Here is a 55,711-nt window from a genome sequence, read left to right on the forward strand (position 1 = left end):
CAGGGCCGACAGGGAGCGCTCGGTGACGGCCATGCGGCGCGGGGTGAGCGCGAGCATGGCCTGCGGGGACAGCTGGGCCAGCCACGGGTGCCGCAGGGTCATCTCGCGGGTGCCGTGCCCCAGGGCGCGCATCGTCTCGCGCCAGCCGAGGCCCTCGGGCAGCCGCAGCTCCTCGTAGACGTGGTCGACCATCAGCTCCAGCAGCTCGTCCTTGCCTGAGACGTACCGGTAGGGCGCCATGGGCGCGACGCCCAGCTCGGTGGCCAGGCGGCGCATGGTGACCGCGTCCAGGCCCTCGGCGTCGGCGATCCCGACCGCGGCCGTGGCGATGCGCTGCGGCGTGAGCGTCTGCCGCGGGGCGGGGGCCGGGCGTTCCAGGCGCGCCCAGAGCGGTTCGCGCGGTTTGTCTTTTTCGACGGCCATGCGGCTCCCCTTCCGGTGTCCGATACAGCGTATCTCAAGTAGACAACGTACACCCTCGTGTGTACGTTGTATCTGCCAGATACGGCGTACACATTTGGAGTCCCCCATGAACGACAGCCCGCTCAAGGTCGCGGTCATCCTCGGCAGCACCCGCGACGGCCGCCTCGGCACGGTCGTGAGCAACTGGATCGTCGGCCTGCTCGACCAGCGCGGCGACATGGAAGCCGACCTCATCGACCTGGTCGAGACGCCGCTGCCGACCATCTTCCCGGTCCTCGGCGAGCCCCCGGCCTCCCAGGAGGCCAGGGACCTGCTCGCCGCGGTGTCACCGCGGATGGCGGCGGCCGACGCCTTCGTCATCGTCACGCCGGAGTACAACCACAGCTTCCCGGCCGCGCTGAAGAACGCCATCGACTGGCACGGCCCTGAGTGGCACGCCAAGCCGGTCGCCTTCGTCTCCTACGGCGCCTTCTCCGCCGGGTTGCGCGCGGTCGAGCAGTTGCGCCTGGTCCTGGCCGAGCTGCACGCGGTCACCATCCGCGACGGGGTCGGCTTCCAGCGTGTCTGGGAGCAGTTCGACGGTGAGGGCAGGACGCTCGACCCGGCCGTCGAGCCCGCCGCCAAGGTGATGCTGGATCGGCTCGCCTGGTGGGCGCACGCCCTGCGCGAGGCCAAGGCCGTCCGGCCGTACGCGGCGTGACGCGCCATGACCCGATCTCTTCACGTCGGCGTGTTCGGCCTGCTGCTCGGCATGTTCCTGGCCATGCTGGACGGCCTGATCGTGGGCACCGCGCTGCCCACGATCGCGGGCGACCTCGGCGGCCTGGACCGCCTGCCCTGGGTGGTGACCGCGTACATGCTCGCCGCCGCGGCCACCACCCCGATCTGGGGCAAGGTCGGCGACCTGTTCGGCCGCAAGGCGACCTTCGTCAGCGCGATCGCGCTCTTCCTGGCCGGTTCGGGGCTGGCCGGGCTGTCGCAGGACATGGGCCAGCTCATCGCCTTCCGCGCCGTTCAGGGGCTCGGCGCGGGCGGGCTCATGGTCGGGGCGCTGGCCATCATCGGCGTGCTCGTGCCGCCCCGCGAGAGCGGCCGGCTGCAGTCGATGATCGGCGTCATCATGCCGATCGCGTACGTCGGCGGGCCGCTCCTCGGCGGCCTGCTCACCGACTACCTGAGCTGGCGCTGGACCTTCTACGTCAACCTGCCCGTCGGCGCCGTGGCGCTGCTGATCATCTCCACCCGCGTCCACCTCCCGCCCGCCGAACGCGTCAGGCCCCGCATCGACTACGGCGGCGCGGCCCTGCTCACCACCGCCATCGTGGCCCTGACCCTGCTGGCCGGCTGGGCGGGCACCGCGTACGCCTGGACCTCGCCCCAGGTCCTCGCCCTGGGCGCGCTGTCCGTGCTCGCCCTGGCCGGGTTCGTCGCCGTCGAACGCCGGGCCGCCGAACCGGTCATCCCGCCCCGGCTGTTCGCCGACCGCGGCTTCACCCTGGCCCAGGTCCTCAGCTTCCTCGTGGGCGCCGCCATGGTCAGCGTGACCAACTACCTGCCCCAGTACATGCAGTTCGTCCAGGGCGCCTCGCCGGCGGCGGCCGGCATGCTGCTGCTGCCGCTGATGTTCGGCATGCTCGCCGCGCAACTGGTCACCGGCCGGCTCATCAGCCGCGACGGCCGCTACCGCCGCTACCCGATCCTCGGCGGCGCGCTCATGACCGCCGGGTCCCTGGCCCTGCTCCTGCTGGACGCCTCCACCCCCGCACCGGCCGCCTCGGCGCTCACGCTCCTCATCGGGACGGGGATCGGCCTGGTGATGCAGAGCACGACGCTCATCACGATCAACGGCGCCGACCCGCGCGACATGGGCGCCGCCAGCGGCACCGTCACCCTGCTGCGCACCGTCGGCGGATCCCTGGGCATCGCCGTGCTCGGCACCCTTTACGCGGCCCGGATGCGCACCGACCTGACCGTTCGCCTCGGCCCCGAACAGGCCGGACGGCTGGAGCGGAGCGGCGAGCTGACACCCGGCTCACTGCCCCGCCTGCCCGCCCCCGTGGCCGACGCCGTCCGCGAGGCCGTCACCAGCGGCCTGCACGCCCTCCTCCTCGGCGCCGCAGCCCTCGCGGTGGTCTCGTTCGCGCTCGCCTGGCTCATCCGCGAGGTCCCCCTCCGCACCGGAACCGCCTCCCGGCCCGGCTCCGAACCGGCGCCCCTGCCCCGGAAGGCCTGAGCCGAAGCTCCCGCGCGGTGGTCCTCCCGTCGCCTGTCGCGCCTCCTGGGGCCGCGGCGGACAAAAATCGCTCGTAACGTGATGAGGCGGCTTTATAGGGTGCCTGGGTGCCTTCTCAACGCGCCCTGCTGCCGCGGTCGACCCCGGCCGAGTCGGGGATGTCGTCCCGCGCGATCGCCGCGCTGCTGGACCGGCTCGAAGCGCAATCCGTCGAGTGTCACTCCATCATGGTCGTACGCCACGGTCACGTCGTCGCCGAAGGCTGGTGGGCGCCGTACTCGGCCGAACGCCCGCACCTCCTCTACTCGCTGACCAAGTCGTTCACCTCGGTCGCCGTGGGGCTCGTGATCGCCGACGGGCTGCTCTCGCTGGACGATCGGGTGGTGGACGTGCTGCCCGACCACGTTCCGGCCGACATCTCGGAGCAGGCACGCCGCCTCACCGTTCACCATCTGCTGTCCATGACGACCGGACACCGTGCGGACAGCCTCGCCGAGGCCTGGCGGCTGGAACCCGGCGACCTGGTGAAGGGCTTCCTGCGCGTACCGTTTCCCGAGGTCGAGGGGACACGGCACGCCTACGACAACCCGAACACCTTCATCCTGGCCCGGATGATGGAACGGGTCACGGGCCGCGGCCTGCCGGAACTGCTCGACGAGCGCCTCTTCAAGCCGATGGGCGTCGACCATGCCGAATGGGACCGGGTGGCGAGCGGCGCCGCCTTCGGATTCCACGGGCTGCACCTCACGACCGAGGCCATCGCCGCCTTCGGCGAACTGCTGCTGCGCGGGGGCCTTTGGGGTGACCGGCGGCTCGTCCCGCGCGAATGGGTGGAGCTCGCGACCAGCCGGCACATCGACACCCTGCCGCTCGAGGACGGGTCGGGGGACGTCGACTTCCTTTGCGGCTACGGTTACCAGTTCTGGATGACGCGTCATGGTTACCATGGTTTTGGCTCCTTCGGCCAGCAATGCGTGGTCGTCCCGTCGCACGATCTCGTGGTCGCCATGACCGGCGGCGACACACGGACACAGGCGACGCTCGACGCGATCTGGGAGTGCCTGCTGCCCGGCATGGACCACGCGGGAAGCACCCGGGACGACGAGATCCTCGCCGAGCGGCTGCGGCGGCTGTCATTCGCGCCGGTGCCGGGTTCGGCCGGCCCTGAGCGTTCCGTCAAGGCGAGGCTCGACGCCTCCGCCGAGGATTCGGCTCTGCCCGACGGAACCGAGGTGATCGTCGATCCCGTGGACGGCGGAGGATGGCTCCTGCGATTCGGGTCGTTCCTCGACGTCGAGGCCGGCCACGGCGAATGGCGGGAAAGCTCACCGCTCGGCCGCCCTGTCGTCGCGGCCGGCGCCTGGCAGGGCAGCACGTTCGTCGCCGAGCTCTACGTCATCACCACGCCGCACCGGGTTCGGCTGGTGGTCGACGCCGACGCGGGGACAGCGGTGGCGACGTGGAGCACCGTGCCCCTGACCGGCCCGAGTCTGGTGTTGCACTTGCGGTCGCCGCTGATGACACGGCCCGACGTCGCGTAGGTGCCGGCCACGGGAGGGTGTGCGATCCGGGTGAGTCTCACCTGCCGCCCGCCGGATCGGTCATGGACAGCGCAACCGGGAAGGCGGTGCCGGTGAGCTCCTCGGAGATCCGCCAGATGCGGCCGGCGTCGTCCTCGCTGCGAAGCCGGGAGTAGACGGGCTGTTCGGCGGGCGCGCCGGACAGGTTCCTGAAACCGCGGGGACCGTAGAGGCGACCGCCGCGCGCGTCCGGGGAGGTGGCGGCGAACAGGGCAGGCAGCACCGCCGTCTCGACCGTGCCGAGGAGGACGCCACTGCGGGAGAGAGCGCGGATGACGCGCACGCCGACCGTGTCCTTTGCCCGGCCCATCTCGGGGTGTGCGGCCAGCAGATTGGTGGGGGCGACGCCGGGGTGGGAAATGTTGCTGGTGATCCCCCAGCCGGCCGCCTGGCTGCGCCGATGCAACTCGAGCCCGAACAGGCCGAACGCGATCTTGGACTGGCTGTATGCGCGGCGGGCATGGTAGGACCGTTCCCAGTTCAGGTCGTCCCAGTTGATGGCGTTCTCATTCGCGGCGATGCTGATCTGCGAGGTCACGCGGGCGCGTCCCGCGCGCAGCAGGGGCAGCAGGTGGGAGACGAGGGCGAAGTGACCGAGGTGGTTGCTGCCGAACTGCAGCTCGAACCCTTCTGCGGTGGTCCGCCGGTCCGGTGGGGTCATCACGCCGGCGTTGTTGACGAGAATGTGGATCGGGCGGTTCTCCCCGCGCAGGGTGGCGCCCAGCGCGGCGACCGAGCCCAGCGACGACAGGTCGAGTTCCCGTAGGGACACGGCGGCGTCCGGGTACTGCTGCTTGATCTTCGCGACCGCCGCTTCGCCCTTCCGACGGTTGCGGACGGGCATGACGACCTCGGCGGCAGCGGCGGCGAGGCGGGTCGCCAGGCCCAGTCCGACGCCGTCGCTGGCGCCTGTGACCACGGCGAGCTTCCCGGAGAGGTCTGGAACCGTGATGTCCGGTGGTGTGGTGGTGCGTGCCATATTGCTGCTCCTCACTTCTCTTGATCGATCCGCACCTGCGCTGGAGGGACGCCGGAGGCGCGCTTCCTGGCGTCAAGCCCGTCGGCAACGCGATCCCAGGCTGCACCTGACCCGCGGGGATATCCACGGCCTCTCAATCCCAGGCTGTCCGGACCGGGCCGGCCGCGAAGGGGGGATCGACAGGCCGAGGCTGCGGTCAGGCGCCGGTGATAGAACCAAACAGAACTGGCAATCAGGGAGGAAGCAGCCATGATCGATCGGGCCGGGCTCGCCGAGTTCCTGCGTCGCCGCCGCGAGTCACTTCAACCTGAAGACGTCGGGCTCCCGCGCGGGCAGCGACGCAGAACCGCCGGTTTGCGCCGCGAAGAGGTCGCCGCGCTCTGCCACATCTCCGCCGACTACTACAGCCGGCTGGAGCGGGAGCGCGGACCCCACCCCTCCGAGCAGATGATCGCCTCGATCGCGCAGGGTCTGCATCTGTCCCTCGACGAACGCGACCACCTGTTCCGCCTCGCCGGGCACCACCCACCCACGAGGGGCGCCACCAGCGAACACATCAGCCCCGGCCTGCTGCGCATCCTCGACCGGCTCACCGACACCCCCGCCGAAATCGTCACCGAGCTCGGCGAGACACTGCGGCAGACCCCGCTCGGCGTCGCACTCACCGGCGACCTCACCCGATACACCGGCCCAGCCCGCAGTATCGGCTACCGGTGGTTCACCGACCCGGCCGTCCGGACCCTGTACCACCCCGACGACCACGCGCTGCACTCCCGCGTCTTCGCCTCCGGACTCCGCAGCTTGGTCACCCTGCGCGGCCCCGGATCAAGGGCGGCGCACCTCCAACAACTCCTGCTCGACCGCAGCGAAGAATTCCGCGCCGTCTGGGACGAGCACGAGATCGGCATCCGATACAACCACGTCAAACGTTTCCTACACCCTGAGCTCGGCGAGCTGGAACTCACCTGCCAAGCACTTCTCGACCCCGACCAGTCACACTCCCTTCTCGTTTACACCGCCATCCCCGGCAGCGAAAGCTACGAGAAACTGCAGCTCCTCTCCGTCATCGGAAGCCAGCAGCTGATTTCGCACGCGCTGCCGAATGTGTGAAGACCGGGACCTGGTCTGTTCCGTGTCACGAAGTCGGCCGGCAACCGGATAGCGCCGTCCGGCTCGCTAGCCGTGGTTCTCGATCGCGAGATGGCCGGGAAGCGGGTCGAGACCGGCCAGGAATTCCTGGGCGCGCCGGGCGAAGAGGTGGGTTTCGTGCTCGGCCGACCAGTCGCGGGCGGCTTCGCCCGCGGCCCTGACCACGTGGACGGGTTCGCCGCGGGCCTGGAGCAGGCGGGCCCGGAGCAGCCGGACCAGGCCCTCCGCGTAGCGCTGGCCGTGGGCCTCCAGGGCCCGGTCCGCCCGGTCGAGCGCGTTCTCGGCCCGGTCCGGCAGACCGGCGGCCAGCCACATCTCGGCGAGCAGCGCGAGGTGGAACACGATGCCGAAGCGCGCCGGGGCGGTCAGTGTCGCGGACAGGAACTGCTCGGCCTCCGCCGCGATCCCAGCCGGGTCGTCGCCGGTGAGGGCGCGCGCCCAGTACCAGTCCAGCCGGACATAGTGCTCCTGCTGGATGGCGAGGCGGCCGGTTCCCGCGGCGGTCCACCGGTCGACCACCCGCAGCACCCAGGCGGCGTCACCGGCCATGGACGCGATCATGGTCATGTAGTAGGCCCACGTCGCCGCCGCGTGCTCGTCGGCCGGTCCGTTCCATCTGTCGATCATGGCGGCGGCCGCCTCGACGTCTCCGTGCAGCGCGGTCACGACGGCCTGCCAGCCCGGCCACTCGTCCGAGATGTCGCGCCGGATCGGGTTGTCGCCCCGCTCGGGGGAGGCCACCTCCTCACGGATGGCGCGCTCGTTGTCGGTGAAGGATCGGTAGGCGTCGCCGATGTCGCCGATGTCCCATTGGTGCAGGCCCAGGGCCTGCCGCCCGTACACCTGGACGACGGGGTCGCAGGACGCCTTTCCCTGCTCGGACAGCCGGCGGACCAGGTCTCCCCGGTTCCATTCCAGGAAGGTGTAGGGCCCGAAGAGGCGGGCGAAGAGGAGTCCGGCGGCCTCGGCGTCCCGGCCGAGCCGGCGGGCCAGCTGTTCCGCCCGCTCTATGTGGTCGAACGTCGTGGGGCCGTATCCCGGCTTCCGTCGCGGGTGGATGGCGAGCAGAGAGAGGGCCGACAGTTCCAGCTCGGGGAGTCCGGCCGTCCGGGCGATCCGGGCGGCCTCCTTCAGGTGCCGGTCGGCCGCTGGGAAGGCGAGTTTGGCCATCGCGCGCCGGCCGGCACGTTTCATCGCCTCCGCCGTGCGGACCGGGTCGGCGAGCGGGCCCGCCGCTCTCAAGTGGTAGGCGAGCCGTTCGGTGACGGCCTCGTCATCGGCGTCGATCTCTTCGAGTGCGTCCGCGATGCGCAGGTGCAGCCGGATGGCCTGCAGTCCCGCTGTGGTCTCCGTGACCGATTCGCGGACCAGGTCGTGAGAGAAGCGCAGGGCGAACAGGTCCTCCGGCCCCGTTTCGAGCAGGCCCAGCGCGCGCAGCGGTTCGAGGCGTTCGAGGCAGTCTGCGAAGTCGACACCGGCGGCACGGGCGAGCAGGCGAAGATCCACGTCACGCCCGATCAGCGCAGCGACCCGCAGCAGATCGCGAACGCTGTCGTCAAGGCCCGCCATCCGATCCCGAACGACGTCCCGCACGGTGGACGGCACCCCCGCCCGCGCCGAGGCGTCACCGTCACCGAGCGCGCCGCGGTCGCTGAGAAGCCGCGACAACTCGCAGACGAAAAAAAGGATTGCCGGCAGTGCGAACATGGATGTTACGGGCGATGTCCGCACCGGGTTCGTGGCCGGTCTCACGGCGGATGAGCTCGGCCACATCGGCCAGGCTGAGCGGACCGAGCTGGATCCTGCGGTGGCCGGGCAGCCGGCTGGCGGCGGCCAGAACCCGCGAAAGGTCAGGGCCGGGCGTGGGCGCGCGATCGCGAAGAGCGCCGATGATCGCGGCACCGGCGGGCAGCCGTGCCACCAGGTGACCGAGCAACTGCAGCGAGGTGGCGTCGATCCATTGAAGATCGTCCATGACGAGCAGCATCGGCCGTTCCGCCGAAGCCTGACCGATGAAGGTGACGACCTGCTCGAACAGGCGGAACTGGGAACGGCCCCCGGAAACCGGCGGCCCGGCGTCGTCGTCTCGAGGTTCGAGGAGGCGGCCGAGCTCGCCGGCCAGCCACTTCTCACGCGCCGACGCGGGCAGGCTGTCCAGGACAACGGTGAGCGCCTGCTCCCACGGCCACATCGACGGAGTTCCGTCGCCCTCCAGACAGGAAGCCCAGACGACGAGCGCGCCACGCCGGTCCGCGACGGCGGCGACCTCCTCCAGCAGGCGCGTCTTGCCCGCGCCCGGCTCACCTTCGACGATGGCCAGCCCGGTGCGGCCGGCGAGCGCCGCGTCGACGGCCTGCCGCAGCACGCCGAGTTCCTCGCCCCGGCCGACCAGACCGGCCTCCTGCCTCGCCGGCGCGCGCTCCCCCGCACTTCGCGTGACCGTCACCACCGGCGCCGGCGGGGTCTGCGTCAGCACCCGCAGGTGCGCGTCCCGCAGCGCCGGGCCGGGGTCGATGCCGAGCTCCTCGGCGAGGCGGTCACGGATCGCGTGGAAGGCCGACAGCGCCTCCGCCTGCCGTCCAGCGGCGCCGAGAGCGGCGACGAGCCCGGCGTGCACGGGTTCGTGGAACGGCGCCATCGACGCGGCCAGCTGCAACGGCGGGATCACCCGCTCCGGCCGGCGTAACGACACGGCCAGGCCGGCCGCCGCCGCGCAGGCGGCGTGGAACTCGTCGTCGAGGGTGGCCAGGATCGACATCGCGGCCGATCCGAAGGACAGTCCGTCCCCCGCGGGGCCACGCCAGAGGCCGAGCGCTTTGACGTAGTGCTCGAGCGCCACTTCGCGATCCTGCCGGGCGAGGGCGCTCTGGGCGGCTTGGAGGAGTTCGCGGAAGGTGACGAGGTCCAGCGTGCCGGGGCCGGCGCTGAACACGTACGCGTTACCGCGAAGGTGCAGGTAGCTACCGGCCGCCCGGGCGGGGACCGCGGGTTCAAGCACCCGCCGCAACGCCCCGACGTACTTCTGGATGACGTTCAGCGCGCTGGCGGGGACGTTGTCGGCCCAGATCAGGTCGATCAATTCCCTCGTACTGACCGGATGGCCCACCCGCGCCAGGAGCAGGGCCAACAGCTGCGCCTGCTGCCGAGGGCCGGCGTCCTGCTCGGCTCCATCGCGCCAGACACGCAGCGGGCCGAGGATCTGCAGGCGCACCGAACCGGCGTCAGAGGACGGATCGGCAAAGGCCCGGCTCGGTGGGTTGGGCACGCCGTTCGACCCCCGGATGGACGATAGGTCATTCATTATGGGCCGCCGTTCCGGCCGGGTCCAGCCCGGTCCCACGGCCGCGACGGCCTCCATCGAGGCGACCGTCAGCAACGCCTCACCCCGCGCACGCTCCGCCTCAGTCAACCCACCAACGGGGGAACAGTTTCAGTAACTCCCGGATGTCGATCCCTCCCTTCCACCATCACCGGTCCTGTGGCCGCGCCGCCCCGCGCCCGCAGATCCGTAAACGCTTTATTTGCGGGCTGTCAATAACCAGATGAGAACCTTCCAGGAGAAGGCAACGGCCTTCGCCGCACTCCAACGGAAGGATGTTTATGGCGCATCGCTACGCGGTACAGATGGCCAAACGGGCCGGGGCCGCCTTGGCCATGGTCCCCGTGCTGGCGGCCGCCCTTACCCAGGGGCCGGCGACGGCGGCGACGATGGGCCCGATTTCTCCCACCGGGCTCGACTCGTATCAGCTCAGGACGTGTGTCGCGGCAGGACACTACGACATCAAGGCGTTCACCATCAATGGCCTGAACCAGAACAACGACTACGTCGCCTCGCCCAAGCTCGAACTGGCCGGAAACAGAGCGGGAGAACGCTGCAAAGGCCTCGACGACTGGTGGTGGAAGGGGGTGGTCGACGTCGACTTCTGGGACGACAACGACAACAAACTCGGCACCCGTCAGTGCTATGTCTACCCCGGCGGGGACCCTTCGGTGAAGTGGTGGAAGTGCCTCTTCGCGTAAATCCCAAAATCCCTCATTCATGCGACGTGGCTGATCCCGTCACTCAGGCAAAGGAATCCCACTATGCTGCACCGATCGCTCCAGCAGACGGCCAGGCGGGCGATGACGACCCTGGCCATGATCACAGGGCTGACCACCGCTCTCGCCGCGGGACCGGCGACGGCGGCGACGATCGACGGCCCCGTTACCCCCGCTCAGACCAACGGGCAGATCGTCTCTACGTGTGTGGCCGGCGGGCACACCGATATCAAGGCCTTCACCATCAACGGCTTCAACCAGAACAACAACTATGTCGCCGGCCCGAAACGAGACCTACCGGGTGACAGAAACGGGCAGCGCTGCTACCTGCTCGAAGGCTGGTGGTGGAAGGGCTGGATCGACGTCGACTTCTGGGACGACCACGACAACAAACTCGGCACCCGGCAGTGCAACGTCCCGGTCAGCCAGATAGGCGCCGTTTACGAGTGCCACTTCGCATGATCGCGCCGGCCAGGCCGCCGGCTGATCCTCTCACCGATGGCGAAGGAGTCTTTATGCTGCACCGATCGCTCCAGCAGACGGCCAGGCGCGCGACGACGACCCTGGCCATGATCACAGGGCTGACCACCGCTCTCGCCGCGGGACCGGCAACGGCGGCGACGATCGACGGCCCGCTCGGCGTTACCGGCATCAACGGGCAGATCGTCCAAACATGTGTCTCCTCCGGACACGCCGACATCAAGGCCTTCACCATCAACGGCTGGAATCAGAACAACAACTACGTGGCGGGCCCGAAACGAGACCTTCCAGGTGACAGGAACCAGACGCGCTGCTACGTCCTTGACGGCTGGTGGTGGAAGGGCACGATCGACGTGGACTTCTGGAGCGACAGCGGCGCCAAGCTGGGCACCCGGCAGTGCTACGTCTCACCCGATCTGATCGCGGACATGGTGACCTGCACGTTCAACTGATCGCGTTCGCTGCGTCGTACGACCGGCAGGCGATCCCACTTCTCAGGTCATTCGCTAGGAGTTCTTCAATGCTGCGCTCCTGACACGACAGGTGAGGGGCCGCAGAATGCGTGATCAAACGGTCCCGTCACCTCATGGCGGGACCGTTCCGTCGTCAGACCCAGACGCCCTGACTACGTGAGCACGGCTGTAGCCGGGTGCCCACGGCCCTCGACAAGACAGTTTCCTGCCTGGATGATCGCGCTCGAAATCGTGATCAGCCCCGGCGCCACGGCCCTCGCGGCGATCTCCTTCGCGCCCGCCTGACTCATCCGCGAGATCCCGCTCCGCACCGAAACCACGCCCAAGCCGGACTCCGAACCTGCGGCCCACCCGGAAAGGCTGCGTCAAAATCCGTCGGCCCGACCAGAGCCGCCCATCGAGGGCACGCGAGGAAGCCGGGCGGCCCCACCAATCCGGCTTCGGGCTCACCGCCGTACCCGAAGCGCAATGGGTGTGGCTGGGAAGCCTGACGGGCCTTCCTGGGCGTTGCTCGCGTAAAGAACCGTTTCTCAGTGCGGTGACCGCAAACCTTCACCAGCCTGACGCGGGGGAAACCCCCGGCCGGGAAGCCTGCCCGAACCAGCGGCTCAGAGGTGCCGCAGGAAGTCCAAACTTCGCCGCCAGGTGCGATCGGCCGCTTCCGCATCGTAATCATGCAAGTTCGCGTCCGTGTAGAAGTGTCCGACACCTGGATAGGTGAAGACCTCCACAGCGGCACCCACGCTCATCGCGGCCTTCTCCCAGCCGTCGACAGCAGCGGGCGGCGCGAACGAATCCGGATTTGCGACGTGCAGCTGTACGGGGAGGGCGGTCCGCGCGGACGCGGGGATCTCCGTGATGCCGTGCAGGAGCAGCAGACCGGCCGTGTCGCGCCGTTCGGGCAGCAATTCCCCGACCACCCCGACGCCCATCGAAACGCCGGCGAGAACGGTGCCCCCAGGCATTCTCCGGACTGCATCGCGGGCTCGTTCCACGATGACCTCCCAACCGATCCGGTCCTTCAGGGCGAACCCTTCGTCGATCGTCGTGGCGATTCCACCCGCATACAGGTCAGGCGTGACAACTTCGTGCCCGGCGGCGCGAAAGCGATCGGCGGCAGCACCTTCGACGGCGCGTAGCCCGTACACGGAATGAAACAAGGCGATATGGGCCATCCCATCATCCTCTCCGCTTCACGGCCGACGACGCACCCGCGGTGAACGCGCCCCAGAGCCGGGGAGCGCGAGGGGCCGGGGATCGGGGCGAAGCCCCGATCCCCCATCAGCACGCCCGAGCGTCAGCGAGGACCGCTCGGGGCGGGCTCCAGCAGGCCGTGGGTGGGCGCCGGCGAGCGCAGTGAGCGGGGGTTTCCCGGGGTCGAAGGGGCGGAGCCCCTGGGAGGCAGGGCCGAGCACTCGCATGGCACGAAGTGCCTCCCGATGCGCGGACCGTGCTTTGCGGGAGGGTCACATGTTGATCATGTGGCCGGCGAGGCCGTGGATCGCTTCCTTGACCGCTTCGCCGAGCGTCGGGTGCGCGTGGACGTTGCGGGCGACCTCGTGCACGGTCAGGTCCCACTGCTGGGCCAGGGTCAGCTCCGGCAGCAGCTCGGTGACCTCGGGCCCGATCAGGTGGGCGCCGAGCAGCTCGCCGTGCGTGTTGTCGCTGATGATCTTGACGAAGCCGGCCGAGTCGCCCAGGCCGTGGGCCTTGCCGTTGGCCGTGAAGGGGAACTTGGCCACCTTCACGTCGTAGCCCAGGTCGCGCGCCTGCGCCTCGGTGTAGCCGAAGCTGGCCACCTGCGGCTGGCAGTACGTGGCGCGCGGGATCATGACGTAGTCGAGCTCCATGGTCTCCGCGTCGCCGATCGTCTCGGCCGCGATGATGCCCATGGACTCGGCGGCGTGCGCCAGCATCAGCTTGGCGGTGACGTCGCCGATGGCGAAGATGTGCGGCACGTTCGTACGGCAGCGCCCGTCGACCGCGATGGCGCCCCGGTCGGTCAGCGCCACGCCCGTCTTCTCCAGGCCGTAGCCCTCGACGCGCGGCTGGAACCCGATGGCCTGCAGCACCTTGTCGGCCTCGAGCACCTGGGTCTCGCCGGCGCGGGTGACGGTGACCTTGACGGAGGCGCCGGTGTCCTCGATGGCGTCCACGCGGGTCGAGGTCAGCACCTCGATGCCGAGCCGCTTGTAGCGCTTGGCCAGCTCGGCCGACACCTCCTCGTCCTCCAGCGGCACCACCCGGTCGAGGAACTCCACGATCGTCACCTTGACGCCGTAGTTGTGCAGCACGTACGCGAACTCCACCCCGATGGCGCCGGCGCCCGCGATGATGATGCTCTCCGGCAGCTCCTCGGTGAGGATCTGCTCCTCGTACGTCACCACGCGCTCGGAAAGCTGCGTGCCCGGGATCAGCCGGGTGGTCGCGCCCGCCGCGATGATGCAGTGGGAGAACGTGATCGTCTCGCCGTTCACCTGGATCGTGTTCGCGTCCAGGAACGTGCCGCGACCGTCGTACTCGGTGATGGCGTTCTTCTTCATCAGGTAGTGAACGCCCTTGACCCGCCCGTCGGCCACCTTGCGGCTGCGCTGGAAGGCCGCCCCGTAGTCGAAGGTGACCGAGCCGCTGATGCCGAACGTCTTGGCCTCATGGTTGAAGATGTGGGCCAGTTCGGCGTTGCGCAGCAGCGCCTTGGACGGGATGCAGCCCACGTTCAGGCAGACGCCACCCCAGTACTTCTCCTCGACGACCGCGGTGCGCAGTCCGAGCTGGGCGGCGCGGACGGCGGCCGTGTACCCTCCGGGACCCGCGCCGAGAACGACGACGTCATAGTGAGTGCTCATGAGTCGGACCATACCGTCAGCTAGACCTCGACCTTGTACGAGAGGGTGAGCTCGTCGGCGGGCACCCCGCGGATCCCCCAGTTCACCTTGGGCATCTCGATGATCGTGATCTCCACGTCCTCCGGCTCGTATCCGGATTTTTCGTAGATCTCCCTGATCAGCGCCCGCTTGGCGTCGTCGCTGCGCCCGGTGAAGCAGATCACCTCGATGATGAGGTATCGGTCACTGCGCCCAGGGCAGACGAAGTCGTCCTCCTCCAGCAGCAGAAACCGGTGGAACCGCTTCTCCGGAGGCACGCCCCACGCGCTCACCAGGCACGACTGCACCAGATCGGAGATCTCCCGCTGCCGCCCGGCCCACACGTCCCTGCGCCCGTACACCTTCACCTGTGCCATGTCGGCAATATAGAGGGCGTGATCCGCGTACTCCTCGCCGACGACGAGGCCATGATCCGGGCCGGGGTCAAGGCGATCCTCGCCTCCGACCCGTCGCTGGAGGTGGTGGCCGAGGCCGGCGACGGCAGGCAGGCCGTCGACCTGGCCATCAGCCACCACCCTGACGTGGCGCTGCTCGACATCCGCATGCCCAGGCTCGACGGCCTGGGCGCGGCGAGCGAGATGCGCCGGGTCGCGCCGGGCACGGCCGTGGTGATGCTGACCACATTCGGGGAGGACGACTACATCGCCAAGGCGCTCGACATCGGGGCGAGCGGGTTCCTGCTCAAGTCGGGCGATCCGCGCGAGCTGATCGCCGGGATCCACGCGGTGGCCGACGGGGCCGCGTACCTGTCGCCCAGGGTCGCCCAGCGGGTGATCGCACACTTCGCGGGCGGCCGGATGACCAAGGGCGCGCAGGCCCGCGACCGCATCGGCCCGCTCACCGACCGGGAGCGCGAGGTGCTCGCCCTGCTCGGCGCGGGCATGTCCAACGGCGAGATCGCCCGCGAGCTGCACATCGTCGAGGGCACGGTGAAGGCGTACGTGAGCGCCATCCTCACCAGACTCGGCGTGCGCAACCGCGTGCAGGCCGCGATCATCGCCCACGAGGCCGGGTTGGTAGCCTGACCCGTGATGTATCGCCTCGTGTTCACGCAGGTCTTGCGGCGTTTCGACGCCGAGGCCGTGCACCATAAGACCGTGAGCGCCCTCGCGCTCCTCGCGCGGCTGCCCGTGGTCAAGCGGCTGCTCTTCCGCGCGCTCGCACCCCGCGACCCTGCTCTGCGGGTGACCGCGTTCGGCGTGCACTTCCCCGGCCCGCTCGGCCTGGCCGCCGGGTTCGACAAGGACGCCGCGTGCGCCGAGGGCATCGCCGCGCTCGGTTTCAGCCACGTCGAGGTCGGCACGATCACCGCGCACGCCCAGCCGGGCAACCCGCGCCCGCGCCTGTTCAGGCTGGCGAAAGAGCGCGCGGTGATCAACCGGATGGGCTTCAACAACGCCGGGGCGGCCGCCGCCGCCCGCAGGCTGCGCCGCCCCCGCGGCCTGCCCGTCGTGGTCGGGGTCAACATCGGCAAGACCAAGGTGGTGCCCGAGTCCGAGGCCGTGGCCGACTACGTGGCCAGCGCCAGGCAGCTCGCGCCGCCGGCCGACTACCTGGTGGTCAACGTCAGCTCGCCCAACACGCCGGGGCTGCGCAACCTTCAGGCGGTCTCGCTGCTGCGGCCGCTGCTCACGGCGGTCAAGGAGGTCGCGGACGGCACTCCCCGCCCCACTCCCCTGCTGGTGAAGATCGCGCCCGACCTCGCGGACGAGGACGTGGACGCGGTCGCCGACCTGGCCCTGGAGCTGGGCCTGGACGGCATCATCGCCACCAACACCACGATCAGGCACGGCGGCGAGACCGGCGGGCTGTCGGGCCGCCCGCTCAAGGGCCGCTCGCTGGAGGTGCTCAGGCGCCTGCGCGCCAGGGTCGGCGACCGGCTCACGCTGGTGTCGGTCGGCGGGGTGGAGGACGTGGACGACGTCTGGGAGCGCCTGCTCGCCGGGGCCACCCTGGTCCAGGGCTACACGGGCTGGGTCTACGGCGGCCCGTTCTGGGCCTCGCGCATCCACCGGCAGCTCTCCAGGCGCGTACGCCGCCACGGCCTCAAGTCCATCGCGGACGCCATCGGCCGTACCGCCTGAATCCCCTATCGTGGGGCGAATGATCGAAGAGGTACCTCTAGCGGACGGCATCATCCTGCGACCGGCCGCCGAGCAGGACGTCGAGGCCCTGGTACGCGCCTACGACCGCAACCGCGACCACCTGAAGCGGTGGGAGCCCCGCAGGCCCGACGAGTTCTTCACCGCGGACGGGCAGGCCAAGCGGCTCAAGGGCCTGCTCGAAGATCAGGCGCAGGGCCGGGCGATGGCCTGGGTGCTCGCGGACGGCGACGAGATCGTGGGCCGCGCGACGCTCAGCGGCATCGTCCGCGGCCCCTGGCTGAGCTCCGACCTCGGCTACTGGGTGGACGGCGGCTACGTCGGGCGCGGCCTGGCCACCGGCGCCGTGCGGGAGGTGTGCCGGATGGCCGACGAGGAGCTGCGGCTGCACCGGATCGCGGCCAGCACCCTGCTCGACAACGCGGCCTCGCAGAACGTGCTGCTCAAGACCGGGTTCGAGCCGTACGGCACCGCCGAGCGCTACCTCGAGATCGACGGCAGGTGGCAGGCCTGCCGCCTCTTCCAGCGCATCCTCAACGACCGCCCGGCCTTCTGAGTCACACGCTGGGGCGGGTCGACTCCGCGTCGTGCGTCATGCCGTCGATGCGGGCCATCACCTCGGAGACGCGCACCACGCCCGGCCGGTGCGGGCGCCGCCGCTGCCACGGGTGCGGCCCCGCCGGCGGGCGGTACTCCACCCCGAGCGCGTCCAGCCGCCCCAGGTGCTCCTCCAGCCGGCCCTCGAAGCCGTCGGCGGGGCCCGCCCACCCGACCTCCGCCAGCGCGCACGCCCGCGGCCACAGGCGGTAGTCGACCGTGCGGGCGTCGGGCACGCGCTCGGTCCAGAGCTGCGCCTGGACTCCCAGGACCCGGGCGCGTTCCTCCTCCGTCCAGGAGGCCGGCGCGGGGTCGAACGCGGCCACGTCGGAGACGGTGACGGCGTCGCCGATGGCCATGGGCTCCTCCGCCGAGGCCGCCTCCGCGTAGTCGAAGTAGAGCGGGAACACCGGGGTCGCCACCACGTCGTGCCCGGCCGCGGCGGCCCGGCGGCCCACCCCCATGCCGCGCCACGGCATCACCACGGTGTCCTCCCGCAGCCCGCCGCTGACGAACGCCTCGTCCCACACCACGGCCCGCGCGCCCCGCTCGGCCAGCGCGTCCGCGAGCCGCCGCAGGAACCACGCCTGCAGGTCGTTGGAGCCGGCCAGCCCGAGGGAGTCGCGGTAGGCGACGATCTCGGCGCTCTCGCTCCAATGGTCCAGCACGACCTCGTCACCGCCGATGTGCACGTAGGGCGTCTCGCCCAGCGCCCCGATCAGCTCGTCGAAGATCGTGGTCAGGAACTCGACGGTCGGCGGCAGCGGCGACAGGATCGCCGAGGAGATGCCCCACCGGTCGAGCACGTCGTACCGCTCCCCGGTGGCCCCGAGCGACGGGTAGGCCGCCAGGATCGCCGACGCGTGCCCCGGCACGTCGATCTCGGGGACGACCGTGACGCACCGGGCGCGGGCGTAGGCGCCGATCTCGGCCAGGTCGTCGAGCGTGTAGTAGCCCCCGTGCGGCAGGTCGTCGTACGTGTCCGGCTCCCGCCAGAAGTTGGTCGCCGTGCGCGGCCGGTGCGAGGAGACCTCGTGCAGCAGCGGGTACGCCCTGCTCTCCACCCGCCACCCCTGGTCGTCCACCAGGTGCAGGTGCAGGCGGTTGAGCTTGTGCGTCGCCATCAGGTCGAGCAGGCGGAAGATCTCCCGCTTGGGGAAGAAGTGCCGCGCCACGTCCAGGTGCAGCCCGCGCCAGGCGAAGCGCGGCGCGTCCTCGATCCGCACCCCTGGAACGGGCCACGACGCCCCGGTGGAGAACCGGTAGGAGGCGGCGGGCAGCAGCTGGTGCAGCGACTGCGCCGCGTAGAAGGCCCCGGCCCGCCCGCCGGCCACGATCTCCACGCCCCGCGAACCCACCGTCAGCCGGTACGCCTCCTCGCCGAGCGCCGGATCCCGCCGGACGTCGATCTCCCCCGCGTCGCCGGGCCGCAGGTCGAGCAGCGGGAGCGCGAGGCGTACGGCGTCCACCAGATCGCCGGACACGGTCGCGCCCGAGGCCAGCTCGAAGGAACCGGCAAGATCACTGAGCAGCTCTGGGCGAGGAATCATGCTTTGAGATAGTGCTGCAATCCGTTCGCCAGCGCCAGGGCGATCTTCTGCCGGAAGTTCGGGTCCTGGAACTTGGCCGCCTCGGCGGCGTTGCGCATGTTGCCGCACTCGATGAGGATCTTCGGCACCGTCGACAGGTTGAGGCCGCCGAGGTCGTTGCGGTAATCGAGCGCGTTGCGGCCGATGTAGGTGGAGTACGGCAGGCCCGTGCCCTTGGCGAACGCGTTGCGCACGTCGATGCCGAGCCTGCTGGAGGCGCCCACGACCTTGTCCACGGGGCCGTTGATCTTCTTCGGCATGATGACGTGGAAGCCGTGGTTGGCGGGGGCCGCGCCGTCGCCGTGGATGGAGATCGCGGCGTCGGCGTGGGCCTTGTTGCCGATCGCGGCCCGTTCGGTGATGCACGGGCCCACGCCGTCGTTGCTCGTCCTGGTCAGCTTGACCGTGGCCCCGCGGGCTTCGAGCAGCTTGACGAGCCGCTTGGAGACGTCGAAGGAGAAGGCGGCCTCGGTGTAGCCGTTGTTGGTCTCGGTGCCCGTCGTGTCGCAGGCCTTCCACTTGGTCAGCACGTTGACCTGGCGATTGATGGCCTTGGGGTCGCGGTAGTTGCCGCCGTTGTGGCCCGGGTCGATCACGACGACCTTGCCCTCCAGGGGCTTGGCGTCGGGCGGGGACTGCTTGGCGGGAGATTGCCCCGTGGGAGATTGCCTGGCGGGGGTCTGCTCCGCGGCTGTCTGCTCCACGCTGGTCGCGGGAGCGGCCTGACCTGACGCGGCACCACCGGTGCCGGTGCCGCCACACGCGGAGGCGATCAGGCCGCAAACGGCGAGAACTGAGGCTGGCAGAGCACGCATGACATCCAACTTACGGCAAGCCCGGAGCTCAAGCCCGTCTTATGGCGACTGCGGCGGGTGGAGGGGAATCGTACGTGCCGGCCCGGCCCCTAGCCCGTCACCAGACGCGCTCGCCGATCTCCTGGCGCTCCAGCAGGGCGGCCAGCTCCCGCGCGTCCTCGGCGTCGAGCCCGAGGACGACGCGGGGCCGGCCCCACGGGTGGTCGAGGGAGTGGGCGACGTAACTGGCGACCGACTCCGCGGCGCCGTCGGCGCCCCGCCCCCTCCCCGCCCGCCAGTGGCCCCAGGCGCGCTCGAGCTCGGCCGCCGCGCGCTGGGCGCAAGACACTAGTTCCGGATCACGCATGACTGTTCCCCCGGATCAGGTCATGGCCGGATCGAATCCGGCCACAAATAGCATGACCCTGACGAGTAAACAGCCGCGCGGCCACGTCTCCGCGCGGCTTGACCCAGCTTTGATGTTCTCTTAAGCGGGACCCGTGCTGCGCCGCACGACCAGCTCGGGGCGGATCTCACGCAGGCGCGAGACCTTGGCGGGATCCCCGATCCGGTCGCTCAGCAGCGCCGCCGCCGACCTTCCCATGGTGCGGCGGGGCTGGTCGACCGAGGTGAGCGAGATGTGGTGGGAGGCCGACAGGTGCGTGTTGTCGTAGCCGACCACCGAGAGGTCTTGCGGGACTCGCAGGCCCAGGTCGCTGGCGGCCGAGAGCACGCCGAGCGCGACCACGTCATTGGCGGCGAAGATCGCCGTGGGCCTGGGGTCGCGGGTGAGCAGCGCCATTGCCGCCTCCCTGCCACCCTCCTCGGTCGAGTCCGCGGCCTCGACCATGATGTACGGCGCCAGCGAGTGCCTGCGCATGGCCACGAGGTAGCCCTCGCAGCGCGACGAGCGCCGGCCCTCGATGTGCGCGATGCGCTTGTGGCCCAGCTCGACCAGGTGGTCGATGGCCAGGCGAGCGCCGAGCTGGTCGTCGTCGACCACGATGTCGACTCCGTCGAGCTCGATGTCACGTTCCCCTACGACGACGGTCGGGGTGTAGGCGGTGGCCTCGATCAGCGTCTCGCTGGTCGGCGCGATGCCCAGGAGGACCAGCCCGTCCACCCTGAGCTCGAGGAAGGCCTCGACGGCCTCGTCCTCGAACGCCGGGTCCCACTGGCTGTTCCCTATGAGCATGCGCAGGCCGTCGCCGTGCAGGCTCTCCTGCAGACCGTCGAGGAACTCCGCGTAGAACGGATTGTGCAGGTCGGCGACGAGCGCGCCCACCAGGTGCGTACGGCCTTCGACCAGGCTTCGCGCGACCGCGTTCGGCCGGTAGCCGAGTTCGCGGGCGGCCTGCAGCACGGCCTGGCGCCGGTGCTCGCTCACGTGCGGGGATCCGCGCAGCACGAGAGATACCAGCGATTTCGAGACGCCGGCTCGTTCGGCGACGTTGCGGATGGTCGGTCTGGGCCGAGGCAGCGTGTCTACCTCTCTGAGCTCGGTGATGGTTGAAGTGTTGACGGGCGGTCCTGACATGTGTCTCCCCCGCGATGCGGATATGGGCACCTGTCTGACCAAACGATCGAGTTCGCCGCAGGGTACGGCCTTCTCACTGTTTGACTCAGGGAATCGTCGCGGGTGGACCCGGGGAACGGGCGGCACGGCGTCGGCTACTGTGCAGGTGTGACACCCGGGAAGTCAGCCGATACGGCACGGCCGGCGCGGCGCAGGCTCAGCGTCGACCGGCGTCGCGAGGAGCTGATGGCGGCCGCGCTCGAGCTGTTCAGCACCCGTGACGCGGAAGACGTCTCGATCGACGACGTGGCCTCGGCGGCGGGCGCTTCGCGGGCCCTGGTCTACCACTACTTCGGTGGCAAGCAGGAGCTCTACGTGGCCGCGCTGAAGAGCGCGGCGGAGCAGCTGGAGTCCCGGCTTCGCCCCCATGAGGGCGGCCGGCCGCTCGAAGAGCTGGCCTCCGGGCTCAGGCGCTACTTCGACTTCGTCGAGGAGCACGCGGCCGGGTTCGCCGCGTTGCTGCGCGGGGGCCCCGCCAACCGGGTGGGCGAGGTCGGCGAGATCGTCGACGGCGTGCGCCGGCGTCTCTTCCTGCTCATCCTGAAGCAGATGCGGGTCGATGAGGCCAGCCCGGTGCTGCGCACGACCCTGCGCTCGTGGATCGCCTCCGTGGAGACGGCCGGCCTCGACTGGCTGGAGCACCGTGACATAGAGCGACCGACGCTGGAAAAGATGCTCGTCGATCACATGGTCGCGCTGCTCGGCGTGGCCTCCGCCTACGACGGCGCCGTGGCCACGCTCTTGGAACGACTCGCGTAGAGCTTGGAACGACTCAAGGAGAGAAGGATGGCGCCGGGCGGGCGGCGCCAACTCTCCCATGCGACGTCATGTCGTCACAACGGTGGACCAGGCCGTCGGCCTGGCTCACCCTCAACCCCCCTGAGGATCCGTGACGACCCTCACTTACTCCGAGCGCTGCTGCGGAATGCCCGCGAGCAGTGCCCGGACCTCGGTCTCCCGGTAACGCCGATGACCGCCGAGGGTGCGAATCGACGTCAACTTACCCGCCTTGGCCCACCGCGTAACGGTCTTGGGGTCGACCCTGAACATGGTCGCGACCTCAGCGGGCGTGAGCAGTGGCTCGGCCTCGGGTGTACGAGCTGACATTTGTGCGGCCTCTCCTCCGTGTGGACCGGCTTAGCGATCCTGTGACTGCCTTTGCGCGTGTCACGGATGTCCCCCTATGGCACAGAGCGTGCGGCTTTTCTGAGCCATATGCGGCATCACCCGATGTGACCATACCGCCACGCAGAGCGATTGGCGAGCCCTTCTTTGACCCAACTGCCCGCCCCCGCGGCGATGTCACGCTCGGTGATTCTAGCGACACGGTTCGTGGTATCGCAGTGAAAACGGCAAACTACTCAGTTCGCAGAAGAGAGCAGCCGGGAGACGTGACCTACTCATGCAGGTCAGACGGTCGTATTGAGCCTCAGTTGGCAGATTCCAGCTGTTGCATTGACTTCCACCGGAGGATCACCCTCTGGTACATGGCGTAGGCAAGTTCTTCTTGACCCGTGTCCAGGCCCGTCAGGGCTGCCGAAAGCTCGGCCACCGACTGGTCCGCCTGCAGCGCGTCGTCGTCCATGAGGTGGACGAGGCCGCCGTAGTCGAGCTCCACCAGCGAGTGCGGGTGGAACTCCTCCAGCCACCTGGCGACGTCCTCCACGTCGAAGTTGGCCGACACGTCGCCCAGGTGCCTGCGCAGCACGTTGAGCGCCTTGGCCGCCCGCCTCCTGGCCTGCGCCATGGAGGTGACGTAGATGAGGTTGCGCCCGGTAGCGGTCGTCACGTCCTGTCCAGGGTTGGCGGAGCCGAGCACCAGCCAGCGCTCGTTCCCATCAAACGGCACGAACCACGATGGCGGCACATGCCACGCCGTGGTGCGAATGTGCGTACGCAACGCGGACGAACCGGCCTGCCGCTTGTACCGGTCGAAGTCGTCCGCCACCTGGTCGGCGATCGCCTTGGGCACCAGCCGGTCCATCAGTTTCACAGGAGTGGCGCCACGCAGCCTTGAGAACGCCAGCCACGAGCGCAAACGGCTTTGCCAGGGACAGACATAGAGACGGTCCTCAACACGCCGCAGATAGGCGTTGGGGCTCTCCTGGGCGGGAACGGGTTGAGGGGGCATACCGAGGAGACGCATGACCGACTCGCCGTGCTCCGCATTGAGCGCGTTCGCGCGGCGCGGGCGGTCCCGTGAGTCGGCGTAGTCGGCCCACACCTTGCGCTCGGGTTCGGCGAACGCGGTCAGTGGCTCATAGACACGGAGGTAGGCGGCATAGGGCAGCACGGAGGCATCGTGTCATGAAGCGAACCTGCGTGCACCGTTGTGGCTTACTACGCTGTGAGGTGATCTCCGTCGCAAAGGTGCGACGGACCGGACAGGGAGTCACTACCGTGACCGACGTCTTCGGTTCGTCCCAAAAGGACGTCCACGAGCAGGTCGTGTTCTGCGCCGACGAGCAGAGCGGCCTGCGTGCCATCATCGCCATCCACAACACGGCCCTGGGCCCGGGGCTGGGAGGCACCCGCTTCTATCCGTACGAGAGCGAGAGCGCGGCCCTGGCCGACGTGCTCAACCTCGCCAAGGGCATGTCCTACAAGAACGCGCTGGCCGGGCTCGACCTGGGCGGCGGCAAGGCCGTCATCATCGGCGACCCGGCCCACGACAAGAACGAGGCGCTGCTGCGCGCGTACGGGAGGTTCGTGCAGTCGCTCGGCGGGCGCTACGTCACGGCCTGCGATGTGGGCACCTACAGCGAGGACATGGACATCATCGCCCGGGAGTCACGCTACGTGACCGGCCGCTCGCCGGCCTACGGCGGGGCGGGGGATTCGTCCATCCTCACGGCGTTCGGCGTGTTCCAGGGCATGCGGGCCTCGGCCGAGCGCGTGTACGGCACCCCGTCGCTGCACGGCAGGCGCGTCGGCGTCGAAGGGGTCGGCAAGGTGGGCCACCGCCTGGTCGAGCTCCTGCGCGAGGACGGCGCCGAGGTCGTGATCTGCGACGTCGCCCCCAAGGCCGTCGAGCGGGTGCGCCTGCGCCACCCGGAGGTCGAGGTGGTGGCCGACGCGGCCGAGCTGACCGGATCCGACATCGACGTGTTCGCGCCGTGCGCGCTGGGCGGCGCACTCGACGACGCGACGGTCTCCAGGCTCCGGGCGAAAATCGTCTGCGGCGGGGCCAACAACCAGCTCGCCCACCCCGGGGTCGAGAAGCAGCTCGCCGAGCGCGGCATCCTCTACGCGCCCGACTATGTCGTCAATTCGGGCGGCGTGATCCAGGTCGCGGACGAGATCGAGGGCTTCGACATGGAACGAGCCAGATCGAAGGCCGCCCAGATCTACGACACGACCCTGAAGATCTTCCAAATCGCTGCCGATGAGGGCGTTCCACCCGCTGTCGCAGCGGATAGGCTAGCCGAGCGCAGAATGTCGGAAGTCGGGCGTATTAGGGGCATTTGGCTGGGCCGCTGACGGCCCACGCCCATACGACGTACCGAGCTGGGCACAAAACAGGTACGGTAATAGGCGAACGATAGGCTGACGCCCAAAGAGAAGCGGCGTCAGTGTGTGGTGCGTTAGCGACGAGGGGTCGGGGACGACCCCACACGAGGGGGTCGAGCCAATGGGGCGCGGCCGAGCAAAGGCCAAGCAGGTCAAGGTTGCTCGCCAGCTGAAGTACAACAGCGGTGGCACGGATCTTGACCGTCTTCGCGACGAACTCGGGGTCGGAGACTCCAGCCGCAATGACGACGCCGACGACCTCAACGATGAGCTGGCGGATCGCTATGCCGATTACGCCGATGACTATGGCGCCGGAGACGACGACGACGGCCGTCCTTCCGGCCGTCGATAGCCGTTCCTGGTTGACGTGACGGGGGCCCGGCGCTCGCGCCGGATCCTCGTCACGCTCGTCGGGCCCCACGGGCAACCGTGGGGCTTTCGTCATGTGGCGGCCCTTTCCAGGATCGTCCTTTCCAGGGCCGTCCTTTCCCGGGTCGCCCTTTCCCGGGTCGTCCTTTCCAGGAAGCCCGCGATGAGCGGCGCGATCTCCGGGAGCTTCTCCTCCAGCGCGAAGTGCCCGGTGTCGAAGACGTGCACCTCCGCCTCGGGCACGTCCCGCCGGTACGCGTGGGCGCCCGGCTCCAGGAAGATCGCGTCCCCCCGTCCCCAGAGCACCAAAGTGGGCGGGCGGTGCCGGCGTAGCCAGGCCTGCCAGGCGGGGTAGCGCGCGAGGTTCCCGGCGTAGTCGCGGGCGAGGGCCAGCTGTGCTTCCTTGCGTCCCGGCAGGTCCAGGAAGTGCTGGTCGAGCGTCCATCCGTCGGGCGCCACGAGCGCCGGGTCCGCCGTGCCGTCCTCGTACTGGCCGCGGGTGAACGGCAGCGTGAACAGCTCCCCGGACGGCGCCTTGACGGCCTGGCGCGCCACCTCCGACAGCCCTTCGTCGTAGGCGTTGGCGTTCTGCACGATGAGCCCCGCGATCCACTCGGGATGCCGCTCGGCCACCCGGAACCCGACCGGCCCGCCGAAGTCGAACGCGTACAGCACGAACGGCCCGAGCCCGATCGCCCGCACGAACCCCTCGACGACGTCGGCCAGCCGGTCGAAGGAGTACTCGAACCCGTCGGGGGCCCGCGTGTGCCCGAATCCGGGGTAGTCGGGCGCGATCACCCGATAGCGGCCGCCCAGGGCGTCCATGAGCCGGCGGTACTGGTGCGACGCGGACGGGAACCCGTGCAGCAACAGCAGCGGGACCCCGCCTTCCGGCCCGGCCTCCCGGTAGAAGACCTCGACCCCTTCGACGTCCACGAACCCGTGCCGCACATACGGAATCTGCATCTCACATGCCTCTTTCCCTCGAAGACACATTAGTTATAGACCGACGGGTTCTAATGGGTCAACCCATGGATGTAGCATTAGAAGCATGGAGTTGCTGACGGGTGAGCCCCTGGCCCTCGACCTGGTCAACACGCGGTCCCGCGACCACGACGTCCTCGACCGGGCCGCCGACTTCGACGACTGGCTGGCCAGGCAGTCGGGCCGGCTCACCCTCCCCGACGCGCCCTTCCCGGCCGGCGACCTGGCCGCCGTCCGCCGGCTGCGCGGTCACGTGGAGGCGGCCGTGGACGCCGCCCGCCAGGCCGTCCCCGCGCCGCCCGACTCGATCGCGGCGATCAACGAGGCCCTGCGGCTCTCCCCGCCGTACCCTCGGCTGGAGGCCCGGGGAGTCGTCTTCGCGAGCGTCGCGCGGCGGGACGGCACGGGCGTGAGCCGCCTGCTCACGCAGCTCGCCGAGGCGGCCGTGGAGCTGCTGACGGACCCCAACGTGGGCAAGGTCCGCTCCTGCGAGGCCCCCGACTGCCGGATGCTCTTCCTCCCGGCCCACCCCCGCCGCCGCTGGTGCTCGCCGACGCTCTGCGGCAACCGGATCCGCGTCGCCCGCTACTACCAGCGGCACAAGCTGGATCACTCCCAGATCTAGAGCGCGGTGTTGTCGCCCGCGGTTGCTAGCCTGCCGGGCATGCTGGAGATCGGTGACGTCGTGGCCGTGCCCCTGCCGCTCGGCGGTTTCGGCGCCTGCCAGGTGACGGCGGCGGGCGGCGAGCTGACGGTGTGCGTGTTCGACTGGCACTCCGACGCGGTGCCCGCGCTCGACGACCTGCGCGGGGCCCGCCCGCTGATCATCGATCACCACAGCTGGGAGGGCGTGCCCCAGATCCTGTCCGTCGACGCGACCGCCCCGCTGCCCGCCGGTTTCGTCCGGCTCGGGTCGCTGCCGGTGGCCGCCGGCATGCCGCGTTCGACCAGCGCGTACGGCGGGTGGCCCGCCCTGGGCGTGCAGGTCGTCCTGCAGCGGCACTGGGACCTGCGGGTGCCCGAGGAGGTCAGGGCCGCCTACAAGAGCGCCGCTCCCGGGCAGATCGAGGCCGACTTCGGCGACCGGCGGATCCGCAGGCCCGCCATGGTGTCTGGGCTCGACCTGCGGGAGCTCCACGGCGAGGTGCGCTGGGCCGGGCTGGACGCGCTGCCCCGGCTCACCTCGCTGACCTGGGCCGGGCCCGACCGGGGTCTCGCCGCCGCCCTGTCGTCCCGGCCGATCATCACCAGCCTGCACTGGGCCGATCCGCCCGGCGAGGTCGATCTGGGCGGGACGCATCTCAACGACCTGACGTTCGCCGGAGCCTCGCCGCGCCGGCTCGTCCTGCCGCCCACCCTGACCCGCCTGCGCCTGGACGCGGCGCCGCCCGAGCTCGTCACGGCGGCCGCCGGCGGGCGCTGGATCCGCCTGACGACCCGCTCCGGCGTGCCCGCCGGGCTGGGCGGCGTGCGCGAGGTGGCGATGGAGGTGGCGGGCGACCTGCGGCTGGCGGTGCTGGACGGGCTCGGTGAGCTGGAGTCGCTGAGGATCCAGTGGCTGCGCTCGTACGGCGGGCTCGTCGGCGCGGCCGCGTTCCCCAAGCTGCACACGCTGGAGCTGATCGACGCGTACGGGGTGGACGCGGCGATGCTGCCCCCGCCCGGCGGGGCCCTTCGGCACCTCAGCGTCGCCTCGCTCAGGAGCAGCCAGAGCGGGCCGATCAAGCAGCGCTACCGGGGCTCGGAGGTGCAGGTCCGGCTGCGCGGCGCCAAGTCGGACAAGTGGCTGGCCGCCAACATCGACAATCCGCTGCGCAACTGGGTGGACGACGACCGGCGGGCGGGAGCGGCGGCGTGCCGGGCCTACACGACGGCCGCCGAGGCCATCGGGCGGCTGAGCGCCGACGATCCGGGCGGGGTGGCCGACGCCAGGCAGACGCTGCGGGAGTTCGTGGACAGGCTCAACGACCTCGACGGGCGGCACGGGATGATCGACACGCTGCGGCGGGAGGAGGCGGGCGACGCCTTCATGGCGCTGGCGGCGCGGGCGGGCGTGCCCTCGGGCGAGGCCGGCTCATGGTTCGACGAGTGGCGCGACTTCTGAGGCCAGCGTCTGGCCCGCCTCGACCGCCTCGCGCAGGCTCCTGGCCAGCGTGTCCGCCCGCTCGGTCAGGTCGCGCAGGCCCTCGGCGTCGCCCGTCTGCGCCAGCAGGTCCCGATATCTGTCGTTGCTGCGCTGCAGCTCCTGGGCGCGCAGGGCCGAGTCGGCCGCCTTGACGAGGCCGGCGTACACCTCCAGCTCCCACACCCGCTCGGTGACCGCCGCCACGGAGCGGCGCAGGGCCTCCTGCTGGGGTTCGAGCACGGCGGCCAGCTCGGGCGTCATCAGCTCGGCCCGCGCCTCGGCCTGCTCGGCCCGCAGCTCCGTCTGCGTACGCAGGAGGCGGGCGATGTGCCACAGCCGCTCGGGGAGCACGACGTCGTTGGCGACGGTGTCGAGGAGGCCCAGGCGGTTCACCCGGGAGTCGGTCACCTCCAGGATCGCCTGCCTGGCCCGGGCCAGCAGGGTGAGGGCCAGGGAGTCCAGCTCGGCGGGATGGACGTGCCGCTCGCCGCCCCTGCGCTGCGGCTCGGGCCCGGACAGGCCGACGTAGAGCGCGGTGACGAGGAAGACCATCAGGCCGGCCATCCCCGCCGACTCGTGGTCGGTCCTGAGGGCCGCGGCGCCGAACAGCGCGCCGCCCAGCCCCGTGACCCCCGCGGCGACGGCGAGCAGGCGCCTCGTCCACCGCGGCGGCGCGGGCTCCCGGCGGCCGAGCAACAACGTCCGGACGCCGCGGATCCGCCACTGTTCCCGCCGGGTGGCGGCCGGATCCACGATCGGTTCGTCCATACGCGACGCCTCCCCCACTAGGCTGCTCCTCGAGCACACCGCGTGCGGCCCCGCCGGATCCACCAGCCCCGTGTGCGGATGTGGTGCAGATGTCGTGCAGCTACGCTTTCACCCGTGTCCCGACTTCCTGAGCTGTATGTCGCCGTGGACGTGGAGGCCGACGGGCCGATCCCGGGCCCGTACAGCATGATCTCGCTGGGGATGGCCGTGGCCGGGCGGCCCCACCTGACCTTCTACACGGAGCTGCGGCCGATCTCCGACGACTTCGTGCCCGAGGCGCTGGCCGTCTCGGGCCTGGACCGCGACCGGCTGCTGCGCGAGGCGCCCGCCCCCGAGGTGGCCATGGCGGCGGCCGCCCGCTGGGTCAACGACCTGCGGAAGGTCGGCCGCCCGGTGTTCCTCGCCGCGCCCGCGGTGTGGGACGGGATGTTCGTGCACTGGTATTTCATGCGGTTCACCGGCAAGAGCCCGTTCGGGGTGACCGGCTCGGGTGTCGACCTGGGCAGCTACTGGATGGGGCAGACCGGCTGCGAGTGGTCCCAGACGGGCAAGAGGACCATGAAGCGGCGGCTGGGCCTCGAAGGGCTGCCGCACACGCATCACGCCGGGGAGGACGCGGCGGAGCTGGCGCGGATGTTCGAGGCGGTCATTCTCACGAGATCTTCAGAATCCGCACAGGAAGCTCTGAGGGATCCCGGGGAGCGTTGAGGGGACCGGAGATTCCCCCCTCGCTCGAATCGGACGGTGGTCCCGCATGACCTCGACCTCGACCCCGGTGAAGCCCGCTGCCCGCTCGACGGGTCGCGCGGTGGTGCGTCTCGGCCTCCTGGGGCTGGTCGCGATCGGCATCCTGGGCGCCGCACTCGAGCTCGCCTTCGAACGTCACTGGCAGAGCCCGGTGCAGCTGATCCCGTGGGTGGCCCTGGCGCTGCTGGGGTTCGCGCTCGTGCTGCTCGCCCTGCGCGACACCCCTCGGGCGGTCACCGTGGTACGGGTGGTCGCCCTGGTCGTGCTGCTCGCGTCCGCGTACGGCGTCTTCATGCACGTGTCCGTCAACCACGGCGCGGGCGCGGCCGATCCGACGTGGGACGCCCTCTCCCCGCTCACCCAATGGTGGTACGCGCTCACCAAGTCGGTCGGCCAGGCGCCGCCGCTCGCGCCGGGCATGCTCGCCCAGAGCGCGCTGCTGCTCTCGCTGGCCACGCTGGCGTCCAGGACCGATCGTCCGTGAACGGCTGCTGAACGCTTCCGGCTCGGAACCTTTCCCCCACCTTTCGCGTCACACCCAGACAAAGTGCGTGAGACGTAAGGCTGGTGAGGTTCGAGTGGCGTTAGGTCGTACATTCATAGCGGCGGTCGCGGTGGCGGCCACCGTGTTCGGCGCCGACGGGGCGGCGGCGAAGACGGAGCCCGTGCCCCAGGCGGAGCCCCGGCCACCCGTTCCGGCGGTGGCCGCTTCCACGCCCGCCGCCGCGGTCGAGGCGGAGCCCGAGTGCGTCCGGATCAAGGGCGCGGAGGCCTGCGTGGGGCCGGACGGGAGCGACCGTCCGGGCATCACGATCGAGGACACGGCGAACGACGATCTCCACGCCACAGTGGAGTACTACCTCAACGGTTACCTGGGCACCAAGTACGTCATCCACAACCTGGGGCGTAAGGGCGAGATCCGGGGCAACCGAGAGATCGGGAAGATCGTGACGTTCCGTGCGGCGGTTTACGAGGGCAACCACCGGGTGCGGTTCGGGCGATGGAAGACCGTCCGCAATATCACGAAATATCCGATTAAGCGGGAAACGCGGGTCACGCCGACCGCCGCCCGGTCCCGGTCCAAGGTGTGCACCTCCACGAAGGGTGCCTCCACTCTGTGCTTCAACGAGCAGGGACCTAACGATCGGAACACCGTTGTGTTCGCCTGTGACACGAGCGCCGACCAGTACCAGGCCCGCGCCGAATACTTCATCGCCGGGGACCCGACCGCGCGGTTCGAGATCCACCAGCTGGCCGGGGTGAACACCTGCGGCAAGGCCGAGCACGGGGACCTCGCCGTCAGCATGTACCGCGCCTCGCTCTTCGACCACAACCGGCGGGTCGCCACCAGGCTGTACAAGTACAACTAGGCCTGGTGCGCCGCGTCCGCGCACGCCTCGAAGAAGCGGTCCGAGGCGCGCGGGCGCGGCGCACACGATCGCTCCCATGAAAGTTTCAACGGTGTTTGACGGGTGGGGCGGCGCACCTCATGATCATGATGCCTCCTGGTCAGGAGGAGGCGTCGAGTGAATTCCGCTATCCATGGCGAGGTACGCCGATGCCCAGACCGCTGTTACGAGCCGCGTCCGCCCTGCTGCTGACGCTGACCGCACTCAACGCCCCCGCCGCGTACGCCGACGACGTCACCCCCGTAGCGGTGACCGTCAACGCGCGTGCCGCGCTCGCCACCGTCCCCGGAACCGGCATCGGGTCCAACCATGCGATCTGGGACACCAATCTCGGGACGGACGAGACCGCCGACCGGCTCAAGGACGCCGGCGTGAAGATGCTGCGCTATCCGGGCGGCTCCTACTCCGACATCTACCACTGGGCCACCCACACCGCCCCCGGCGGCTACGTGGCGCCCAACACCGACTTCGACACGTTCATGAGCGGCGTCCGCCGGACCGGGGCGCAGGCCATGGTGACCGCCAACTACGGCACCGGCACCGCCGAGGAGGCCGCGGCCTGGGTCCGCCAGGCCAACGTCACCAAGGGCTACGGCATCAAGTACTGGGAGATCGGCAACGAGAACTACGGCAACGGCCACTACGGCTCCGCCTGGGAGGCCGACGACCACGCCGACAAGAGCCCGGCCGAGTACGCCCGCAACGTCGTGGCCTACGCCGACGCGATGAAGGCGGTCGACCCGACCATCAAGATCGGCGCGGTGCTGACCACTCCTGCCAACTGGCCCGACGCCATAACCGCCGACGGCGACAGCGGCACCTGGAACAAGGTCGTCCTCTCGAACGCCGGATCGAAGATCGACTTCGTGATCGTGCACTGGTACCCCGGCGCCCTCGACCGGACCGGCCACGTGACCGACATGATCCAGCTCACCCGCCAGCAGATCGCCAAGTACGTGGGACCGGGCTCGGAGCGGATCGGCATCGCGATGACCGAGTTCAACACCGGGTCCAGCAGCAACGGCACCAACACCCAGCCCGGCGCGCTCGCCGCCGCCGACGCGTACGCGACGCTGCTGGCCAACGGGGTCTTCACGGTCGACTGGTGGAACGTCCACAACGGCATCGGCACCGTCACCCAGGTCGAGGGGCACACCGACTACGGCGACTTCGGCCTGCTGTCGAGCGGCACGTGCACCTCCGACAACAGCGTCTGCGAGCCGGCGCTCAACACGCCCTTCGCCCCCTACTACGCGCTGCAGATGGTGAGCAAGTTCGCCCGGCCGGGCGACCAGTTCGTCCGCGCCGCGACCGACCAGGCCAAGGTGGTCGCGCACGCCGCCCGCCGGCCCAACGGCGACCTGGCGGTCATGCTGATCAACACCTCGAACGACACGTCGTACCCCGTCGCGATCGACTACTCCGGCTACACCCCGGCGGCCGGCGCGCCCACCGTACTGACCCACACCAACGGCGCCACCGCCATCACCACCTCGACCGGCGGGACCGCGGCCAGTCAGACGCTGCCGCCGCTCTCCCTGACCACCCTTGTCCTCCACCCCAAGTCCCCGCAGACCGGCCTGCCCGGCTCCCCCGGCCAGCCGGCGGCCTCGCAGGTGACGGACACGACCGCCGCGATCTCCTGGCCCGGCGCCGCCCCCGGCTCGCGCCCCATCGCCAAGTACGAGCTCTACCGCCAGAACGGGGCCGTCAGCGAGCAGCTCGGCGAGACCTCCGGCACCTCGTTCACCGTGAACAACCTCAACCCGGGCACCCGCTACACGGTCAACGTGATCGCCCGTGACAGCGGCGGCGGCCTGTCGTGGGCCTCCCCGCCGCTGACGTTCACGACCGGCACGCCCGCCACCAGTTCCTGCTCGGCGCGGCTGACCGTCACGACCGACTGGGGCAGCGGCTACGTCGGCGCCATCGACATCACCAACAACGGCGCCCCGGTCAGCGGCTGGACCCTGAACTTCGGCTGGCCCAGGTCGTGGCAGAGCCTGGGCAGCGGCTGGGGCGGCGTCTGGACGCAGACCGGGTCGGACGTGAAGGTCGTCAACGAGGCGGGCAACGGCGCGCTCGCCACGGGTGCCACCGCCACGGTCGGCTTCGTCGGCAACTACTCCGGCCCGAACGTCCTGCCGGCCGTCTTCACCCTCAACGGATCCGTCTGCACGACCCGGTGACAGCGCGATCCGGGGCCGCTCCGGCGGCCCCGGATCTCAGGAGGAGGTCGCGGGGCGCCAGGTGGAGAGGATGAACACCACCAAGAGGGTGGTCATGAGGGCATCTCCGACGTGCAGGACGTACAGCCCCACGGGGTACGACTCGTGCAGCACGGAACCGGCGATCATCATGGCCTGGAACCCCAGCCACACTAGAAGTCCGAACCCCACGGCCTCGCGCCGCGTGCGGATCTGGAACCGGCTCAGCAGCACGGCCATGACCAGCACCTCTATGAGGTTCCTCCCGAGCTGCCCGGCGAGCTCCCAGGGCTGCGGCGCGGCGGTGGGCACGCCGCGCAGCGACGCCCACACCCCGCCGAAAACCATGTAGTAGACGGCGCTCGCGACGAGCGTCACCACCGCCGCGGCCCCTACGGCCCAGTAGTTGATTCTGTTCATGCCGGTCATTGTGGGCAGGCGCCCAGGAGGCGGACAAAGGCTATCTCCGCATGCCAGCGATGAGTCTGGCTCATCGATGGGGTGAGCGGTCCGTCGTTGTTCCGGCGCGGGCATCGGCGAACGATGAAGGGCATGAGGCTCTCAGATCCCCCATACCGCCCTGGCCGTCTCTGGTTGACCAACGCCCGGCTGTTCGACGGGACCGGCGCCCCCGTCCGGCCGGCCGCCGGGATCCTCGTCGAGGACGGCGTGGTCAGGCTGGTCGGGCGGGCCGGCGACGGTGTGCCCGACGGGGCGGACGTCGTCGACGTGGCGGGCCGTACCGTCCTGCCCGGCCTGATCGACGCCCACGCGCACGTGTTCGCGACGCCGCCCGCGCCCGCCGAGGGGGCCGAGCCGCTGTGGCCGGACGTGACCGCGCACTTCCTGGCCGCGCGGTTGCGGGAGACGTTGCGGATGGGGTTCACGACGCTGCGCGACGTCGGCTCGTACGGCGACGCGGTGGTCACGGCCAGGCAGGCGATGCGGTACGGGGCCTTCCGCGGGCCGCGGCTGCTGACCTGCGGCCGGATCGTGTCGGCCACCGCGCCCGGCGGCCGGTTCTTCGACGGGATGTACCGGGAGGCGGACGGCCCGGACGAGGTGCGCAAGGCGGTGCGCGAGCAGGTGCGGCGGGGCGCCGACTTCATCAAGATCATGTCCACCGGGGCGCGGTCGGTCGAGCTGGAGGACCCGCGGCCCGCGCAGGTGACAGAAGAGGAGATGGCCGCGCTGGTGGACGAGGCGCACCGGCTCGGGTACCGGGTGGCGGCGCACGCGGAGGGCCTGCCCGGCACGGAGCTGTCGATCAGGAACGGCGTGGACACCGTCGAGCACGGCATGTACCTGCACCGGCGTCCGGACCTGCTGGACCTGATGGCCGCGGCCGGGCAGATCCTCGTGCCGACGCTGTCGTGCTACTACGGCGTCGCGGGCCTCTCCGAGAGCGCCGTGGGCCCCTCCGAGAGCATCGCGGGCCCCTCCGAGACCTCCGTGGCCCCAGCCGGGGACGGCTCCCACGCGGGGTGGACGCCGCCGCTGGTCGAGCTCGCCTCTCACGGGGAGTGGACGCCGCCGTTGGTGGCGCTCGCCGAGCACAACCTGGCCGAGGCCGGCCGTACGCTCGCGGCGGCCCGCGCGGCCGGCGTGCCGATCGCGCTCGGCCACGACTGGCAGCCGTTCTCCGACACCGCCGTCGAGGTCGTGCGCATGGTCCGGCACGGCCTGAGCCCCGCGGAGACGCTGGTCGCGGCGACCGCCACCGCGGCCCGCGCCCTCGGGCTGGACGAGCACCTGGGCACCGTCGAACCCGGCAAGCTCGCCGACCTGGTCGTGGTGGACGGCGATCCGCTGGCCGAGCCGGCGGTGCTGCGGGACCGTACGCGGATCTGGCTGGTGTTTCAGCTCGGCGAGCCCGTGGCCGGCCAGGCGCTGGAGGCCCCGCCGAGCCGCCCGGCCACCTCGGCGAACGCGCGGACCGCCGCCGTCTCCCGCTCGGCCGCCCACACCAGCGCGCTCTCCAACGGCGGCAGCCCGCGCAGCGGGATCACCGACACCCCGGGGTGGGTGTAGTAGTCGGACAGCGAAGCCACCGTCGGATGGACGATCTCGCCGCGGGCCACCAGCGACAGCACCTCGATCATCCGGCCCTCCCGGTGGCGGCGGCCGATCGGGCGCCCCGCCGGGGTCAGCGGCGGGTAGAGCGCCTCCAGCGTCTCGGCCGGGACCATTCCCTCGGCGTCGATCACGTGGTGGTCGCCGAGGTCCTCGACGGTGGCGTAGCCGCGCTCGGCCAGCGGGTGCCCGGCCCGGACCACCAGCGCGCGATCGTCGCGCATGAGGACGGGGCCGACGACCAGGTCCGGGCGGCGGATCGGCAGCCAGTGGGCGACGGCATCCAGCTCGGCGCGGCGCAACCGGCCCAGCGCCTCGCCGGGGAACGCCTCGTACACCACGACCTCGCAGCCCGGATGGGCCGTGGTGAAGGCCCGTACGATCTCCGAGAACGCGGGGCCGCCCGCGGCGAAGTTGAGCAGGCTGACCCGCAGCACGCCGGTGATCCCCGACGCGATCTCCCTGACCTCGGCCAGGGCCAGGTGGATCTGCTCGAACCCCGGCCGCAGCCGGTCACGCAGCCGCTCGCCCAGCGGCGTCAGCCGCACGCGGCGGGAGGAGCGCTCGAACAGCCGCCCGCCCACGCGCGTCTCCATGGCGCGGATGGTCTGGCTCACGCGCGACTGGGACAGGTACATCCGCTCGGCGGCCCGGCCGAAGTGCAGCTCCTCGGCCAGCGTCAGAAAGATCTCGATCTCCCGGAGCTCCACCGGCTCCCTCCGTCCTCCCGGGGAGGACCAGACTAGGGAGTGACCGGCGTTCCCGCCTAGCGCGCCTGCCGAGAGAGCGCGTTCTCATCATTTCCGGCATTTATAAAGGGCTTCTCCCCTGCCGGGAGAAGCCCTTTACGGGTCTTGTCTAGGCGCGCGTCCACTTCTGGTTGGCGCTGCCCGCGCAGTCCCAGATCTGCAGCCGGGTGCCGTTGGCCGAGCTGGCGCCGGTCGCGTCGAGGCACCTGCCGGACTGCGGGTTGACGATCCGGCCGGTGCCGGAGTCGTAGGTCCATCGTTGGGCGCCGGTGCCGTTGCAGTCGTACAGCTGCACCTTCGCGCCGTTGGCCGTGGCGCCGTCGGTGACGTCCATGCACTTGCCGAGCGCGCGCACCGAGCCGTCGGCGTTCCACGTCCAGCTCTGGGCCGCGGTGTCGTTGCAGTCGTACAGCTGGACGGCGGTGCCGTTGGCGGTGGCGGCGCCGGCCACGTCGACGCACTTGCCGCCGATACCGGTGATCCGGCCGCCGGAGCCGCCGGTGGGCGGGGCGTAGACGCGGACGTAGTCGACGGACATGGTCTGCGGGAAGGTCGTGGTGCCGTCGGGGTAGCCGGGCCAGTAGCCGCCGACCGCCACGTTCATGATCATGAAGAACGGGTGGTCGAAGACCCAGCGGTTGCCGCCGAGGTCGGCCGGCGTCCGGCGCTGGTATTCGACGCCGTCGACGTACCAGATGATCAGGTTCGGGGACCAGTCGACGGCGAAGGTGTGGAACGCGTCGGCGAACACACCGCCGATCGAGTACGGGGCGCCGATGCCTCCGGAGCCGGAGTAGCCGGGGCCGTGGATGGTGCCGTGCACGGTGCTGGGCTCGCGGCCGATGTTCTCCATGATGTCGATCTCGCCGCTGCCCGGCCAGCCGACCTGCCCGATGTTGTCGCCGAGCATCCAGAAGGCCGGCCAGATGCCCTGGCCGCGGGGCAGTTTCATGCGCGCCTCGAACCGCCCGTACGCCCGGGTGAAGGTGGCGGCGGTGAGCAGGCGGGCGGAGGTGTACTGGCAGGTGCCGTAGTGGCACTGGTAGTTGGCCGGGTTCTCGCGGCGGGCGGTGATCACGAGGTTGCCGGCGCCGTCCATGGCGGCGTTGCGGGTGCTGTCGGTGTAGTACTGCTGCTCGTTGTTGCCCCAGCCGCTGCCGCCGATGTCGAAGCGCCACTTCGACTGGTCGACGGCACTGCCCGCGGCTCCGTTGAACTCGTCGGACCAGACCAGCGGCCCGGGGGCGGGGGCGGCGCCGGCGGTGCCCGCCAGGGGGGCGAGCAGCGCGAGGAGAACGGCGCCGACGGTGAATAACGCTCTGAAATGGGGGGTGCGGACCATACTGATTACCTCATCCGATCCACGGCTTTCGCTTTACGGAAACAATCCGGCAACATCACACCCATTGTCAAGAGAGCGCTCTCTCTAGTCAGCCGTTCTCGAGGGTGAGCAGGCCGCGGCGGAAGGCGACGGCCACGGCGGCGGCGCGGTCGTTGACGCCGAGCTTGGTGTAGATGTGCAGCACGTGGCTCTTCACCGTGGCCTCGCTGATGAACAGGCGCGTGGCGACCTCGCGGTTGGTGGCGCCGTCGGCGATGAGCTGCAGGACCTCCAGCTCCCTGGCGCTCAGCGGGTCGGCGGGCGCGCGTACCTGGCCGAGGAGCCGGGTGGCGACCGACGGGGAGAGCACGGCCTCGCCCCGCGCCGCCGTACGGACCGCGCGGACGAGCTCGTCGCGGCCGGTGTCCTTGAGGAGGTAGCCGGTGGCTCCGGCCTCGACGGCGGGCAGGACGTCCCTGTCGGTGTCGTAGGTGGTGAGCACGAGGACGCGGGCGGCGACGCCCAGCCTGGCGAGCTCCTTGATGGCCGCGACGCCGTCCATCCTGGGCATGCGGAGGTCCATGAGGATCACGTCGGGGTTCAGCGCCCGCGCCAGCTCGACGGCCTGGGCGCCGTCGCCGGCCTCGCCGAGCACCTCGAAGTCGGGGTCGCCGGCGAACATGCCGCGGATGCCGTCCCGGACGATCGGGTGATCGTCAGCGATCAACAGCCGGATCGGGCCCTCAGCCACGGGCCACCGCCGCAACGATCACAGCGATCGGGACCTCAGCCATGCGGCACCACCACCGCCGGGACGCTCGCGGAGATCGCCGTGCCGAAGCCGGGCTCGGACTCGATCTCCAGCGTGCCCGCCACCCGGCCGACCCGCTTCCGCATCGAGGTCAGGCCGAAGCCGCCGCCGTCACCGACCCGCTCGGGGTCGAACCCGGCGCCGTCGTCGCGCACGTCCAGGGTGACCACATCCTCCATGTACGACAGGGTCAGCCCGACCCGGGACGCGCCGGCGTGCTTGGCCGCGTTGGCCAGGGCCTCCTGCGCGGTACGGAGCAGCGTCTCCTCGACCTCCGGGTGCATGGGACGGACCGTACCAGTGATGGTGAGATCCGCACGTACCCCATTGAGCTCCCCCCACCGGTCGACGACCTGCGCCAACGCGTCGGGCAGCGGCGCCGCCGCCAACTGCCCCGGCCCCACCGCGTGCACGGAGCGCCGGGCCTCGGCCAGGCTCTCCCGCGCCAGCCCGATCGCGTTGTCCACGTGGCGCCGCCACTCCTCGGTCCGGTGTGCCGCCTGGAGCTGGGTGATGATGCCGGTGAGACCCTGGGCGAGCGTGTCGTGGATCTCCGCCGCCATGCGCTGCCGTTCGTCGAGCACGCCCGCCTCGCGGGCCTGGACCAGCAGCTGGGCGTGCAGCCCGGCGTTCTCCTGCAGGGCCGCTTCGAGCTGCGCCACCATCCGCTTGCGCTCGGCGCTCCGCTCGGCCGTGATCTCGCCGACGAAGCTGAACAGGCCGACCAGGGCCACGATGGCGGCGGTGAAGAACAGAAAGGTGAAGATCCCGTTCGGGGTCGGGTCGGGCGGACCGCCGTTGTAGGTCGCGACACTGATCGCCGCCGTGGCGCTCACCCCGGCGAACCGCCACTTCCCCCTCAGGTACTGCCACGAGTGGAGATAGCCGGCGAAACCGAAGAAGCTCGCGAACCACAGCCCCTGCGTACAGAGCGCTGCGATCAGCACCACCAGCCCGGCCACGTAGACCACGCCCCGAGGCACCAGCCAGATCCAGCCGGCCGCGAGCGCCACCAGGGCGAGCATGACCCACGACGTGCCGTCCGTGAGCAGGGAGAGCACCGCGGAGGTCCCGAGCAGAACGTACGGAGCGGCCGCCACCTGACGCTCCAGCAGCCGCTCCCATCGGTCGAGCCGCCCGGTCATGCCTCACTACTCCCAGCGGAAGAACTTGGCCGCAGCCATGCTGATGACCACAGCGTACGCGGCCATCACGGCGAGCAGCAGCGGGCTGGGAGCGCCGCCTTCCCAGACGTCCCGCAGGCTCTGCCGGAACGCGCCCAGCGGGGTGTACTCCCCGAGGCGGGCCACGAAAGCGGGCATCTGATCCGCGGGCTGCATGAGTCCGGCGAGGTAGGCCATCGGGAAGTACAGCAGGACGCCGATCCCGTTGGCGCTTCGGCCGTTCTTGGCCAGGGCCGCGATGAGCAGGCCGATGGCGAACATGGCCGCCGTACCGAGCAGGAAGACCAGCACACCCGGCAGCACCTGGGCGGGCAGGCGGGCCTTCAGCACGGTGCCGGCCACCGTCACCAGCAGGGCGCACGCGGTCAGCGCGAGGGCGAGCTGCAGGAGGAGCTGCACCACCAGCATGTTCACCGGGCGTACCGGCGTGATGGAGAGCCTGCGCAGGATGCCCCGTTCGCGGTAGGTGGCCATGGTGGTGGGCAGCATGTACAGGCCCACGAGCCCCACGGCGATGGCCAGCGCCATCGGCAGGAGCACGGTGTCGCCCGGCCCGATCGAGCTCCCGAAGACCACCATGATGAACAGCGGGATGAGCAGCGAGAACATCGCTCCGGGTTCGCGGGTCAGGAGCTTCAGTTCGACTATGGCGAGCTTGGTCATGATCTTCCTCCGTCAGTGGATCGGACGTCCGTGGGACACATGTCAGGGGCCGTCGAACGAACGGCCGGTCAACGCCACGAACGCGTCGTCAAGCGTGCGCTTGTCGATCCGCAGATCGCTGACCAGCACCTGATGGCGGGCGAGCTGCGCGGTGACCGCCGTGGCGAAGTCGCCCCTTCCCGTGACGACCACCCGATCCCCCGTCCTGTTCACGCCGGTCACCCCGGGCAGCCCACCCAGCTCGACCAGGTCCCCCGCCATCAGCGTGAACCGCATCTGGTGCTCGGCGTCGATCCCGTCGACCAGCCCGGCCGGGGTGTCGAGCGCGACCACCCGGCCGCGGTCGAAGACGGCGACGCGGTCGCAGAGCTCCTCCACCTCGTCCATGAAGTGGCTGACCAGCACCACCGTCACACCGCTCGCCCGGACCCGCTTGATCAGCTCCCAGGTGGTACGGCGAGCCTGCGGGTCGAGCCCCGTGGTCAGCTCGTCGAGGAACGCCACCCGCGGATTGCCCACCAGCGCCAGCGCGATGAACAACCGCTGCTTCTGCCCGCCGGACAACTTCCCGAACCGGCCGTTGCGCTTGTCCGCCAGCCCCCACTCCTCCAGCAGCTCACGCCAGTCGCGCGGCTTGGCGTAGAAGGAGGCGTACAGGTCGAGCGCCTCCCACACCTTGATGTTCTCGGGGAGCTGCGTGTCCTGGAGCTGCACCCCGATCTGCTCGCGCACCCTGGGCCCGTCCTTGACCGGGTCGAGCCCGAACACCTCGACCGACCCGCTGTCAGCCCGCCGCAGCCCCTCCACGCACTCCACGGTGGTGGTCTTCCCCGCGCCGTTCGGACCGAGGATGCCGAAGATCTCGCCCTCCTCCACGGAGAACGACACCCCATCCAGAACCGTCAGATCCGCGTACTTCTTGCGGAGGTCTGTGACTTCGATGACTGCCATGGCTCAAGCATCGTATTTCCACCCCCGCGCCGAATCGGCCTGCCGGCCATGCTCTCCGGTGAATGCTGCTGACCCGAAAATCCACCGAACGGTTGATGCGCCCCCGGCTTTCCCGAGATGCCCGGCGATTATCGAGTAGCGCTAACAAAGGGACATGTAGCAGGAAAGAGGCATCGATCACCGTTTTGCGGCCCTGGCGAACGGAAACCAACCCCCAGCGACAGTCCGGCGGGCGCCCTAGAACGACACTCGCCCGATTCGGAGAAATGTCCAAATTCCGGGACTTATGCGTTCCAGGGGGAGAATATGCTTAAATTTCCTAATATTGTGCGGGCTCTTGCGGTCGGCGCCGCTCTGACGAGCGGACTCATGCCTGCGGGCGCTCCTGCCACCGCCGCATCCACCGTCACCGGCCACGCGACCCGGAATCCCGATCCACTGGCCACCGTCCCAGCCCCGCGGGGCGATCGGACCGCCGCGGCGATGCGGGAGTACGTCCGGGACCTGGCCCGGAGCAAGCAGTTCACCGGCTCGGTGCTGGTGGTGCGGCGCGGGCAGGTGCTGCTGCGTACCGCCGCCGGCGCGGCCGACGAGGAGAGGCACATCCCCAACCGGCCGGACACGGTCTTCCGCATCGCCTCGGTCACCAAGCAGTTCACCTCGATGCTCATGCTGAAGCTGCGCGACCGCGGGCTGCTCGGCCTGGACGACCCGATCTGCCGGCATCTCGTCCCGGCGTACATCGAGACCTGCCCGCAGGCGTGGCGGCCCGTCACGATCCGCCAGATCCTCATGCACACCTCCGGCATCGTCAACATCCAGGATCTGCCGGGCTTCTACGCCGAGCTCTCACAACCGACCACGACCCGGGAGCTCATCCAGCGGTTCGTGCACAGGCCGCTGGACTTCAAGCCCGGGACCAACTGGAAGTACAGCAACGGCGGCTACGTCCTGGCCGGGGCGATCATCCAGGCGGTGACCCACCAGCCGTACGGCACCGTACTGCATGAAGAGATCACCGGCCCGCTGGACCTCCGGCACACCGGCTACAGCAGGGGCAATCCGCCCGACGGGTACGCGAAGGGCTACTTCACGGTCGGATCACCGGCCCCGCCCACCAACGGCTCCCAGGCGTTCTCCGCGACCGGCATCTACGCCACCGTCGACGACATCGCCCGCTGGGACCGCTCGTTCGGCGCGGATCTGGTCGCGCCGCCCGCCACCGTCGAGCAGGCGTTCACGCCACAGGCCCCGTGTCCCCCCAACGGCTGCCTCACCCTGCCGTCGACCGCGTACGCCTTCGGCTGGGCCGTCGACCGGCTCCACGGCCACCGGCTCCGGTACCACCACGGCCTGCTCCAGGGCTACGCGGCGATGAACATGTACCTGCCCGATGACGACATCGAGGTGGTCGTGCTCAGCAACGTGCAGGACACCGACACTTACGGCATCGGCCACCACCTCGCGACGATGGCCCTCGAGTCTTCGGACGCGGGGCGTTCCGAGCGATGACGGGCCGCCTGTAACAGAGAAGCCCGGCGATGGCGTGGCGGCGCTGAAACCTTGGAGACGAGCTGCGGCGCCGCACTCGCCGGGCAGCCGTTCACTACTCCGTGGTACTGTATAGTGGTACTCGGTACTACAAAGTACCAGGAGAACCGAAGAGGACCCACGATGCACGACCTGACGGAGATGCTGAAGGGCACGCTTGAGGGCTGCGTGCTGGAAATCATCCGCAGCGAGGAGACCTACGGGTACGCCATCACGCGCCGGCTGAACGAACTCGGCTTCGCCGACGTCGTCGAGGGGACGGTTTACACCATCCTGCTGCGGCTGGAGAAGAACGGGCTCGTCCAGGTGACGAAACGACCGTCCGGGGTGGGGCCGCCGCGCAAGTTCTATGCGCTCAACGACGCAGGGCGCGACGAGCTCGCAACGTTCTGGGCGAAATGGGAGTACGTCACATCGCGGATCGACAAGCTCAAGGAGGGCGGGAGATGAACTTCTGGGAGGCCATGACAGGCAGCGATCTCACCAGGGAATGGAAGGCGTTCGAAGCCCGGGCCGAGGCGTTGCCGGCCGACTACCGGGCGGCGTGGGAAGAGATCAAGGGTCATCTTTTTCCCTACGGGGACTTCACGGGCCGAAACCTGATGCCGATTCTCGACGGCGCTCTGGGACTGCTCGAAGAGACGGCCTCCGATGGGCAGAGCATTCACGACGTGCTGGGTGACGACATCGCGGGCTTCTGCGCGGCGCTGGCCGGCGGAGAAGGGGCGCGCAGCCATCGCGACCGGTGGCGCGAGCAGTTGAACAGGAACGTCGCCAGGAAATTGGGCCGGCTAGGAGGCTGACGTGGGCATCCAGGACATCATCGAGGGCAAGAAGCAATGGCGGGCGCACATGGCGCGGGTGAAGGCGCTCCCGCCGGACTATCAGATCGTCTACAAGGAGATTCAGAGGTACCTCTTCAAGGTCGGGCCGATCGACCTGCATGACGGGCCCCTGCTCTCAGGGATCGTCGACTTCTTCGAGGAGGGCGTCGCGACCGGCAAGGGAGTCCTGGAACTCATCGGCGACGATGTCGCCGCCTTCTGCGACGACCTGATCAAGGACTCACGCACCTACGCGGACGTCTATCAGGAGTCCATCAGCGGGAAACCCGGCACGGCCGGGAAGTAACACCCGTCGTCGATCCAAGGCACTCGTAGCCGCTGAAACGGGTGCCTGAACATCCTCCCGAGGCCACGCCCGCCGTCGCGGGCCTGCCGCGGTGTCGTGCCGGCGGCCGTGTCAGGACGGCGACGGCCTGGTATCAGCGCCTTCGGTGATGGTGGATGCCATGAACCGTTCAGCCATTGCGCTCCCGCCTCGTCGGCGACTTTCGAACGCTCAAGCTTGCCCCTCTACGCCTCAGCTATTCAGTGTTGCTAGGTACAGGTAGTCAGTGTTACTTTGTACCGGTAGCTAGCACCACCGAGTAGCAAAGGGGGCAAACAGACATGACCGCAGGATCGAACGAGCCGAAGAGCCGCTACCTGCAGTACCTGGAGATCGTCACAGGATCGCTGGAGGAGAAGAAGCGCTACCGGCAGTACAAGGCACGCATCAAGCAGCTTCCCGAGAACTACCGCATCGCGGTCGAAGCGCTGGAGCGGTACCTGATGCACTTCGGCCCGGTCGACGGCGCCGGCGCGATGGAGATGTACGACGACCTCGCCGAGCTGTTCGAGCAGGGCGCGGCGGACGGCACCCCGATCCGCGACATCTTCGGCGAGGACCCGGTGGAGTTCGTCGAGGCGTTCGTGGCCAACTACCCCCTCGGCCATTACAGGGCCCGGGAGCGCAACCGCTTCACCAGCGCCGTCGAGCGCGCCGCCGGCGAGAACACCACGACCAAGGACAGGACGGACTGATGACGACACAGCAAGCCGCGGCGATCCAGGTGCAGGGCCTGGAGAAGTCGTACAAGGAGCTGCGGGTGTTGCGCGGCGTGGACTTCACCGTGGCGCGGGGCAGCATCTTCGCCCTGCTCGGCTCCAACGGGGCGGGCAAGACCACGGCCGTGAAGATCCTGTCCACGCTGCTCAAGGCCGACGCGGGGACGGCACGGGTGAACGGCTTCGACGTCGCCACCCAGGCCGCGGACGTACGCGAATCGATCAGCCTCACCGGGCAGTTCGCCGCCGTCGACGAGATCCTCACCGGGCGGGAGAACCTCGTGCTGGTGGCCCGGTTGCGGCACCTCAAGAACCCCGGAGGGATCGCCGACGAGCTGCTCGCCCGCTTCTCGCTCACCGACGCGGGCGGACGAAAGGTCGCGACGTACTCCGGCGGCATGCGCCGCCGCCTGGACATCGCGATGAGCCTCATCGGGAACCCGCCGATCATCTTCCTCGACGAGCCGACCACCGGCCTGGACCCCCAGGCCCGCATCGAGGTCTGGCAGGCCGTCAAGGAGCTCGCCGGCCGCGGCACCACGGTCCTGCTCACCACGCAGTACCTGGACGAGGCCGAACAACTCGCCGACCGGATCGCGATCCTCCACGAGGGCCGGATCATCGTCAACGGCACCCTGGACGAGCTCAAGCAGCTGCTGCCGCCCGCCAAGGTCGAGTACGTCGAAAAGCAGCCCACCCTCGAGGACGTCTTCCTCACCCTCGTCGGCACCAAGGCCTAAGGAACAACGATGAGCAAGCACTTCTTCACCGACACCGCCGTCCTGCTGGGACGCTCCTTGCGCCACATCACGCGCAGCCCGGACACCATCATCACCACCGCGATCATGCCGATCGCCATGATGCTGATGTTCGTCTACGTGTTCGGCGGCGCGATCAGAACACAGTCGGACTCATATGTGAACTACATGCTGCCCGGCATCCTGCTCATCACGGTCGCCTCCGGCATCGCCTACACCGCGTACCGGCTGTTCATGGACATGAAGGGCGGCATCTTCGAGCGCTTCCAGTCCATGCCGACCGCGCGGTCGTCGGTGCTGTGGGCGCACGTGCTGACCTCGCTGGTCGCCAACCTGATCTCGCTCGTGGTCGTCATGCTCGTGGCCCTGCTCATGGGCTTCCGCTCCTCGGCGGGAGTGCTGGCGTGGCTGTCGGTGGCGGGCATCATGATCCTGTTCACCCTGGCGTTGACCTGGATCGCCGTCATCCCCGGCCTGTCCGCCAAGACCATGGAAGGCGCGAGCGCGTTCTCCTACCCGCTCATCTTCCTGCCGTTCCTCAGCTCGGCCTTCGTGCCCACCGACACCATGCCCGGCCCGCTGCGCGTCTTCGCCGAGAACCAGCCGGTGACCGCCATCGTCAACGCCATCCGCGCCCTGTTCACCCAGCAGCCGGTCGGCACCGACCTCTGGATCGCCCTGGCCTGGTGCGTCGGCATCCTCGTCGTCGCGTACGGCTTCGCCATGACCACGTACCGCCGCAAGATCTCCTAGGGAACCGGAAGCAGGCAGATCATGACTGAATCCCTCCACACTGTCACCCCGATGCCGGCGGCGCGTCAGCCCGGCTGCCCCTTCGACCCGCCCAAGGAGCTGACCGAGGCTCGCGAGCACGGCCCGATCAGCCGCTTCCCCTTCCCCGACGGGCACCAGGGCTGGCTGGTCACCGGATTCGAGCTGGTCAGGGCGGTGCTGGCCGACCCTCGGTTCAGCTCGCGCAGGGAGCTCATGCGCCACCACCCGACCGTCGACTACGGCGACATCGAGGTCCCGCCGGCGCCGCCCGGCGAGTTCCTGCTCATGGACGAGCCCCGGCACGGCCGCTACCGCAAGCCGCTGATCGGCAAGTTCACCGTACGGCGGATGCGACTGCTGACCGAGCGCGTCGAGCAGGTCACCGCCGAGCACCTGGACGCCATGGAGAAGGCCGGGCCGGCGGCTGACCTGGTGACCGCGTTCGCCAAGCCGATCCCGGCCATCGTGATCTGCGAGCTGCTGGGGGTGCCGTACGCGGACCGGGGCCGTTTCCAGGAGAACATCGACAAGTTCCTCGGCGGGGAGGTCAGCGACGAGGAGCTGTACGCGGCCTACACCGCGACCCAGACCTACCTCGCCGAGCTGGTGGCCGCCAAGCGCGCGAACCCCACCGACGACGTGCTCAGCGACCTCACCGACAGCGACCTCACCGACGAGGAGCTGCAGGGCATGGCCCTGATCCTGCTGTCGGCCGGGTTCGACACCACCGCGAACATGCTGGCACTGGGCACCTTCGCGCTGCTGCGCAACCCGGACCAGCTCGCCGCGCTGCGCGCCGACCCCACGCTCACCGACCAGGCCGTGGAGGAGCTGCTGCGCTATCTGAGCGTCGCCAAGGGTTTCCAGCGGGTGGCGCTGGAAGACGTCGAGCTGGGCGGCCAGACCATCGAGGCCGGTACGACGGTCCTGCTGTCGTACAACACCGCCAACCGCGACCCCGAGCGTTTCCCCGACCCCCACGCGCTGAACCTGCGCCGGCAGAACGGCGGGCACCTGGCCTTCGGGCACGGCATCCACCAGTGCCTGGGCCAGCAGCTGGCCCGGGTGGAGCTGCGGGCCGCGCTCCCCGCGCTGGTCAACCGCTTCCCCACGCTGCGCCTGGCCGTACCGGCCGACGAGGTCGCCCTGCGCCCCGAGACCGCCGACATCTACGGCGTCAAGAGCCTCCCGGTCACCTGGGACGCGTAACCACAAGCTTCAATCAAAGGAATCCCAGCATGACAGACACAACAAGCGGGACCCCCGAACAGGGACACATCGGACGTCGAACCGTATTAAGGGGCGTACTGGGCGCCGGCGCGCTCGCCGGCACCCATGCCGCCCTCGCCGGCCGCGCCAACGCCTCCGCGAGCGGCGGTGGGGGCGATGGCGAGCGCGGTGTCGAGCACGGCTGGGGAAAGGTCGCCGACGCGTTCCGCGCGAACTTCAGAAACCGTGGCGAGGTCGGCGCTGCGTGCAGCGTCTACGTGGGCGGCCGCCCCGTCGTCAACCTGTGGGGCGGCCTCGCCGATCGCGAGGCGAACCGGCCGTGGCGCAGGAACACCATCGTCCAGGTGGCCTCCACGACGAAAGGTGCCACCGCCATCTGTGCCCACCTGCTCGTCCAGCGCGGCGAGCTGGACCTGGACGCCCCGGTGACCCGGTACTGGCCGGAGTTCGGCGCCGCCGGCAAGGAGCGGATCCCGGTGCGCTGGTTACTGTCGCACCAGGCCGGTCTGCCGATCGTCGACGGGCCTCTGACGTTCGAGCAGGCGTGCGCCTGGCACCCGGTCATCCGCGCGCTCGAGGCGCAGAAGCCGCTGTGGCAGCCGGGCACCGAGCACGTCTATCACAGCGTCACGTACGGGTTCCTGGTCGGAGAGGTCGTACGCCGGATCACCGGCAAGTCGCTCGGCACGTTCTTCGCCGAGGAGGTGGCCGCCCCTCTCGGGCTGAGCGCCTGGATCGGGCTGCCCGAGAAGGAGGAGAAGCGGGTGGCCCGGCTCCACGATGCCGCCCCGTTCAGCGTGGAGGAGCTGCTGGCCGGGCTGATCGCGACGACCGGGCTCGATGCGGAGACGGTCACCGCCTGGGTGAACGCCGTGTGGGCCCCGGGTTCGGTCCAGGCCCGGGCCGGCGAGCTCGGCGGCGCCTTGACCGACCCCGCGGTCTACCTCACGCGCGCCTGGCGCGCGGCCGAGTTCCCGGCCGCGAACATGCTCGCGGACGCCCGATCGGTGGCGCGGATGTACGCCGCCACGGTCAGCGACGTCGATGGGGTGCGGCTGCTCGAACCGGCGACGGTCGAGAGGATGACCGTCGTCCAGACCGACAGGACGCCGATGCACGGGCTGCCGCCTGGGCTGAACCTCCCGGCCGACCGCTCCTTCTACATGTCGCTCGGGTTCTGGCGGGCCTGCCCGCCGATGCCGCTGACCGGGCCGGGGGCGTTCGGTCACCCGGGCTCCGGCGGATCGATCGGCTTCGCCGACCCGGATGCCGGTGTCGGCTTCGGCTACGTCACGAACCTCTGGAACTATCGGCCCGACGACCCGCGGGCAGCGAACCTGGCCAAGGCCGTCCGCTCCTGCCTCGGATGACGGGTGGGCGCCGAATACGCCAGAAACGTAGTCGCTGGTCAGATGGGGACTCAGACCGCCGACGGCCCGTTGGCGACGCACCGGTGAGGCCCTCCTGTGACGTCGTCCGGCCCGCCATCCTGGACTTCGCCGCCGTAGCAGCCCTCGCCACCACGCCGATAATTGGGCCTGAACAGCCTTCGGGAACGCCTCTTCCGCAAGAGCAACGCAGATCCCTTGACTCTTCTCCGTGGCGTGGCCAGTGATCGTAGAATCGTCCGTGTGGATCTGGACGCCACCGCCGCCCGGCTCGGGGTACCCGTCGAGGACGTCGACCGCGTACACCGGCTCGCGGGCGACCGGCCATCGGCTCCGCTGCCCGCCAAGGCCGACGCGCCCGCGATCCTCGACCGGCTCGCGGTGCGGCCGGACGACGCCGCCGAGATCATGGCGGGCTGGCCCGACCCCGACTCTCCCCTGTGGACTCCGGAGCTGCGCTGGCTGCTCGACCGCTCGATCGCCCTGGTCCGCGCCGATCTCGGGGGCCACGGCTGGCTGCCACCCGGTCCGGAGCTGCCGCGCGAACGGGGCCCCGCCTGGCGGCATCTCTACGTGTACGCGTACCTGGCCCTCATCGACGTCGTCACGAAGTACCACCGCGACCACGGCATCACCGATGCCGTGTCGTGGGCGACCCTCGCGGATCTGGGCCGCAACCTCGCGATCGACCGGCGGATGCACCGCGAGGGCTGGCCGGTCATGCAGAGCTGGCTGACGCTGCACTCGCGCGGCGGCATCTACGAACTGGGCCGGCTGCAGCACCAACGCGGCGACACCACCATCCACCTGCACATCCCCGAGGCGGGGCCGATGACCCCGGAGGCGGTCGCGGCGTCGCTCGACGAGGCCCGCGCGTTCTTCCCCCGCCACTTTCCCGACGAGCGCTACACGGCGTTCTCCTGCGGCTCGTGGCTGCTCGACCCGCAACTCCTGGAGTACCTGCCCGAGGACTCCAACATCGTCCGGTTCCAGCAGAGGTTCGAGCTGGAGCCCTACGAAGAGCCGGAAGGGCAGGACGCCGACGTCGAGGTGCTGCGGTTCGTGTTCCGCACCCTGACCACGCCGCTCGACCAGCTACCACGCCGCACCGTGCTCCAGCGCGCGATCGTCGACCACCTGAAGGCCGGCCGCCACTGGCGCATCCACCGCGGCCGCTTCCCGATCTAGCCAGGCCGAGACATTCACAGATCTGCCTCATGATCGATGAGACGTGACTCATTGATTACAGCGGCAACGCTGACGTACGACGCGCACGAGCGGGCCTGAGTGAGATCCTTGAGAAGGGATTTCCGTCGCTGACGAGCGTGCCTGACAATTGCCGGCGAGGGCTTGGAGCCATGTGATGGATTTGCCATCCGCAGCGAAACAGATGTCCCAGCCGCGAGGTGAGGTCCAGGCCGGTGACACCAACGCAGGCGACGCTCGTTCCCGGATGGGCAAGGACGTAGAGCAGGGCCGGCGAGCTTTGGATGCCGCCTCCCAAACAAATGCGGCAACCAGAACCCTCGCTGACGTTCGAAAGGGTGGCCATCAGCTATCGAACTGCTGCCACGTCCTCGTTCGTTGTTCGTGGTGGGCGCCCCGCCCCAGCGCAAAACTTGCAGGCGGCATGTCCGGCGCGGAGTGATCTCGCTGCCGCAGCGGACGCAGCGGCCGAGCCAGGGCTGCGAGGCTCCTGGGTAGGGCGTCAAGGGTTCAACGCCTGCCGTGCGGAGCATGGCTGCGGCTTGGCCATTCGTGAGACGCGGGCGTCCGCCCTGACCGCGCTCGGCTACACCGACGTCCGCAGTCCCGCGAAGGCGTCGCTCACCTCTCCGGCGAGCCATCGCGGGAGGCGGCCCGCTGCTCCGCAATTGCGTGACCTGCCGCCTCCCCTTATGGTCGGGAATCGTGAAAATCGTCAAGATCGCCGTACTGGCGTGCGTGCTCATGGCCCCCTTAGCCGGAACGGCCGCCGCAGCAACCGCGTATCCGGTCAAACATCCCAAGCTGATCGCCAATCCCCTTTACGACGCCGGGGTCCTCCCGACGACGACCTGTGAAGAACCCCCGCTCAAGCGCAACAATCGCCAGCTCGGACGCGCCTACATCAACGCGATGCTCGCTTGCCTGGAAACGTCCTGGGAGCAACACCTCACCAGCGCGAACCTGCCCTACCGCCCGGTCAAGGTGCGGCAGGTGGACCAAATACCGAAGAAGTACTGCGGATCCACCTTCACTCAGAAGGACGAGTCAGAGGCCTACTACTGCGAAAAAACCGGCACGCTGACATTCGAAGTCGGCAAGGAATACTTGGATGACCCCACAGACCTCTGGATGCTGTATCAGGCCGGCTACATGTACAGCTATCACGTCCAACAACTCGTCGGCATCGCGGACGCCTACGACGTGGTGAAGTACCGCAATAAGTCCGAGTTCCAAGAGCAGGAACGGCGCCACAGCTTGCAACGGGATTGCCTGACCGCCGCGTTCATCAAGAGCGTCTGGCCACTGACCGGGCGTACTGGCAAGGACTGGAGCTATTTCCTGACGTTGCCCAGCGGTGACGCCTCTGGGAAGGATCGCCGATGGGGAAAGGCGTCCAGCATCGGCTACTGGCTCAAGCGGGGCTTCGCCACCGCCGACCCTGCCTCGTGCAACACCTGGACCGCTGCCTCGGCCAAGGTGGCGTAGCACCACGCGCCCGGTCTTACCTGCTCATGCGTCATCCTTCACGGAGTCCGGGACATCGATGCCCGACTCAGCCTGCTTCGCCTGCATGACGGCCGCAGAAGCGAAGGCGCACAAGACGGAAACGAGCACCTGGGCCGAGCCCAGTGTCGGAGGCGCGCCTGATGCCACGTCGTGACCCGGCCAGGCCAGGGGTTCCCGCGTGCAGCCTGCGCAACGCGCTGGGCGAGCGCCAAGCATCGCCGCGGCGGTGACCGAGGCAAGGATCAGGTCGAGTGACGCGGATCCCTATCGGCCCCTCAGGGGGTGAAGGACGTGCCTGACAGCCGCAGATAACTTGTCAGGCACGTTCCTCGTAGAGCAGCTGGTTCATGCACCGCCACTGTCGCCGAATCTTGAGCTTCCTCATGCGCTCAGAACCGCGCACGCCAGAGTGGGACGGCTGGTAGGCCAGGCGCAGTCGGCTCGTGACATGCCGATCGAGGAGCACATCTCACGGTTGGCCGGACACACGAACACGGTGGTCACTGAGACCCTCTATCGCAAGCAGATCCGCCCCGTCATGGATGAGATCTTCCCGCTGGCTCCGGAGCCGTAATAACGGCGGACGACACGCAGACGCCCCGGGCGACAATCGCTCCCGGGGCGTTTCATGCAGGTCAATGGAGGTGGTCAGGGGCGGGGTCGAACCGCCGACCTTCCGCTTTTCAGGCGGAGCAATCGCCCTGCTCGGGACATCGATCCCGTGGTCAGACGTGTGTAGATAGTGCCGCGGACGCGTCGGTGTGCGGGGACGTTGCTGTCAGCGCTGCTTTCACCAGCCACGAGCTGAGTGGCAAGGACTGGCGAAGGAGGGCCTGGCCAGCGATCCCCCAGTCTGTAGGAAAGGAACCCAAGTCCGCGATCGCCACGGCCTGTACTGTGTGCTGTTGCACAAGAGAGCCTTCGTATTCGCCGGACCTTGGTCTGGGGTCACCCCTTGACCATCAGGAAGGGTGCCCCCTACGCCATCGCCAAACCCTCCCGAGCTCCGGCGCCGCAGTCGAGCTCGCGCGGGGAGACAGCGTGCCACCAACTTCTGCTGCTCACTCAGGATCTGGGGATACGTCAACCGCTGGCGCTTGTCGAACTGACTGGTCAGCCACAAGCCTATGCTGACCGCTCCCGCTGGGGCAGGTTGCCGCTACAATCGCGGATCCCGAAGCAAATCGACTCTTCCAGCGCAGGCGAGGGATAAGCTCTTCCTCCAGTCGCTATACAAGCTATGTCTTTCACCAAGCCACTCAATGGCGGCAAAGCAACAAGAGATGAGGATTCGGCATGGACCTCATGGACTTCCACAAGCTGACAGACTTCGACTTCGAGTGTCTCTGCAAAGATCTTTTCGAGGCAGAACTCAACGTCAGGCTGGAAATCTTTACAGCCGGAGGTGATGGTGGTATCGACCTGAGGTATATGAACCGATACGGCGAGAAAATAATTATTCAATGCAAGCATTGGATGAGGAGCGGCAGAGCGAAGCTTGTTCAGCACATGCTTGACAACGAACTTCCTAAGGTGAAGAAAATCAAGCCCACGCGATACATCATTGCATCCACAGTTGAAATGACCAAGGATGCGAAAGATAAATTGTACACAGCTTTCGATCCATTCATAGTATCAGCAAGCGACGTTTTCGGCATCAACGAGCTATTGGCCTTGATGGCAAGCCATCCGGAAGTTATAAGGAAGCATATACGGCTCTGGCTCAACGATGTCAACATGCTGGAGGCCGCAATTTCCAGAAACATCTTGTGGCGTTCTATGCATTTTGCTGATGATATACAGCAAACGTTGAGGACGTATGTGCCAACCACTAGCTATAGACACGCACTGAAATTGCTCGATGCAAACCATGTATGCATCATTACGGGCGGTCCGGGAGTCGGAAAGACGACTCTGGCGCAAGTACTCAGCGCCTACTACGCCTATACAGGCTATGAGCTCGTTGCAATTTCGGAGAACATTGAAGACGCCTACCGAATGTGGAATGCCAATGCAAAGCAAGTGTTTGTCTATGACGATTTCCTGGGCCAGAGCACTCTTGAGGATAAGTTGTACAAGAACGAAGATGCTCGACTAATTGCGTTGTTGAGACGTATCGGCAGAGAACCGAACAAGAGGCTTATCTGCACAACCCGCAGCTATATTCTGGCTCAAGGAAAGAATCGCTACGAGCGTCTTGATCGCGAAAATTTCGATCCAATTACCTGCGTTGTAGATCTAGATTCCTATGATCGAGAGACGAAAGCCAGGATTCTCTACAATCACACATTCTGGTCGACATGGCCGGCTGCAGAGAAAGCACGCCTAGCTCAGCCTGACGGCTACCGTAAGATCATCGATCATCCCAATTTCAATCCGAGGATTATATCTGATGTGTTGGGCACATCTTACGATTCTAGTTGGGGTGATATTACAGCACAACTAGAGGCCCGCCTAAATGATCCCACACATGTGTGGAGGCACATATTTGAAAACCAGCTTACAGAGAAGGAACGGATACTTCTCGCTACTCTATTTTCTCTAGGCGGGGAGGCGCTTCTTCCAGATATAAAGGAAGCGCTCCTATGTCATACTGACTGGGATAGTTCCCAGATGAGACGCAGTCTCCAGATACTCGATGGCACTTTCATAAAAGTATATCGTGAGCAGTCGCGCCAGTATGTGGAGTTCAGCAATCCCTCTGTGAACGACTTCGTCATCCGAAAAATGAACGACGATAACAGCCTGCTAAAACGCGTCTTGCGTACTGCACGTTCGTTCGACCAAGTTTCCAATATCTGGCTGTATCATCCTGATGCTGACGCTTGTGACCAGCCCGAAGTTGAGATCGACCTCCACCCTCTGTCTCGTGAGATCGAAGAAGCCGCGCTAGTAACTCTGGAAGCGGCGAAAGCCTCGACACACAGATTGGTCGGGTATCTGGCTATCGCGCTCGACATGTCTGACAAACTGTGCCTTCCTCGTCTTGGTGAGCGCGTTGCAGCCCACATTAGCAAGCAGGGCAGCATCTATGGCGGACGATATGAGGATATTGCAGCACTTATTAGAGCGACAGCAAGCTCTCCGAATCCACAAATTCGGAAACTTCACAAATCTGTCCTCGCAGAAGGGCTTACAGCTCTGTTCAATCGCGACCGTAGCGAGAAAGGGCTTTTCACAGCCGCTACCTGGGCGCACAGACTTGCCGAATTTGTAGATAAGGCGGTATTGCGCGATATTGACGCCCAGGCGGTAGAACGGGCCGACTACCTTATGGAGCTCTACGAATACGGCTCACCCGACGACGTGCTTGATGATGACGAGCTCGTCGCCGCATTCGAGTTTATGAGAATTTTCTCGGATTACTATGTCCGTTGGCCCGGGGCTAGCGAAGCCATGGAAGGCTACGGCATCGATAACGTTAGCGATGAAGACAGCGAAGAAGACGAAGATATTGACCCCGAATGGTCAGACGGCCTCATTTATACCATCATGAGTTTTTTGAATCAGGAGGCGAACCCATAACCTTCTGTTCCGTAGAGCAGGGCATCACCCTGACGAACGTGCCTCTGGCCTGGCCATGTGGTTCATGGTGGCTGACGTCAGACGGCACGTTGCACTACTTCTGTGCTGTACTGCAGTGGCGAAACCCCACATGTCCGACAGGCGAGGCAGCTGTAAGCTGACTACTGCTCAAGGGCTTGCTGCGTCTCGACAGAAGGAAATCTTGATACTCGCTCTAGCCCTTCAGAGTTCATGGAAGAGTTCGCGCTTCTAAAGGCAGAGAGCGCAGCGACAGGATCCTTCTGAAGCGTGGTGCTGGTGTGATAGCTCTTTACTTGCGCGGCGGTTAGCTCCATCGCAAACGGGACGCCGTCGACCTTGGCGACGTACAGGTTGCCGACCAGGACAGAACCAGTGGACTCATCTTTCATGGCCTGCAACAGAGTGGCAACGGCCTCAGCAAGGGTCTTAGTGACGGCAGCTTGTGTTTCGGTATAGACCTTGTTTCGTGCGGCGGCGAGTGCGTAGTCTCCAGCCTCCTCTAGTTGTTCCTGTGTGACCGTACGCTTGAATGCTAGGGTGAAAGCCTGCCAGAGACTGCCGTGAACTACGTCAGTTTCGTCGACGATCTCACAACCCAGTTCCTGAATGGCAATCTTAACCCGATTGAGCGACATCTCCGCGCTGGCCGAGGGCAGGTAGACGATGGCGAGAGCCTCAAAGCTATCTGGGCGCTGGAGGTCTGCTGTGCGTAGCCGACCATATACCCGCCACAGCAGGGCTTGTAGCTGCCGCTCAATGATGGACCATCCCGTCACCGACCCGGGAGGCCTGAGATAGGCCCGGTCCGCAAGAAGCTTCTGTTGAAGTCGTATGAGGGTCGCGCTGTCGCCACCCGATCCGATCATGAAACTAGTCCCGCTCTCGGGAGGAGGTGTCAACCAGTGAACCGCCTCTTCCTCAACGACGTGGTCGCGGTCGTTGTCGATCGGTTCGAGAGCGTCAGAGGATCCCTGCGTCACGGGGACTCCAGTGGGAGTGCGGATAGGCCGAGCACCACCCTAGAAGCCCAGACTGACAAAACGGGCTAAATCCTCACAAGAGCTATCTCTCCGATCGACGCGCAGTGTGCT

At 68.6% G+C, this 55,711-nt stretch carries 55 protein-coding genes and 1 pseudogene (1 of these 56 running past the window's edge); 33 read left to right on the top strand and 23 right to left on the bottom strand.

All coding sequences use genetic code 11. The features are described 5' to 3' along the window. On the bottom strand, window positions 1-423 hold the 5' portion of the coding sequence (locus H4W80_RS31555; RefSeq protein ID WP_192788411.1) for a TetR/AcrR family transcriptional regulator C-terminal domain-containing protein. Its footprint begins 303 nt before the window's first position; only the first 423 of its 726 coding nucleotides appear in the window; the start codon lies at window positions 421-423; the stop codon falls past the left edge of the window. 106 nt (window positions 424-529) lie between these two features. On the opposite strand from H4W80_RS31555, the gene H4W80_RS31560 reads away from it, so the two are divergent. The 3 genes from H4W80_RS31560 (at window position 530) to H4W80_RS31570 (ending at window position 4,197) form a co-directional block, all read left to right on the top strand. After that, window positions 530-1,123, top strand: a complete 594-nt coding sequence (locus H4W80_RS31560) for an NADPH-dependent FMN reductase (RefSeq protein WP_192788412.1) — start codon at window positions 530-532, stop codon at window positions 1,121-1,123. A gap of 6 nt (window positions 1,124-1,129) precedes the next feature. Beyond that, on the top strand, window positions 1,130-2,656 hold the full coding sequence (locus tag H4W80_RS31565) for an MDR family MFS transporter (RefSeq protein WP_192788413.1): 1,527 nt from the start codon (window positions 1,130-1,132) through the stop codon (window positions 2,654-2,656). A 107-nt stretch (window positions 2,657-2,763) separates the two neighbouring features. Beyond that, a complete protein-coding gene (locus tag H4W80_RS31570) occupies window positions 2,764-4,197 on the top strand; it encodes a serine hydrolase domain-containing protein (protein WP_318787153.1) in 1,434 nt (477 codons plus the stop codon). Window positions 4,198-4,234: 37 nt separating this feature from the next. Here H4W80_RS31570 and H4W80_RS31575 read toward each other — a convergent pair whose 3' ends face one another. Continuing rightward, entirely contained in the window at window positions 4,235-5,215 is a 981-nt protein-coding gene (locus tag H4W80_RS31575; protein ID WP_192788414.1) for an SDR family oxidoreductase, read from the bottom strand. A gap of 249 nt (window positions 5,216-5,464) precedes the next feature. Here H4W80_RS31575 and H4W80_RS31580 point away from each other — a divergent pair, with 249 nt between their 5' ends. Continuing rightward, a complete protein-coding gene (locus H4W80_RS31580; protein ID WP_192788415.1) occupies window positions 5,465-6,325 on the top strand; it encodes a helix-turn-helix transcriptional regulator in 861 nt (286 codons plus the stop codon). A gap of 66 nt (window positions 6,326-6,391) precedes the next feature. Here H4W80_RS31580 and H4W80_RS61270 read toward each other — a convergent pair whose 3' ends face one another. Then, complete coding sequence (locus H4W80_RS61270) at window positions 6,392-8,032, bottom strand: ATP-binding protein (protein WP_225963770.1); 1,641 nt, start codon at window positions 8,030-8,032, stop codon at window positions 6,392-6,394. Continuing rightward, window positions 7,995-9,575, bottom strand: a complete 1,581-nt coding sequence (locus tag H4W80_RS61275) for an ATP-binding protein (RefSeq protein ID WP_318787154.1) — start codon at window positions 9,573-9,575, stop codon at window positions 7,995-7,997. Before H4W80_RS61275 ends, H4W80_RS61270 begins: the two co-directional genes overlap by 38 nt. Window positions 9,576-9,964: 389 nt before the next feature. Between H4W80_RS61275 and H4W80_RS31590 the strand changes: the two genes are divergently transcribed. From H4W80_RS31590 to H4W80_RS31600, 3 genes are all read left to right on the top strand, one after another. Beyond that, window positions 9,965-10,384, top strand: a complete 420-nt coding sequence (locus tag H4W80_RS31590) for a hypothetical protein (protein WP_192788416.1) — start codon at window positions 9,965-9,967, stop codon at window positions 10,382-10,384. A 63-nt stretch (window positions 10,385-10,447) separates the two neighbouring features. Further along, window positions 10,448-10,864 (top strand): hypothetical protein, encoded by a 417-nt coding sequence (locus H4W80_RS31595; protein ID WP_192788417.1) that lies wholly within the window; start codon window positions 10,448-10,450, stop codon window positions 10,862-10,864. 53 nt (window positions 10,865-10,917) lie between these two features. Then, a complete protein-coding gene (locus H4W80_RS31600; protein ID WP_192788418.1) occupies window positions 10,918-11,334 on the top strand; it encodes a hypothetical protein in 417 nt (138 codons plus the stop codon). A 629-nt stretch (window positions 11,335-11,963) separates the two neighbouring features. On the opposite strand, the gene H4W80_RS31605 is transcribed toward H4W80_RS31600, so the two are convergent. The 3 genes from H4W80_RS31605 to H4W80_RS31615 all read right to left on the bottom strand — a co-directional run bounded on the left by H4W80_RS31605 (window position 11,964) and on the right by H4W80_RS31615 (window position 14,596). Then, window positions 11,964-12,530, bottom strand: a complete 567-nt coding sequence (locus H4W80_RS31605; protein ID WP_192788419.1) for a dienelactone hydrolase family protein — start codon at window positions 12,528-12,530, stop codon at window positions 11,964-11,966. A gap of 291 nt (window positions 12,531-12,821) precedes the next feature. Continuing rightward, window positions 12,822-14,201 carry a dihydrolipoyl dehydrogenase gene (gene lpdA / locus H4W80_RS31610; protein WP_192788420.1) on the bottom strand — a complete coding sequence of 460 codons (1,380 nt, stop codon included), beginning with the start codon at window positions 14,199-14,201 and terminating at the stop codon, window positions 12,822-12,824. Window positions 14,202-14,221: 20 nt separating this feature from the next. Next, window positions 14,222-14,596, bottom strand: a complete 375-nt coding sequence (locus H4W80_RS31615) for a tautomerase family protein (protein ID WP_192788421.1) — start codon at window positions 14,594-14,596, stop codon at window positions 14,222-14,224. Window positions 14,597-14,614: 18 nt separating this feature from the next. Here H4W80_RS31615 and H4W80_RS31620 point away from each other — a divergent pair, with 18 nt between their 5' ends. The 3 genes from H4W80_RS31620 to H4W80_RS31630 are packed head-to-tail and all read left to right on the top strand — an operon-like array spanning window position 14,615 to window position 16,898. Next, window positions 14,615-15,265: a response regulator gene (locus H4W80_RS31620; RefSeq protein WP_192788422.1), complete on the top strand. Its 651-nt coding sequence runs from the start codon at window positions 14,615-14,617 to the stop codon at window positions 15,263-15,265. Between the two features lie 6 nt (window positions 15,266-15,271). Continuing rightward, entirely contained in the window at window positions 15,272-16,324 is a 1,053-nt protein-coding gene (locus H4W80_RS31625) for a quinone-dependent dihydroorotate dehydrogenase (protein WP_192788423.1), read from the top strand. A gap of 19 nt (window positions 16,325-16,343) precedes the next feature. Continuing rightward, window positions 16,344-16,898 (top strand): GNAT family N-acetyltransferase, encoded by a 555-nt coding sequence (locus H4W80_RS31630; protein WP_192788424.1) that lies wholly within the window; start codon window positions 16,344-16,346, stop codon window positions 16,896-16,898. Between the two features lies 1 nt (window position 16,899). Here H4W80_RS31630 and H4W80_RS31635 read toward each other — a convergent pair whose 3' ends face one another. From H4W80_RS31635 to H4W80_RS31650, 4 genes are all read right to left on the bottom strand, one after another. Continuing rightward, window positions 16,900-18,489, bottom strand: coding sequence for a beta-N-acetylhexosaminidase (locus H4W80_RS31635; RefSeq protein WP_192788425.1), 1,590 nt, complete (start codon window positions 18,487-18,489; stop codon window positions 16,900-16,902). Further along, window positions 18,486-19,343 (bottom strand): N-acetylmuramoyl-L-alanine amidase, encoded by an 858-nt coding sequence (locus tag H4W80_RS31640; protein ID WP_192788426.1) that lies wholly within the window; start codon window positions 19,341-19,343, stop codon window positions 18,486-18,488. Before H4W80_RS31640 ends, H4W80_RS31635 begins: the two co-directional genes overlap by 4 nt. Window positions 19,344-19,440: 97 nt before the next feature. Beyond that, window positions 19,441-19,689, bottom strand: coding sequence for a hypothetical protein (locus tag H4W80_RS31645; protein ID WP_192788427.1), 249 nt, complete (start codon window positions 19,687-19,689; stop codon window positions 19,441-19,443). A gap of 120 nt (window positions 19,690-19,809) precedes the next feature. Continuing rightward, a complete protein-coding gene (locus tag H4W80_RS31650; RefSeq protein WP_225963771.1) occupies window positions 19,810-20,859 on the bottom strand; it encodes a LacI family DNA-binding transcriptional regulator in 1,050 nt (349 codons plus the stop codon). A gap of 147 nt (window positions 20,860-21,006) precedes the next feature. Here H4W80_RS31650 and H4W80_RS31655 point away from each other — a divergent pair, with 147 nt between their 5' ends. Continuing rightward, the gene (locus H4W80_RS31655; protein WP_318787155.1) at window positions 21,007-21,657 is read left to right on the top strand and encodes a TetR/AcrR family transcriptional regulator; all 651 of its coding nucleotides are present in this window, start codon (window positions 21,007-21,009) and stop codon (window positions 21,655-21,657) included. A gap of 144 nt (window positions 21,658-21,801) precedes the next feature. On the opposite strand, the gene bldC is transcribed toward H4W80_RS31655, so the two are convergent. Beyond that, window positions 21,802-22,005, bottom strand: a complete 204-nt coding sequence (bldC, locus tag H4W80_RS31660) for a developmental transcriptional regulator BldC (protein ID WP_013133571.1) — start codon at window positions 22,003-22,005, stop codon at window positions 21,802-21,804. A 322-nt stretch (window positions 22,006-22,327) separates the two neighbouring features. Continuing rightward, complete coding sequence (locus H4W80_RS31665; RefSeq protein WP_192788428.1) at window positions 22,328-23,191, bottom strand: DUF8083 family protein; 864 nt, start codon at window positions 23,189-23,191, stop codon at window positions 22,328-22,330. A 107-nt stretch (window positions 23,192-23,298) separates the two neighbouring features. Here H4W80_RS31665 and H4W80_RS31670 point away from each other — a divergent pair, with 107 nt between their 5' ends. Together H4W80_RS31670 and H4W80_RS31675 are read left to right on the top strand one after the other, a co-directional pair. Further along, complete coding sequence (locus tag H4W80_RS31670; protein WP_318787156.1) at window positions 23,299-24,378, top strand: Glu/Leu/Phe/Val family dehydrogenase; 1,080 nt, start codon at window positions 23,299-23,301, stop codon at window positions 24,376-24,378. A gap of 151 nt (window positions 24,379-24,529) precedes the next feature. Continuing rightward, entirely contained in the window at window positions 24,530-24,760 is a 231-nt protein-coding gene (locus tag H4W80_RS31675; protein ID WP_192788430.1) for a DUF3073 domain-containing protein, read from the top strand. 89 nt (window positions 24,761-24,849) lie between these two features. Here H4W80_RS31675 and H4W80_RS31680 read toward each other — a convergent pair whose 3' ends face one another. Further along, entirely contained in the window at window positions 24,850-25,743 is an 894-nt protein-coding gene (locus H4W80_RS31680) for an alpha/beta fold hydrolase (RefSeq protein WP_192788431.1), read from the bottom strand. Between the two features lie 85 nt (window positions 25,744-25,828). Here H4W80_RS31680 and H4W80_RS31685 point away from each other — a divergent pair, with 85 nt between their 5' ends. Both H4W80_RS31685 and H4W80_RS31690 read left to right on the top strand, forming a co-directional pair. Next, the gene (locus H4W80_RS31685; protein WP_225963772.1) at window positions 25,829-26,386 is read left to right on the top strand and encodes a CGNR zinc finger domain-containing protein; all 558 of its coding nucleotides are present in this window, start codon (window positions 25,829-25,831) and stop codon (window positions 26,384-26,386) included. A gap of 39 nt (window positions 26,387-26,425) precedes the next feature. After that, a complete protein-coding gene (locus H4W80_RS31690; protein ID WP_192788432.1) occupies window positions 26,426-27,865 on the top strand; it encodes a hypothetical protein in 1,440 nt (479 codons plus the stop codon). Here the strand turns inward: H4W80_RS31690 and H4W80_RS31695 are convergent. Continuing rightward, window positions 27,836-28,654, bottom strand: a complete 819-nt coding sequence (locus H4W80_RS31695; protein WP_192788433.1) for a hypothetical protein — start codon at window positions 28,652-28,654, stop codon at window positions 27,836-27,838. The genes H4W80_RS31690 and H4W80_RS31695 overlap by 30 nt on opposite strands. A 114-nt stretch (window positions 28,655-28,768) precedes the next feature. Between H4W80_RS31695 and H4W80_RS31700 the strand changes: the two genes are divergently transcribed. From H4W80_RS31700 to H4W80_RS31715, 4 genes are all read left to right on the top strand, one after another. Then, the gene (locus tag H4W80_RS31700; protein WP_318787157.1) at window positions 28,769-29,362 is read left to right on the top strand and encodes an exonuclease; all 594 of its coding nucleotides are present in this window, start codon (window positions 28,769-28,771) and stop codon (window positions 29,360-29,362) included. A gap of 46 nt (window positions 29,363-29,408) precedes the next feature. Next, a complete protein-coding gene (locus H4W80_RS31705) occupies window positions 29,409-29,885 on the top strand; it encodes a hypothetical protein (RefSeq protein ID WP_225963773.1) in 477 nt (158 codons plus the stop codon). A 130-nt stretch (window positions 29,886-30,015) separates the two neighbouring features. Further along, window positions 30,016-30,771 carry a hypothetical protein gene (locus H4W80_RS31710; RefSeq protein ID WP_192788435.1) on the top strand — a complete coding sequence of 252 codons (756 nt, stop codon included), beginning with the start codon at window positions 30,016-30,018 and terminating at the stop codon, window positions 30,769-30,771. Between the two features lie 188 nt (window positions 30,772-30,959). Next, window positions 30,960-32,999 (top strand): cellulose binding domain-containing protein, encoded by a 2,040-nt coding sequence (locus tag H4W80_RS31715; protein WP_192788436.1) that lies wholly within the window; start codon window positions 30,960-30,962, stop codon window positions 32,997-32,999. A 36-nt stretch (window positions 33,000-33,035) separates the two neighbouring features. On the opposite strand, the gene H4W80_RS31720 is transcribed toward H4W80_RS31715, so the two are convergent. Then, window positions 33,036-33,437: a DUF1761 domain-containing protein gene (locus H4W80_RS31720; RefSeq protein WP_192788437.1), complete on the bottom strand. Its 402-nt coding sequence runs from the start codon at window positions 33,435-33,437 to the stop codon at window positions 33,036-33,038. Between the two features lie 132 nt (window positions 33,438-33,569). On the opposite strand from H4W80_RS31720, the pseudogene H4W80_RS61280 reads away from it, so the two are divergent. Beyond that, window positions 33,570-34,865, top strand: a pseudogene (locus H4W80_RS61280) (amidohydrolase family protein); the annotation flags it as partial. An 11-nt stretch (window positions 34,866-34,876) separates the two neighbouring features. Here the strand turns inward: H4W80_RS61280 and H4W80_RS31725 are convergent. The 6 genes from H4W80_RS31725 to H4W80_RS31750 form a co-directional block, all read right to left on the bottom strand. After that, the gene (locus H4W80_RS31725; protein WP_192788438.1) at window positions 34,877-35,800 is read right to left on the bottom strand and encodes a LysR family transcriptional regulator; all 924 of its coding nucleotides are present in this window, start codon (window positions 35,798-35,800) and stop codon (window positions 34,877-34,879) included. 148 nt (window positions 35,801-35,948) lie between these two features. Continuing rightward, window positions 35,949-37,181, bottom strand: coding sequence for a glycoside hydrolase family 16 protein (locus tag H4W80_RS31730; RefSeq protein WP_192788439.1), 1,233 nt, complete (start codon window positions 37,179-37,181; stop codon window positions 35,949-35,951). A gap of 88 nt (window positions 37,182-37,269) precedes the next feature. Further along, complete coding sequence (locus H4W80_RS31735) at window positions 37,270-37,911, bottom strand: response regulator (RefSeq protein WP_192788440.1); 642 nt, start codon at window positions 37,909-37,911, stop codon at window positions 37,270-37,272. Between the two features lie 35 nt (window positions 37,912-37,946). After that, a complete protein-coding gene (locus H4W80_RS31740; RefSeq protein ID WP_192788441.1) occupies window positions 37,947-39,116 on the bottom strand; it encodes a sensor histidine kinase in 1,170 nt (389 codons plus the stop codon). Window positions 39,117-39,122: 6 nt separating this feature from the next. Next, the gene (locus H4W80_RS31745; protein WP_192788442.1) at window positions 39,123-39,818 is read right to left on the bottom strand and encodes an ABC transporter permease; all 696 of its coding nucleotides are present in this window, start codon (window positions 39,816-39,818) and stop codon (window positions 39,123-39,125) included. Between the two features lie 42 nt (window positions 39,819-39,860). Further along, entirely contained in the window at window positions 39,861-40,769 is a 909-nt protein-coding gene (locus H4W80_RS31750; RefSeq protein WP_192788443.1) for an ABC transporter ATP-binding protein, read from the bottom strand. 483 nt (window positions 40,770-41,252) lie between these two features. On the opposite strand from H4W80_RS31750, the gene H4W80_RS31755 reads away from it, so the two are divergent. From H4W80_RS31755 to H4W80_RS31810, 13 genes are all read left to right on the top strand, one after another. Beyond that, window positions 41,253-42,281 (top strand): serine hydrolase domain-containing protein, encoded by a 1,029-nt coding sequence (locus H4W80_RS31755; protein ID WP_192788444.1) that lies wholly within the window; start codon window positions 41,253-41,255, stop codon window positions 42,279-42,281. Window positions 42,282-42,443: 162 nt separating this feature from the next. Next, window positions 42,444-42,770 (top strand): PadR family transcriptional regulator, encoded by a 327-nt coding sequence (locus tag H4W80_RS31760; RefSeq protein ID WP_192788445.1) that lies wholly within the window; start codon window positions 42,444-42,446, stop codon window positions 42,768-42,770. After that, window positions 42,767-43,123 carry a DUF1048 domain-containing protein gene (locus H4W80_RS31765; RefSeq protein ID WP_192788446.1) on the top strand — a complete coding sequence of 119 codons (357 nt, stop codon included), beginning with the start codon at window positions 42,767-42,769 and terminating at the stop codon, window positions 43,121-43,123. Before H4W80_RS31760 ends, H4W80_RS31765 begins: the two co-directional genes overlap by 4 nt. A 1-nt stretch (window position 43,124) precedes the next feature. Then, on the top strand, window positions 43,125-43,451 hold the full coding sequence (locus tag H4W80_RS31770; protein ID WP_192788447.1) for a DUF1048 domain-containing protein: 327 nt from the start codon (window positions 43,125-43,127) through the stop codon (window positions 43,449-43,451). 320 nt (window positions 43,452-43,771) lie between these two features. Then, a complete protein-coding gene (locus H4W80_RS31775) occupies window positions 43,772-44,185 on the top strand; it encodes a DUF1048 domain-containing protein (RefSeq protein WP_192788448.1) in 414 nt (137 codons plus the stop codon). Further along, complete coding sequence (locus H4W80_RS31780) at window positions 44,185-44,949, top strand: ABC transporter ATP-binding protein (RefSeq protein WP_192788449.1); 765 nt, start codon at window positions 44,185-44,187, stop codon at window positions 44,947-44,949. Before H4W80_RS31775 ends, H4W80_RS31780 begins: the two co-directional genes overlap by 1 nt. A 9-nt stretch (window positions 44,950-44,958) precedes the next feature. Beyond that, entirely contained in the window at window positions 44,959-45,720 is a 762-nt protein-coding gene (locus H4W80_RS31785; RefSeq protein WP_192788450.1) for an ABC transporter permease, read from the top strand. A gap of 21 nt (window positions 45,721-45,741) precedes the next feature. Then, window positions 45,742-46,950, top strand: a complete 1,209-nt coding sequence (locus H4W80_RS31790) for a cytochrome P450 (RefSeq protein ID WP_192788451.1) — start codon at window positions 45,742-45,744, stop codon at window positions 46,948-46,950. Between the two features lie 29 nt (window positions 46,951-46,979). After that, window positions 46,980-48,341, top strand: a complete 1,362-nt coding sequence (locus H4W80_RS31795) for a serine hydrolase domain-containing protein (protein ID WP_192788452.1) — start codon at window positions 46,980-46,982, stop codon at window positions 48,339-48,341. 261 nt (window positions 48,342-48,602) lie between these two features. Beyond that, window positions 48,603-49,547, top strand: coding sequence for an acyltransferase domain-containing protein (locus H4W80_RS31800; protein ID WP_192788453.1), 945 nt, complete (start codon window positions 48,603-48,605; stop codon window positions 49,545-49,547). Between the two features lie 723 nt (window positions 49,548-50,270). Then, a complete protein-coding gene (locus H4W80_RS31805; protein WP_192788454.1) occupies window positions 50,271-51,053 on the top strand; it encodes a neutral zinc metallopeptidase in 783 nt (260 codons plus the stop codon). A gap of 469 nt (window positions 51,054-51,522) precedes the next feature. After that, window positions 51,523-51,648, top strand: a complete 126-nt coding sequence (locus tag H4W80_RS62935) for a hypothetical protein (RefSeq protein WP_264086016.1) — start codon at window positions 51,523-51,525, stop codon at window positions 51,646-51,648. Between the two features lie 722 nt (window positions 51,649-52,370). Beyond that, window positions 52,371-54,599 carry an nSTAND3 domain-containing NTPase gene (locus H4W80_RS31810; RefSeq protein ID WP_192788455.1) on the top strand — a complete coding sequence of 743 codons (2,229 nt, stop codon included), beginning with the start codon at window positions 52,371-52,373 and terminating at the stop codon, window positions 54,597-54,599. 161 nt (window positions 54,600-54,760) lie between these two features. Here the strand turns inward: H4W80_RS31810 and H4W80_RS31815 are convergent, their stop codons facing one another. Continuing rightward, window positions 54,761-55,600 carry a hypothetical protein gene (locus H4W80_RS31815; RefSeq protein WP_192788456.1) on the bottom strand — a complete coding sequence of 280 codons (840 nt, stop codon included), beginning with the start codon at window positions 55,598-55,600 and terminating at the stop codon, window positions 54,761-54,763. Window positions 55,601-55,711 lie beyond the last annotated feature (111 nt).

The sequence above is a fragment of the Nonomuraea angiospora genome (assembly GCF_014873145.1).
In the GTDB taxonomy this organism is placed as follows: Bacteria; Actinomycetota; Actinomycetes; order Streptosporangiales; family Streptosporangiaceae; genus Nonomuraea; species Nonomuraea angiospora.

What these genes read in the sequence shown, in the direction of transcription:
- H4W80_RS31560 (WP_192788412.1), top strand. Translation starts at nt 530, where the DNA reads ATGAACGACAGCCCGCTCAAGGTCGCGGTCATCCTCGGCAGCACCCGC.
- H4W80_RS31565 (WP_192788413.1), top strand. Translation starts at nt 1,130, where the DNA reads ATGACCCGATCTCTTCACGTCGGCGTGTTCGGCCTGCTGCTCGGCATG.
- H4W80_RS31575 (WP_192788414.1), bottom strand. Translation starts at nt 5,215, where the DNA reads ATGGCACGCACCACCACACCACCGGACATCACGGTTCCAGACCTCTCC.
- H4W80_RS31580 (WP_192788415.1), top strand. Translation starts at nt 5,465, where the DNA reads ATGATCGATCGGGCCGGGCTCGCCGAGTTCCTGCGTCGCCGCCGCGAG.
- H4W80_RS31590 (WP_192788416.1), top strand. Translation starts at nt 9,965, where the DNA reads ATGGCGCATCGCTACGCGGTACAGATGGCCAAACGGGCCGGGGCCGCC.
- H4W80_RS31595 (WP_192788417.1), top strand. Translation starts at nt 10,448, where the DNA reads ATGCTGCACCGATCGCTCCAGCAGACGGCCAGGCGGGCGATGACGACC.
- H4W80_RS31600 (WP_192788418.1), top strand. Translation starts at nt 10,918, where the DNA reads ATGCTGCACCGATCGCTCCAGCAGACGGCCAGGCGCGCGACGACGACC.
- H4W80_RS31605 (WP_192788419.1), bottom strand. Translation starts at nt 12,530, where the DNA reads ATGGCCCATATCGCCTTGTTTCATTCCGTGTACGGGCTACGCGCCGTC.
- lpdA (WP_192788420.1), bottom strand. Translation starts at nt 14,201, where the DNA reads ATGAGCACTCACTATGACGTCGTCGTTCTCGGCGCGGGTCCCGGAGGG.
- H4W80_RS31615 (WP_192788421.1), bottom strand. Translation starts at nt 14,596, where the DNA reads ATGGCACAGGTGAAGGTGTACGGGCGCAGGGACGTGTGGGCCGGGCGG.
- H4W80_RS31625 (WP_192788423.1), top strand. Translation starts at nt 15,272, where the DNA reads ATGTATCGCCTCGTGTTCACGCAGGTCTTGCGGCGTTTCGACGCCGAG.
- H4W80_RS31630 (WP_192788424.1), top strand. Translation starts at nt 16,344, where the DNA reads ATGATCGAAGAGGTACCTCTAGCGGACGGCATCATCCTGCGACCGGCC.
- H4W80_RS31635 (WP_192788425.1), bottom strand. Translation starts at nt 18,489, where the DNA reads ATGATTCCTCGCCCAGAGCTGCTCAGTGATCTTGCCGGTTCCTTCGAG.
- H4W80_RS31640 (WP_192788426.1), bottom strand. Translation starts at nt 19,343, where the DNA reads ATGCGTGCTCTGCCAGCCTCAGTTCTCGCCGTTTGCGGCCTGATCGCC.
- H4W80_RS31645 (WP_192788427.1), bottom strand. Translation starts at nt 19,689, where the DNA reads ATGCGTGATCCGGAACTAGTGTCTTGCGCCCAGCGCGCGGCGGCCGAG.
- H4W80_RS31650 (WP_225963771.1), bottom strand. Translation starts at nt 20,859, where the DNA reads ATGTCAGGACCGCCCGTCAACACTTCAACCATCACCGAGCTCAGAGAG.
- bldC (WP_013133571.1), bottom strand. Translation starts at nt 22,005, where the DNA reads ATGTCAGCTCGTACACCCGAGGCCGAGCCACTGCTCACGCCCGCTGAG.
- H4W80_RS31675 (WP_192788430.1), top strand. Translation starts at nt 24,530, where the DNA reads ATGGGGCGCGGCCGAGCAAAGGCCAAGCAGGTCAAGGTTGCTCGCCAG.
- H4W80_RS31680 (WP_192788431.1), bottom strand. Translation starts at nt 25,743, where the DNA reads ATGCAGATTCCGTATGTGCGGCACGGGTTCGTGGACGTCGAAGGGGTC.
- H4W80_RS31685 (WP_225963772.1), top strand. Translation starts at nt 25,829, where the DNA reads ATGGAGTTGCTGACGGGTGAGCCCCTGGCCCTCGACCTGGTCAACACG.
- H4W80_RS31690 (WP_192788432.1), top strand. Translation starts at nt 26,426, where the DNA reads ATGCTGGAGATCGGTGACGTCGTGGCCGTGCCCCTGCCGCTCGGCGGT.
- H4W80_RS31695 (WP_192788433.1), bottom strand. Translation starts at nt 28,654, where the DNA reads ATGGACGAACCGATCGTGGATCCGGCCGCCACCCGGCGGGAACAGTGG.
- H4W80_RS31705 (WP_225963773.1), top strand. Translation starts at nt 29,409, where the DNA reads ATGACCTCGACCTCGACCCCGGTGAAGCCCGCTGCCCGCTCGACGGGT.
- H4W80_RS31715 (WP_192788436.1), top strand. Translation starts at nt 30,960, where the DNA reads ATGCCCAGACCGCTGTTACGAGCCGCGTCCGCCCTGCTGCTGACGCTG.
- H4W80_RS31720 (WP_192788437.1), bottom strand. Translation starts at nt 33,437, where the DNA reads ATGAACAGAATCAACTACTGGGCCGTAGGGGCCGCGGCGGTGGTGACG.
- H4W80_RS31730 (WP_192788439.1), bottom strand. Translation starts at nt 37,181, where the DNA reads ATGGTCCGCACCCCCCATTTCAGAGCGTTATTCACCGTCGGCGCCGTT.
- H4W80_RS31740 (WP_192788441.1), bottom strand. Translation starts at nt 39,116, where the DNA reads ATGACCGGGCGGCTCGACCGATGGGAGCGGCTGCTGGAGCGTCAGGTG.
- H4W80_RS31745 (WP_192788442.1), bottom strand. Translation starts at nt 39,818, where the DNA reads ATGACCAAGCTCGCCATAGTCGAACTGAAGCTCCTGACCCGCGAACCC.
- H4W80_RS31750 (WP_192788443.1), bottom strand. Translation starts at nt 40,769, where the DNA reads ATGGCAGTCATCGAAGTCACAGACCTCCGCAAGAAGTACGCGGATCTG.
- H4W80_RS31755 (WP_192788444.1), top strand. Translation starts at nt 41,253, where the DNA reads ATGCGGGAGTACGTCCGGGACCTGGCCCGGAGCAAGCAGTTCACCGGC.
- H4W80_RS31760 (WP_192788445.1), top strand. Translation starts at nt 42,444, where the DNA reads ATGCACGACCTGACGGAGATGCTGAAGGGCACGCTTGAGGGCTGCGTG.
- H4W80_RS31765 (WP_192788446.1), top strand. Translation starts at nt 42,767, where the DNA reads ATGAACTTCTGGGAGGCCATGACAGGCAGCGATCTCACCAGGGAATGG.
- H4W80_RS31775 (WP_192788448.1), top strand. Translation starts at nt 43,772, where the DNA reads ATGACCGCAGGATCGAACGAGCCGAAGAGCCGCTACCTGCAGTACCTG.
- H4W80_RS31780 (WP_192788449.1), top strand. Translation starts at nt 44,185, where the DNA reads ATGACGACACAGCAAGCCGCGGCGATCCAGGTGCAGGGCCTGGAGAAG.
- H4W80_RS31785 (WP_192788450.1), top strand. Translation starts at nt 44,959, where the DNA reads ATGAGCAAGCACTTCTTCACCGACACCGCCGTCCTGCTGGGACGCTCC.
- H4W80_RS31790 (WP_192788451.1), top strand. Translation starts at nt 45,742, where the DNA reads ATGACTGAATCCCTCCACACTGTCACCCCGATGCCGGCGGCGCGTCAG.
- H4W80_RS31795 (WP_192788452.1), top strand. Translation starts at nt 46,980, where the DNA reads ATGACAGACACAACAAGCGGGACCCCCGAACAGGGACACATCGGACGT.
- H4W80_RS62935 (WP_264086016.1), top strand. Translation starts at nt 51,523, where the DNA reads ATGCCGATCGAGGAGCACATCTCACGGTTGGCCGGACACACGAACACG.
- H4W80_RS31810 (WP_192788455.1), top strand. Translation starts at nt 52,371, where the DNA reads ATGGACCTCATGGACTTCCACAAGCTGACAGACTTCGACTTCGAGTGT.